At 53.7% G+C, this 55485-nt stretch carries 62 protein-coding genes (2 of these 62 running past the window's edge); 27 read left to right on the top strand and 35 right to left on the bottom strand.

Annotation, left to right across the window (positions count from 1 at the left end; translation table 11 throughout):
- The 7 genes in view from MKS11_RS04755 to MKS11_RS04725 are tightly spaced (at most 17 nt apart) and all read right to left on the bottom strand, a layout consistent with a single transcriptional unit that may run on beyond the window.
- Positions 1–706 carry the 5' portion of a major capsid family protein gene (locus MKS11_RS04755; RefSeq protein ID WP_223566374.1) on the bottom strand. It extends 233 nt beyond the left edge of the window, so only the first 706 of its 939 coding nucleotides appear in the window; it begins with the start codon at positions 704–706; its stop codon lies beyond the left edge, outside the window.
- A 17-nt stretch (positions 707–723) separates the two neighbouring features.
- Complete coding sequence (locus tag MKS11_RS04750; RefSeq protein ID WP_284109412.1) at positions 724–1515, bottom strand: Ig-like domain-containing protein; 792 nt, start codon at positions 1513–1515, stop codon at positions 724–726.
- Entirely contained in the window at positions 1515–2528 is a 1014-nt protein-coding gene (locus MKS11_RS04745; protein WP_284109411.1) for a DUF2213 domain-containing protein, read from the bottom strand. Before MKS11_RS04745 ends, MKS11_RS04750 begins: the two co-directional genes overlap by 1 nt.
- Positions 2500–3861 (bottom strand): phage minor head protein, encoded by a 1362-nt coding sequence (locus MKS11_RS04740; RefSeq protein WP_284109410.1) that lies wholly within the window; start codon positions 3859–3861, stop codon positions 2500–2502. The genes MKS11_RS04745 and MKS11_RS04740 overlap by 29 nt, the downstream gene beginning before the upstream one ends.
- Positions 3848–5221: an anti-CBASS protein Acb1 family protein gene (locus MKS11_RS04735; protein WP_284109409.1), complete on the bottom strand. Its 1374-nt coding sequence runs from the start codon at positions 5219–5221 to the stop codon at positions 3848–3850. The genes MKS11_RS04740 and MKS11_RS04735 overlap by 14 nt, the downstream gene beginning before the upstream one ends.
- A complete protein-coding gene (locus tag MKS11_RS04730; protein ID WP_284109408.1) occupies positions 5218–6627 on the bottom strand; it encodes a PBSX family phage terminase large subunit in 1410 nt (469 codons plus the stop codon). Before MKS11_RS04730 ends, MKS11_RS04735 begins: the two co-directional genes overlap by 4 nt.
- Positions 6614–7159, bottom strand: a complete 546-nt coding sequence (locus MKS11_RS04725; RefSeq protein WP_004113051.1) for a hypothetical protein — start codon at positions 7157–7159, stop codon at positions 6614–6616. The genes MKS11_RS04730 and MKS11_RS04725 overlap by 14 nt, the downstream gene beginning before the upstream one ends.
- 819 nt (positions 7160–7978) lie before the next feature.
- Between MKS11_RS04725 and MKS11_RS04720 the strand changes: the two genes are divergently transcribed.
- The 5 genes from MKS11_RS04720 to MKS11_RS04700 all read left to right on the top strand — a co-directional run bounded on the left by MKS11_RS04720 (position 7979) and on the right by MKS11_RS04700 (position 13401).
- The gene (locus MKS11_RS04720; protein WP_175818020.1) at positions 7979–8374 is read left to right on the top strand and encodes a hypothetical protein; all 396 of its coding nucleotides are present in this window, start codon (positions 7979–7981) and stop codon (positions 8372–8374) included.
- Between the two features lie 275 nt (positions 8375–8649).
- Positions 8650–10248 (top strand): ERF family protein, encoded by a 1599-nt coding sequence (locus MKS11_RS04715; RefSeq protein WP_284109407.1) that lies wholly within the window; start codon positions 8650–8652, stop codon positions 10246–10248.
- 17 nt (positions 10249–10265) lie between these two features.
- On the top strand, positions 10266–10781 hold the full coding sequence (locus MKS11_RS04710) for a Ref family recombination enhancement nuclease (protein ID WP_284109406.1): 516 nt from the start codon (positions 10266–10268) through the stop codon (positions 10779–10781).
- A 112-nt stretch (positions 10782–10893) separates the two neighbouring features.
- Positions 10894–13194, top strand: coding sequence for a hypothetical protein (locus MKS11_RS04705; protein ID WP_284109405.1), 2301 nt, complete (start codon positions 10894–10896; stop codon positions 13192–13194).
- A gap of 3 nt (positions 13195–13197) precedes the next feature.
- On the top strand, positions 13198–13401 hold the full coding sequence (locus MKS11_RS04700) for a hypothetical protein (RefSeq protein WP_269316859.1): 204 nt from the start codon (positions 13198–13200) through the stop codon (positions 13399–13401).
- A 362-nt stretch (positions 13402–13763) separates the two neighbouring features.
- Here MKS11_RS04700 and MKS11_RS04695 read toward each other — a convergent pair whose 3' ends face one another.
- The 18 genes from MKS11_RS04695 to MKS11_RS04610 all read right to left on the bottom strand — a co-directional run bounded on the left by MKS11_RS04695 (position 13764) and on the right by MKS11_RS04610 (position 25251).
- Positions 13764–14396: a hypothetical protein gene (locus tag MKS11_RS04695; RefSeq protein ID WP_284109404.1), complete on the bottom strand. Its 633-nt coding sequence runs from the start codon at positions 14394–14396 to the stop codon at positions 13764–13766.
- Positions 14396–14632: a hypothetical protein gene (locus MKS11_RS04690; RefSeq protein ID WP_277897847.1), complete on the bottom strand. Its 237-nt coding sequence runs from the start codon at positions 14630–14632 to the stop codon at positions 14396–14398. Before MKS11_RS04690 ends, MKS11_RS04695 begins: the two co-directional genes overlap by 1 nt.
- Positions 14629–14862, bottom strand: coding sequence for a phosphoglycolate phosphatase (locus MKS11_RS04685; RefSeq protein WP_277897846.1), 234 nt, complete (start codon positions 14860–14862; stop codon positions 14629–14631). The genes MKS11_RS04690 and MKS11_RS04685 overlap by 4 nt, the downstream gene beginning before the upstream one ends.
- Positions 14855–15610 (bottom strand): hypothetical protein, encoded by a 756-nt coding sequence (locus tag MKS11_RS04680; RefSeq protein ID WP_284109403.1) that lies wholly within the window; start codon positions 15608–15610, stop codon positions 14855–14857. The genes MKS11_RS04685 and MKS11_RS04680 overlap by 8 nt, the downstream gene beginning before the upstream one ends.
- Positions 15610–17019 (bottom strand): baseplate J/gp47 family protein, encoded by a 1410-nt coding sequence (locus MKS11_RS04675; protein ID WP_284109402.1) that lies wholly within the window; start codon positions 17017–17019, stop codon positions 15610–15612. Before MKS11_RS04675 ends, MKS11_RS04680 begins: the two co-directional genes overlap by 1 nt.
- A complete protein-coding gene (locus tag MKS11_RS04670; RefSeq protein ID WP_284109401.1) occupies positions 17006–17353 on the bottom strand; it encodes a hypothetical protein in 348 nt (115 codons plus the stop codon). Before MKS11_RS04670 ends, MKS11_RS04675 begins: the two co-directional genes overlap by 14 nt.
- A gap of 214 nt (positions 17354–17567) precedes the next feature.
- On the bottom strand, positions 17568–17945 hold the full coding sequence (locus MKS11_RS04665) for a hypothetical protein (RefSeq protein ID WP_284109400.1): 378 nt from the start codon (positions 17943–17945) through the stop codon (positions 17568–17570).
- Positions 17946–17954: 9 nt separating this feature from the next.
- Complete coding sequence (locus tag MKS11_RS04660) at positions 17955–18665, bottom strand: phage baseplate protein (protein WP_284109399.1); 711 nt, start codon at positions 18663–18665, stop codon at positions 17955–17957.
- Entirely contained in the window at positions 18662–19615 is a 954-nt protein-coding gene (locus tag MKS11_RS04655; RefSeq protein ID WP_284109398.1) for a hypothetical protein, read from the bottom strand. Before MKS11_RS04655 ends, MKS11_RS04660 begins: the two co-directional genes overlap by 4 nt.
- A gap of 1078 nt (positions 19616–20693) precedes the next feature.
- Positions 20694–20951, bottom strand: coding sequence for a hypothetical protein (locus MKS11_RS04650; protein ID WP_131050821.1), 258 nt, complete (start codon positions 20949–20951; stop codon positions 20694–20696).
- Between the two features lie 3 nt (positions 20952–20954).
- The gene (locus tag MKS11_RS04645) at positions 20955–21833 is read right to left on the bottom strand and encodes an integrase (RefSeq protein ID WP_284109397.1); all 879 of its coding nucleotides are present in this window, start codon (positions 21831–21833) and stop codon (positions 20955–20957) included.
- A 2-nt stretch (positions 21834–21835) separates the two neighbouring features.
- A complete protein-coding gene (locus tag MKS11_RS04640; RefSeq protein WP_284109396.1) occupies positions 21836–22195 on the bottom strand; it encodes a hypothetical protein in 360 nt (119 codons plus the stop codon).
- Complete coding sequence (locus tag MKS11_RS04635; protein ID WP_284109395.1) at positions 22182–22526, bottom strand: hypothetical protein; 345 nt, start codon at positions 22524–22526, stop codon at positions 22182–22184. The genes MKS11_RS04640 and MKS11_RS04635 overlap by 14 nt, the downstream gene beginning before the upstream one ends.
- Positions 22527–22587: 61 nt before the next feature.
- The gene (locus MKS11_RS04630) at positions 22588–23424 is read right to left on the bottom strand and encodes a DNA adenine methylase (protein ID WP_284109394.1); all 837 of its coding nucleotides are present in this window, start codon (positions 23422–23424) and stop codon (positions 22588–22590) included.
- The gene (locus tag MKS11_RS04625) at positions 23421–23690 is read right to left on the bottom strand and encodes a helix-turn-helix transcriptional regulator (protein ID WP_284109393.1); all 270 of its coding nucleotides are present in this window, start codon (positions 23688–23690) and stop codon (positions 23421–23423) included. The genes MKS11_RS04630 and MKS11_RS04625 overlap by 4 nt, the downstream gene beginning before the upstream one ends.
- A 9-nt stretch (positions 23691–23699) precedes the next feature.
- Positions 23700–24422, bottom strand: coding sequence for a hypothetical protein (locus tag MKS11_RS04620; RefSeq protein WP_049107359.1), 723 nt, complete (start codon positions 24420–24422; stop codon positions 23700–23702).
- A gap of 2 nt (positions 24423–24424) precedes the next feature.
- The gene (locus MKS11_RS04615; RefSeq protein WP_016809017.1) at positions 24425–24952 is read right to left on the bottom strand and encodes a hypothetical protein; all 528 of its coding nucleotides are present in this window, start codon (positions 24950–24952) and stop codon (positions 24425–24427) included.
- Positions 24953–24960: 8 nt separating this feature from the next.
- Complete coding sequence (locus MKS11_RS04610) at positions 24961–25251, bottom strand: hypothetical protein (protein ID WP_125286347.1); 291 nt, start codon at positions 25249–25251, stop codon at positions 24961–24963.
- Between the two features lie 545 nt (positions 25252–25796).
- On the opposite strand from MKS11_RS04610, the gene MKS11_RS04605 reads away from it, so the two are divergent.
- From MKS11_RS04605 to MKS11_RS04595, 3 genes are all read left to right on the top strand, one after another.
- The gene (locus MKS11_RS04605; RefSeq protein WP_064190034.1) at positions 25797–26198 is read left to right on the top strand and encodes a hypothetical protein; all 402 of its coding nucleotides are present in this window, start codon (positions 25797–25799) and stop codon (positions 26196–26198) included.
- A 44-nt stretch (positions 26199–26242) separates the two neighbouring features.
- On the top strand, positions 26243–26734 hold the full coding sequence (locus MKS11_RS04600) for a M15 family metallopeptidase (protein ID WP_049092389.1): 492 nt from the start codon (positions 26243–26245) through the stop codon (positions 26732–26734).
- Positions 26735–27063: 329 nt separating this feature from the next.
- On the top strand, positions 27064–28533 hold the full coding sequence (locus tag MKS11_RS04595) for a carboxylesterase (RefSeq protein WP_087771737.1): 1470 nt from the start codon (positions 27064–27066) through the stop codon (positions 28531–28533).
- Positions 28534–28585: 52 nt separating this feature from the next.
- Here MKS11_RS04595 and MKS11_RS04590 read toward each other — a convergent pair whose 3' ends face one another.
- Together MKS11_RS04590 and MKS11_RS04585 are read right to left on the bottom strand one after the other, a co-directional pair.
- A complete protein-coding gene (locus MKS11_RS04590; protein WP_087771736.1) occupies positions 28586–29461 on the bottom strand; it encodes an NAD(P)-dependent oxidoreductase in 876 nt (291 codons plus the stop codon).
- A 130-nt stretch (positions 29462–29591) separates the two neighbouring features.
- Complete coding sequence (locus MKS11_RS04585; protein ID WP_087771735.1) at positions 29592–30476, bottom strand: LysR substrate-binding domain-containing protein; 885 nt, start codon at positions 30474–30476, stop codon at positions 29592–29594.
- A gap of 110 nt (positions 30477–30586) precedes the next feature.
- Here MKS11_RS04585 and MKS11_RS04580 point away from each other — a divergent pair, with 110 nt between their 5' ends.
- A complete protein-coding gene (locus MKS11_RS04580; RefSeq protein ID WP_025999256.1) occupies positions 30587–31339 on the top strand; it encodes a sulfite exporter TauE/SafE family protein in 753 nt (250 codons plus the stop codon).
- Here MKS11_RS04580 and MKS11_RS04575 read toward each other — a convergent pair.
- Positions 31336–32034 carry a GntR family transcriptional regulator gene (locus MKS11_RS04575; protein WP_004205898.1) on the bottom strand — a complete coding sequence of 233 codons (699 nt, stop codon included), beginning with the start codon at positions 32032–32034 and terminating at the stop codon, positions 31336–31338. The two genes, MKS11_RS04580 and MKS11_RS04575, sit on opposite strands and share 4 nt — an antisense overlap.
- Before the next feature lie 267 nt (positions 32035–32301).
- On the opposite strand from MKS11_RS04575, the gene MKS11_RS04570 reads away from it, so the two are divergent.
- The 7 genes from MKS11_RS04570 to MKS11_RS04540 all read left to right on the top strand — a co-directional run bounded on the left by MKS11_RS04570 (position 32302) and on the right by MKS11_RS04540 (position 39764).
- Positions 32302–33840: a PTS transporter subunit EIIC gene (locus MKS11_RS04570; RefSeq protein WP_087771734.1), complete on the top strand. Its 1539-nt coding sequence runs from the start codon at positions 32302–32304 to the stop codon at positions 33838–33840.
- 11 nt (positions 33841–33851) lie between these two features.
- Positions 33852–35180 (top strand): 6-phospho-alpha-glucosidase, encoded by a 1329-nt coding sequence (locus MKS11_RS04565; RefSeq protein ID WP_004205902.1) that lies wholly within the window; start codon positions 33852–33854, stop codon positions 35178–35180.
- Positions 35181–35922: 742 nt separating this feature from the next.
- Positions 35923–37368, top strand: coding sequence for a sugar porter family MFS transporter (locus MKS11_RS04560; protein ID WP_004205904.1), 1446 nt, complete (start codon positions 35923–35925; stop codon positions 37366–37368).
- Complete coding sequence (locus MKS11_RS04555) at positions 37358–37801, top strand: PTS sugar transporter subunit IIA (RefSeq protein WP_284109390.1); 444 nt, start codon at positions 37358–37360, stop codon at positions 37799–37801. The genes MKS11_RS04560 and MKS11_RS04555 overlap by 11 nt, the downstream gene beginning before the upstream one ends.
- A gap of 432 nt (positions 37802–38233) precedes the next feature.
- A complete protein-coding gene (locus MKS11_RS04550; protein ID WP_004205908.1) occupies positions 38234–38485 on the top strand; it encodes a hypothetical protein in 252 nt (83 codons plus the stop codon).
- 12 nt (positions 38486–38497) lie between these two features.
- Positions 38498–38638, top strand: coding sequence for a hypothetical protein (locus MKS11_RS04545; RefSeq protein WP_004205909.1), 141 nt, complete (start codon positions 38498–38500; stop codon positions 38636–38638).
- Between the two features lie 187 nt (positions 38639–38825).
- Entirely contained in the window at positions 38826–39764 is a 939-nt protein-coding gene (locus MKS11_RS04540) for an alpha/beta hydrolase (RefSeq protein ID WP_032426155.1), read from the top strand.
- A 33-nt stretch (positions 39765–39797) separates the two neighbouring features.
- Here the strand turns inward: MKS11_RS04540 and MKS11_RS04535 are convergent, their stop codons facing one another.
- Positions 39798–41453 (bottom strand): bifunctional diguanylate cyclase/phosphodiesterase, encoded by a 1656-nt coding sequence (locus MKS11_RS04535; protein ID WP_004205911.1) that lies wholly within the window; start codon positions 41451–41453, stop codon positions 39798–39800.
- Positions 41454–41749: 296 nt separating this feature from the next.
- Here MKS11_RS04535 and MKS11_RS04530 point away from each other — a divergent pair, with 296 nt between their 5' ends.
- From MKS11_RS04530 to MKS11_RS04495, 8 genes are all read left to right on the top strand, one after another.
- Entirely contained in the window at positions 41750–41998 is a 249-nt protein-coding gene (locus MKS11_RS04530; protein ID WP_004205912.1) for a hypothetical protein, read from the top strand.
- A 290-nt stretch (positions 41999–42288) separates the two neighbouring features.
- Positions 42289–42507, top strand: a complete 219-nt coding sequence (locus MKS11_RS04525; RefSeq protein ID WP_002904808.1) for a ParD-like family protein — start codon at positions 42289–42291, stop codon at positions 42505–42507.
- Complete coding sequence (gene map, locus MKS11_RS04520) at positions 42488–43270, top strand: type I methionyl aminopeptidase (RefSeq protein WP_048294851.1); 783 nt, start codon at positions 42488–42490, stop codon at positions 43268–43270. Before MKS11_RS04525 ends, map begins: the two co-directional genes overlap by 20 nt.
- Before the next feature lie 268 nt (positions 43271–43538).
- Positions 43539–44654 carry a serine hydrolase gene (locus tag MKS11_RS04515; protein ID WP_064177840.1) on the top strand — a complete coding sequence of 372 codons (1116 nt, stop codon included), beginning with the start codon at positions 43539–43541 and terminating at the stop codon, positions 44652–44654.
- On the top strand, positions 44641–44985 hold the full coding sequence (locus MKS11_RS04510; protein ID WP_004205915.1) for a hypothetical protein: 345 nt from the start codon (positions 44641–44643) through the stop codon (positions 44983–44985). The genes MKS11_RS04515 and MKS11_RS04510 overlap by 14 nt, the downstream gene beginning before the upstream one ends.
- A 28-nt stretch (positions 44986–45013) precedes the next feature.
- Positions 45014–45547 carry a DUF2975 domain-containing protein gene (locus tag MKS11_RS04505; protein ID WP_004205916.1) on the top strand — a complete coding sequence of 178 codons (534 nt, stop codon included), beginning with the start codon at positions 45014–45016 and terminating at the stop codon, positions 45545–45547.
- Positions 45548–45549: 2 nt separating this feature from the next.
- Positions 45550–45756, top strand: coding sequence for a helix-turn-helix transcriptional regulator (locus MKS11_RS04500; protein WP_004205917.1), 207 nt, complete (start codon positions 45550–45552; stop codon positions 45754–45756).
- Positions 45757–45897: 141 nt separating this feature from the next.
- Positions 45898–47190, top strand: a complete 1293-nt coding sequence (locus tag MKS11_RS04495) for a glycoside hydrolase family 10 protein (RefSeq protein ID WP_023318214.1) — start codon at positions 45898–45900, stop codon at positions 47188–47190.
- A 16-nt stretch (positions 47191–47206) separates the two neighbouring features.
- On the opposite strand, the gene MKS11_RS04490 is transcribed toward MKS11_RS04495, so the two are convergent.
- From MKS11_RS04490 to MKS11_RS04470, 5 genes are all read right to left on the bottom strand, one after another.
- The gene (locus tag MKS11_RS04490) at positions 47207–48529 is read right to left on the bottom strand and encodes a type II toxin-antitoxin system HipA family toxin (RefSeq protein WP_064187239.1); all 1323 of its coding nucleotides are present in this window, start codon (positions 48527–48529) and stop codon (positions 47207–47209) included.
- Positions 48529–48795 (bottom strand): type II toxin-antitoxin system antitoxin HipB, encoded by a 267-nt coding sequence (hipB, locus tag MKS11_RS04485; protein WP_004205921.1) that lies wholly within the window; start codon positions 48793–48795, stop codon positions 48529–48531. The genes MKS11_RS04490 and hipB overlap by 1 nt, the downstream gene beginning before the upstream one ends.
- A gap of 282 nt (positions 48796–49077) precedes the next feature.
- Positions 49078–49404 (bottom strand): hydroxyisourate hydrolase, encoded by a 327-nt coding sequence (gene uraH, locus MKS11_RS04480; RefSeq protein WP_049093369.1) that lies wholly within the window; start codon positions 49402–49404, stop codon positions 49078–49080.
- A complete protein-coding gene (gene uraD, locus MKS11_RS04475; RefSeq protein WP_017900378.1) occupies positions 49401–49901 on the bottom strand; it encodes a 2-oxo-4-hydroxy-4-carboxy-5-ureidoimidazoline decarboxylase in 501 nt (166 codons plus the stop codon). Before uraD ends, uraH begins: the two co-directional genes overlap by 4 nt.
- On the bottom strand, positions 49879–51258 hold the full coding sequence (locus MKS11_RS04470) for a nucleobase:cation symporter-2 family protein (protein WP_284109389.1): 1380 nt from the start codon (positions 51256–51258) through the stop codon (positions 49879–49881). The genes uraD and MKS11_RS04470 overlap by 23 nt, the downstream gene beginning before the upstream one ends.
- Positions 51259–51603: 345 nt before the next feature.
- Here MKS11_RS04470 and hpxO point away from each other — a divergent pair, with 345 nt between their 5' ends.
- Positions 51604–52758, top strand: coding sequence for an FAD-dependent urate hydroxylase HpxO (gene hpxO, locus MKS11_RS04465; RefSeq protein WP_043519552.1), 1155 nt, complete (start codon positions 51604–51606; stop codon positions 52756–52758).
- Here the strand turns inward: hpxO and hpxR are convergent.
- Positions 52739–53662 (bottom strand): LysR family hpxDE operon transcriptional regulator HpxR, encoded by a 924-nt coding sequence (hpxR, locus tag MKS11_RS04460; protein WP_087771732.1) that lies wholly within the window; start codon positions 53660–53662, stop codon positions 52739–52741. The two genes, hpxO and hpxR, sit on opposite strands and share 20 nt — an antisense overlap.
- A gap of 125 nt (positions 53663–53787) precedes the next feature.
- Here hpxR and hpxD point away from each other — a divergent pair, with 125 nt between their 5' ends.
- The gene (gene hpxD / locus MKS11_RS04455; protein WP_087771731.1) at positions 53788–54825 is read left to right on the top strand and encodes a molybdenum cofactor-independent xanthine hydroxylase subunit HpxD; all 1038 of its coding nucleotides are present in this window, start codon (positions 53788–53790) and stop codon (positions 54823–54825) included.
- Between the two features lie 11 nt (positions 54826–54836).
- Positions 54837–55485, top strand: the 5' portion of a protein-coding gene (hpxE, locus tag MKS11_RS04450) for a molybdenum cofactor-independent xanthine hydroxylase subunit HpxE (protein WP_049093370.1). 326 nt of this gene lie beyond the right edge of the window; the window shows 649 of its 975 coding nt (coding positions 1–649); its start codon is at positions 54837–54839; its stop codon lies beyond the right edge, outside the window.

The raw sequence follows: 55485 nt of genomic DNA, 5'->3' as shown, positions 1-55485 counted from the left end.
GCAGGAATGACAGCACCGTGCCGAGCGTACCACTCAGGCGCAAGCCCTGAATTCGCGCCCACGCCTTAGATGGCATGTGGAATTCATTCACTTCGTAGATTTTCGTGGTGTTTACCGCAGCAATAAGCGCTGATGCGTCGTCGCAAATCTTATCGCCGTCAGAAGTCGCCCAGGCACCTTGTAACGCCACCAGCGGAATATTTGGATGTTCGATAAAGCCGATAATCTGGTATTCCTTGTTGCCGCGCCACAGCAGATTAGAAACGGTTCGTTCATGCGCTTCGCGGGTATTGAGCGCCAGAATGTTATCAAGCGGAGTGCCGGACATTGCCGCCGCCATAACATCACTGTAGGTGTAGCCATAGCCCAGCCCAATATCGTACATCAGCGCGAAGTATTCCCGGCCTTTAGCGCTCATCATCGGCATATCTGTACCGAATGCCGCCATGATTTTAGCCATGCCCTGCGCGGAGTACATGCGATAACCCGCCCACTTAGCACCCTCGTTGATTCCCGGCTCCTGCTGGAACATGGTCAACGCGACCGGCGCGGGCATTTCTTCCATGTAAACATCGTTTGACATGGAAATGAGGTCGCGGGCAAAAATTAGCCCTTGCTCGTCAACGTTGATACCCGGCACCGCGCCAGCTACCTGCGCTTCGGTAAAAAGCTGCGCCATAAGCGCGGCTAAATATTTCTCATTCATCTTTTAGGGTTTCCCTGTTAGCTAACGGTGATTACAGCGGTGTCAGTGAAACCACCGTCTTCAGTACGTACCGTAATGATTGCCGTCTGTCCGGTTGTTGCCCCGCTTTTCACCGTGGCAAGGCCGGATGCGTCCACAGTTGCTACGTTCGCATTGCTGGATGCATAGGTAACGTCTTTATTGGTCGCACCTGCCGGAGAAACTGTCGGCGTAAACTGCTGAGTCGCGCCAGCGGCTTTAGATGCGGTTTTAGGCGACAGCGCAACGCCAGTTACAGCGACTTCGCGTGGATACCCGGTGCTGAGTAGTTCGCCATCAATGACCATCACAATTGCCGTGCCGCCGCGCTGAGTTGGCGATTCAAAGCGGAAGCGGCTTTTATCTCCGGATGCAGCAACACCCCATTCCATATAGCCGGTAGTTGCGTTACGGCCTTTCGGCACGGCTAAATCACCCACCTTCGGCGATTCACCCGTTTTTACCGCTACGCGGATCGGGCCATTTTCGACAATACCAATCGGGCAATTGATAGTGACCACGCCAATGCGCGTGTTGCTACCAAATCCCGGTGTGGCGGGCATATTGGAATGCGCGGTAACAGCAATGCCGATGGCATCCGTAACATCACCATCATCAGGTAAAGCAACGCAGGTTGAATCATTACCGGAGGTAAGTTTCACCGCATCGCCCGGCGCAACTTCACCACCAGCGCGACGGGAGGTTACGCGAGCGGAGGAACGGAAAGACGGCAGAACCGCCAAATCACCCGGCAACCCCGCGTCAAAATCGTCTTTAATCGTGGTCTGCATTATTTGCCTGCCTCTTTTTTGCCAAAGGTGCGAGCCAGATAATCCTGATGGGCTGACTTCTGATCGCCCTGCTCATCGGTGTTTACTGCTGCGCGGGGATTACGCGGGGTTTGTTCGAACTTCTTACCGCAGGCAACCAGCGCCATTGACAGCGCAACATCCACCTGCTCATCCGTCCAGCTATCCATGTTTACTTCAGGGTTTGCCTTACGAATGATGGCCTGTTTGACCAGATTGATATCGCCCAGGCTGTCGGTGTTGATGTTCAGGCGTTTAGCTGCTGCTTTCAGGTCATTTTCCTGACGACCATCAGCAACACCTCTCTCGTAGGCTTCATTGCTGGCTGAGTCCATATTTACAAGGCGGTTATTTGCTTTCAGCAGGTCGCCCTGTGTTTTGCTTAAATCAGCCGTAAGCGTTTGATTTTTCACTTTAAGGCTTTCAATTTCGGCTAACGCCTCTTCTAATTCCATCGGTTCACCGTCCAGATTGAATGTTGCAGTTTTTACCCGTGGGTTACGCACAATGCTCAAATGGTTGTAATTGATACCCTTTTGCACCGTGTCGAACGTTTGCCCGTCCGGGGATAGTCCTGTCTCTTTTGGCTTTTCGTCGCACTGATACCCCGCCGAAGCACCCCGTAAACGTTTATCCTGCTGAATCAGTCGGATGGACTTCTCATCCTGAACCAGTGCGCGGGCGACAAGTTCATCGCCCTGACGCATAACAGCAGTAACAACCCCCGCAGAAACGGCCCGGTAGTTTTTTGACGTCACCAGACCATTGCGAGGATGTGACACCGTCACAGGCTTGCCGATTAAGGTATTCATTGAGTCCTGGTTAAACAATTCATCGGCTGAGCGGTACTCTTTAGCCGTGAATGCATCACCGCGCTTGCGGTCATAAACCAGCACGCCCGGACGGGCGATAGGGATATCAATCTGGAGATAACCTTCCGGGGTTATCTCCCATTGCTTGATGGCGTCAACGTTGACCTGTGTTTCTTGCAGCAATTTCTTTCTCCGCTTCTTCAACGTCCGACGCAGAGAACAACCATTCAGGGAAGCAGCGGCATAAATGCGGTTGCCCCGGATTCCCGTCCTGTGGCGGTCTGGTCGGCTCGTATGCCTTACCTTCGCGCTCAACATGCAATTTTCGCTCGCGTTCGTCTAACATCCCCCGCCAGCGGTATATTTTCATCCCGGCAATACGGGCGTTGGCTTCCTCCAGATTCCAGGCCTGATTACCTATCTCATTGCGGGCGACGTTTCGGGCTCTCCGATAGGGAATTTCCATTTCAGTTGCCAGTTTATCGGCGATATAGTCAACGCCCCGCCCCTCGCGTAATCCCTGCTGGACGACCTTAATTCCACGCTGTAGCGCCTCATCGGAGACGTTCTCCATGCGCCCCATACTCTCCGTGAGCCAGTCCGCTGTTTGCTCCAGCAGCTTTTTATCGCCGTCATAGATATCAACGGATATCAGGTCAGCCATATTTTCGGTTGGCAGTTTGATACCCGGTGCCAAATCAGTATTGGCGGCAGCGCGAACAATAAGCCGGAAATCGTCAACCGCCGAGTTAGCAAGCTGGGTATTTGCAGCTTCCATAGCCGGTAATGATGGAACCGTGCTCGCGGCTCTCATCGGATCCGTTAAGCTGGCGAGCGGCTTAGATATTGCCCCCGCTGTATCTGGTGTGGCTGATAGCCCTGTTTTCAGGTCAATAAGATTCACACCATCTACGCGGAAGCGCTGGTAATAGCTCTGGTAATACTCGTTAGTCAGGCCAAATCGACCATTTACAATAGCGGCCTGAACATCATCAGCGGTGCGGTTGATAACCCGAAGGTAGGTATCTGGCCTTGAGCCCGTCACTCTAGCGAAGTCTTTAGCCAGGCTGATTCCTGCCTGCCGCCTTACTTCACTGAATGCATAGGCGGGAACGGCCCCAAACTCACCATCTTTTAGCAGCGCCGGAATGGCTTTAAGGAATATTGATGCATCCGGCAAAAGTTCCTGAGCAACAGACCGGACAAGCTTTTCCTGCTGCTCACGCGTCATACGTGAGTAATTCCGTCCGGCTTTCTTCTTTATATATACGCGCACTTTTTTGACCGTTGCGGCGGCGATGAAATCCCCCAACAGGTCATCAACGGAAATATCTTTGCCATCTGCGGCATCGGTATTGAGCACCGCGCCGGATTTACCGATTGCTCTGTATGTCTTTATGCAGGCATCGCGAACCCATTTACCAATAAGCCGGGCGTTATCGCCCAGCCTTTGAGCGTAAACCAGTTCGATAGCCAGCGGATACCCGGCGTCGTAACGTGGTTCACTCTTCGCCATTATTGGCCTCGTCGTTGTCTTTTTTGGCGCTATTCCGGTTCAGATTCTCGTTGTTCTGGTTCGAATCGTCGTCATTCTGGTCATCAATGGTGCCAGTTGCGGGCGGAGTGGTCGCAAGCATAACCACCGCTCCAGTTTCCTGCGCCGTTGCGCGGGCCTCTTCGCTGGTAATAGCTCGCATTGAATAGTAAAGCTGTGCCGTTTCCGCTCGTTTCTTGTCCCGGTCTACCTCGCGGTCTATTTGCCCCTGAGATTTATTCGGCACAAAGTCAGCGCGGATCCCCGTATAGCGAAAAGCCAGCTTTTTCAGTGCCGGAATGATGTAATTGGTGTTGATATGAGAAACAAGGTTTTGCCATTGTGCATCGGCGCTGGTATCGCTATTGGAAAGACCGCCTTTACGCTCTGCCAGCATAGCTATGGGAAAACCTGTTTCTGCGCATACCAGCTTAATAGCCATATCAACAAGGTCGGCGGTTCCGGTCATAGTGGACTGCAGGCGGTTAATTTCCTCTTCATCGTCAATCGCGACCATATCATTTAACTGACGGGTTGCCGCTATCCCTCCCAGCCTGCGGGCCGCTGCGGCCTCTCCTTTAGCCGTTTTCAGGTCTTCAGCTAAGTCCTTCTTTTTATAGATATCCTGAACGGAAAGGGAAAGAATGCTGATAATTAGCTCATGCGAAAGCCCCAGGCGCTGTAACGCCGCATAAGGCTTGCAGAGCAATGGTTCGCCAAATTCGATACCAACCATCGCGTAAATCGGCTGATAGTTTTTATCGCCAAAGAGGATCGAATCCTCCTGCTCAATAAACACCTCGCCACCGATGGGGCTTTTAAGCTGGATACGCCAGCCTTCCGGCAGACCAAAAAAGGGCGAATTATAGTCTGCAAACCAGTCATTCGACGGGGTAATCCAGTGCGAGCCGTGGCAACGCACCCACTCTTCCCCCATAACCAGAACAGACCAGCCATGATGACGCTTTAGAATGGCGGCGCTTTCCACTACCTGCCACGCGCTCATTTCGTCAAAAATCTGCTGAATATGCTTTGAATCATCGGGATTTTCAGTAACCACTGTGAATCCGTTCAGCATGGCGGCAGCAACCGGTTCGCTGATAATTCGCCAGCCTATACCGGATAGCTCCCCGGTCATTGCAGCCACCAGCGGAATCATCCCCTCGGCGGCGCGAGCCTTCATGCGGTTTGCTGTCGGTGAACTCATCCCCGCCGCACCCTTTGAGCTTGCTGCTGCGCTGGTCATCATACTGACATAGCCATCAACATTGTAATTAGCCGGCTGCAAGCCCTCTTTCGTTAAAATCCCCTCAGTGGGAATCAAGCTGGTTTTGTTCGTCATTCGATAATTCCTGATTTCATGCGTACCAGATGTGGGAATATGGCGTCAGCGTAGTCAGTGGACACGCCCAGCCGTTTTTTAACTTTTTTCTTCGCTTCAATAAGGATTTTGTCGTCAGGAGTGGTTTCCCACATGACGCCAGTAGAATCAGAAAGGATGCGGTCGATATATCGACGCGGTATCTGGTCAGAAATCGCGAAAAGGCCATCAGGCGGCATAATGTCTGTCTCTATCCAGCGCACAGAGTCGTTAACTGCATCCCGATACGCCCACCACGCCTGCGCTCGCAGGTTGTGGAAGGTATCTTCGTTCGGCCTCCCGCCGCGATATCTGGACTTTTTGCGCAACACTTCGCCCTGAGCGACGAATTTACGAAACTCAATCTCTGAATCTTCGTATTTGTTTAACTCGCCTTTAACACCAGAACCAACGCCGACAGAGTCGTAAATCAGGACGGTACAGCCTTCTTCCGTCGCCATCTTTAACGCCTGCTGCGCAAGCTGAACGGTGTCACGCGCCTGCAATCGCTCCATACGGTACAAAAATCGCCCGTCAAAGAACGACAACACAGAATCATCATCGCCATCATCAGCAACATCGAGCACCGCCGTTTTAACGCCAGTTCGACACGCTTTCGCCAGTTTCGAATCGGGCGAAACAACTAACTTTTCAAGATGGCCACGGTTAACAACAGCGCCGGGTAAATCACTGACGGGAACGCCGTTCCAGATGTTGTCGTACTTGTCCGGGTAATACTTCAGCGTATAAATCCGCTCTTTATCCAACGTCGAATTGAAATATGGGTTGTGATACCAGTTCACCTCCTCAATAAACCAGTCATCCTCTGCATTGAGAACGTATCTGACATAGGTTTCATCCCACGCAAAAGCCGGGTTGAAGGTAATCCATAGTTCAGCACCGTTGCGGCGCAATGTTGGGGCCAGCGTTTCCCACGCTTCAGCCGAAATCGCGTGCGCTTCCTCCACCCAGCAAATGTCCACACCTTCAATGGATTTAATGCTGTCGAGGTTCGACTGAAAGCCCAAAAACCGGAATTCAGCGCCGGATTTAGCCTTGATACTGTTTTGAGTTATCGTGAACTCTGATTCATACCCCAGACGGCGTATCGTATCGCTGAGCAGCTTATGTGATGATGCGTCGATAGATTTTTGCACCCGGCGCAAGCACAGAATGCGCAGGTCATATCGCACAGTGAGCTGAATCAGTGCTTCGGCAATCCTCCATGACTTACTGGAGCCACGCCCACCGCGCAGACATTTAACGCGGTGCGGTTTTGTCGTGAGCGAACGCATGACGCGCCGCCACTCTGCCATTTTCTTTTTCTCTGACAGCCAGTAGCGACGGCGCTCTAAATCATGCTCAGGTGCTATCTCAATCGCCGTCATCGAATCCCATATCCCGGTAAATTTCGGTCAGTGTTTCTCTCGCGAGGCGCTTACCTTCGTCGGTTATCGGCTTGCTAATATCCACCCCGGCAAGCGTAAGGATCCGCGCGGCAAGATGTGACTTATCCAGCCCCTCAACCTGCCATCCGTGCTTTGTTCTTTTGATGTTTTTAACTGCACGGGTATCAATTGCCGCCATGCGGCTGCGGAACACCTCCGGTTCAAGCCTCATTTTCTCCAGCGCCTGCAATTCCAGCATTACCGCTGTTGAATCCGGCGCACGGAAACGCGCCGAAAGGTCAATTAACGCCTCCTGACGCCCCACGATATCCGCTGCAATGATGTGCTTTTTGTAAACGCTGACGGCCTGCTGTATGTCGTCATTTTTAAGTAACTTTTCAGCCTGAAAATCATCGTTAAAGCCCTTGTAATCACGGTTGCGCGACTTTGCATAGCTGAACCCCGGCGCTTCCCGCGCTTCAGCCACCAGCTTTGCAAATGCATCATCACGCCTGTTTATTTTTATTGTCACAATTCCCCCCTTGTGAGGCTTGCAGCGTAGCGAGGAAAGAAGAGGATCAAAAACAGCGTTACCGCTGGCGTGTAGTACAAATAAAAAAAAGCCACTCCGGGGGCGGAATGGCTGAAATCACAAGGGTAATAACAAAGGCTTAAAGGTAACAGGCAATGCTTCCTGTCCGTGGCAGGTGCCATTATGGTTTTTTACCTGGAGGATTCAAAAGATGATGCGAGAGGTAACGCCAAAGAAAAGCCGCCCCCGAAGGAGCGGCGTTTAAAGGTGCTCAGGCCATGCCAGACAACCAGAAAGGCGGGGACGGATCCCCGCCCTGATTTAGCGACTCTCCTTAGCTTCGTAGGCAAACTTTGCCGCTACCTGCACACCTCCCTGACCTATGGACGCTTCGCAAAGCGTCCGGTTAAGGGCGGTATACGCCAGTAACGCCGCGATAAATATCGCGATAAACAAAAAAACTCCCTTGTAAAACAAAGTTGCCTCCATCGCTTTTGGGAGGCTATAATCGTGTTGTCACGCAAGATTAGAGGCCTCGTTGGTTAATGAAAATTGACCTTCGGGGCTTTCTTCTATCTGCCGCATGGTGACATGAGGCAGACAGCCTCAAGCACCGGGCAGGATTATACCCATAAACAATCCCTTACCGCAAAAAACACCCCTTCTTCCTTTCGTCTTATTTGTAGTTGCTATAAGATATTGCTTCGATTTATCGCCGCGTCAGCAACCAGTAATGGCATACGTGCGTCAGTACACTGCCAATCGAAATACCTATTGCCAGTATTGAAACCACTTCAGAGTAGGACATAGGGAACCTCCATGAGTTATAGCGATACACTTGCTACAATCGCGCTTGTAGTATCTGTGGCCGGGACTATTTTTAGCTGCTTTTTCAGTTATCGTCTTTCAGTAAGGGCAGAAAAACGCAAAGAATTCAATGCAGTTGCAGACCGAATAACCCTGTCATTAGTCCACCAGCAAGAGTCTGCTGATAACGGGCACTATCCGAACAAAACCCTGACTGAATCAGACCTTCACGCGCTGTTACTGGTTAGTAATGAGCGCGACGCAGCCAAAATAAGAAATGCCTTCGCAAACTACCAGCTTTCGCTTGAGAGGGCTGGCGAACGGAATGCCGGGATGTATGACTTCCACTCACCACAGGAAATCATCAAAGCCGCAGAGCAATTGAAGAAGTGGACAAAACACAAGTAGATACTTGCTTCTTATCTGTAGTTGAAATAAGATCTATAAAGGTGCTCAAAACACCTTACAAGAAGCGGCATATCACCCCGTCAGCGTGATTTTTTTGTACCCAGAATTTATGCTCTGGTGGCTCCGGCTACGCGAGTGCTGAATTATGGGGTGGAGTGCGACGAATAGCAGGCCTCTCCGTCTGTGAATAAGTCCGCCGACTTCTTGCGGTTTTGAGCTCCACCCCGCCCCATCTCAAAAGTGGGGATTCAGTCTCACAAGAAGGAGCAACCACAATGAGTACATTACTCACCATCCCCGACGCCGCTGAACTTGCAGTACATACCATGATGACACTTAAAGCCGCTGGTTATGCAACTGCCGCTATGATTCCCGTTCATAAAAACACCTCAAATGAAGTCGAAAAAACGGAAGTGACCGCGCCGGAAGTCTACGTAGCGCCCGGCAAACAGTACGCCAATGCTCAGGAATCGCTGGCGCATCTGGTGCGCGAACTGAAAAACCCGGAACGCGACAACTATAACGAAACTCTGGACTTTACTTTCGCATCACTGGCGCAACTGCTGGACATGCTACGCGAGCCCATCTATCAGCATGGCCTGATGCTCAAACAGGAGTTTGAGAAAGGTGACGAGCTTCCGCTGGAAATGGTGACAACCTTTATCCATATCCCAACCAGCACGGAAGCATCTTTCCGGCTCCCGGCCTTTATCAAAGAAGATAAGCGCCTCGACGAATGCCAGCGCGTCGGCGCATCCTTCACCTATTTTCGTCGCTATGGTCTGCGTCAGGCGCTCGATATTACTGATGGTGATGACGATATCGACCAGGCAGACAGTAAGCGCGAACGCCGTAAGGCCCGCTCCCTAAACAGTAGCCGCAAATGGAAGCCGACCAAATCAGAACGCACTAAAGCGGAATCCATTCTGAACATGCTGGTCGCGGCAGGTGAATTTACTGGCAGCGCGGTAATCGCCCAGGCTAAAGCGCGTAACCCGTTTCTGCGTACACCGTCAGAAGTCGCAGAGGATGTTATCCATTCTCGCGACAACGCCAAAGATGATGACGCAATGGCCCGCGATACTGTGTTGCGCTATGGCCTGACGGATGAGCACTGGCAGAGCTTCTACAAACAGGCCGGCTTCTTTCAGGTAGACGGTGACGAACTTATCGACACCAGAACCGGCGCACACGTTAGCGCTGAAATCGCTATGGATATCGCAGAATCCCTTTCTTCTGTCGCGATTTCCAGCGCGGATTCAAACGATGTGCATGATACCCGCGATATGTCAGCGCCAGTCGCCCGGACATTTATTCCTGACTGCACCCCGCTTGATGACGATGAAGAGGCGTTTGTTGCCGCCGTCGAAGCGGGCCACGATTCGGAAATTATCGAAATCGCTATGCGTCAGATGGAAGTTCATGTGTCACACGGTCTGGATATGCGCTCAGTGCACAGCGACACAAGCTATCACCGCCGAAACTGGTATAACGCCTGCCGCGAGTTCTATACGCTGGCGCTGATGCGTGGTGATGTGAACTTTGAAGCGCTGGCAAATCCTGAAATGAAAGTTGCTCGCACCATCATGGATATCGTCGGCGCTGACGGCGATAACGAGACCAGCGAATCCGCCATTATTTCAGCACAGGCACAAATCACCGTCGATGCGATGCAACAAAAGGTCGATATTGCGCAGGAAATCGCAACAGGTGACGCTGATACCGATATCAAGCTGCAACAGCTTCATGAAATTGCGCGTCGCTGCGATGCGTACACCGCTGGCTATATCGACACTCTCATCCTTCACGTTGAAAGCGATGGCTTCAACAGTGAAATTCCGGCGTATGTCCCTGAATCTGACCTTCCTTACTGATATGCGGGGCTCTCAACATGAAAACCGCACAGGAAAAGTTACAACGTCACTCTGAAAAACGGCGTGAGTATCAGCAGCGGGCCATTGCCCGCCAGCGTGAGAAACAGGCAGACCCGGAATGGCGTCAGGCTCAGTACGAAAAACAGCGGGAACGACAATCCCGCCATATTGAACGGGCAAAAAATAAACCGTGTACACGTGGTTTGAAGGGACGAACGCCCCGCGCCGATGAGCGCTCAATAATGGACAAAATCGGCGCTCTACCCTGCATTGCCTGTTACGTTCATGGGATTATTAACGATGTGGTCAGCCTGCATCATATCGAAGGGAGAACAGCAGCAGGCGCACACGCCCGCGTATTGCCACTGTGTGACCATCACCACCAGCACGCAGCGCCAGCAGCAATACGCGCTAATTATGCCTGGCTTGTTCCGGTTCATGCTGATGGAATATGCGGAGGAAAAGCCGCATTTGAGGCCCTAAACGGTACTCAGGACGATTTATACACCCAATGCCTTGAAATGATAGCCTGACACCCACCAAACGCCGCCATGCTTCATCTGGCGGCGTTACCGCTCGCCCTCTTTCTGTATCATCCCCGTCCCATCCGGTTAAATCGCACCTGTTAACAATTACGAGGTGCTTATGTCCGAAAATAACTATGGTGCGCTGATGATGAAATCGGCACTCAGCGCCAGCGTTAATATAGACTCCATATTATTACCTGGGATATACCCTGTATCTGCAGGAAACTCATCATCACCAGACCAAAATGGCGGGGTTCTAACCGTGCATTCTGGTGCGGTGAAAAGACGCTCTTTTACCTCTGACTCCGTAATTTCTGCAACCTCGACCTATAACAACATCACTTCAGCGTGGAGTCAGTGGGCTTTACCATTATCTCGCACGCTCCCCGGCAAAGATATTCATGATGATGGAAATGTACGCTTATTCTTAAAAAACATGGGTCTAACATGCTCCAGTATCTCTGAGCTTAGAGCTATGGAACCATCATCACCGGGGCAAAGTGCAATCTTAGAACGGGTGGCAACTGGCACAGCGACAGTTAACGCCATTGTGACGCACGACCCGACAGACACAACGTCACCGGACGATGGCATTTCAATTTTTGTAACGCCAGGTGGCGCTCGATGGAAGGCTGATATCAGCGGCGGTTACGACCTGAGGCTGGCGGGTCTTCTCGTTGATGGTTCGAATTTTAGTCCGGTATTAAAAAAGGCCAGGGACGCAATCATTAATAAGGTCGTCGCCAATGGTCGGGTTAACAACGTAGCCAGCACTATTCGCATAGTGCCTACTAACTTTATTTGTGAATTTAAAATCACAGAGAAGGTAGACCTGCCTCCTTTTATAAGTTGTGGCACTATCGGTGGCCCCTTTTTCGAGGCGGGGGATTTTCTTGATGATTATTGCTTCAGGGTTTCGAATCAGGATTTCCCTCAACTGACAAAGGCTATGTATCAGGCCGAAACGAGCTGGAAAGGCGCTGTCAGTACATACTGGAATCAGGCGGTCGGGAATAAGCCCTTCTTTGCAATGGACGGCCAGAGGATGACTTTGCGCGGGCCTGGTTACGCACTGGATTCCAGCGGTAATCCGACGATTAAAACTGTGGGGATCGTCTTTGGTAATGATGTTCCGTGTGAACTTGATGTGCGTAACCTGACGATTTGCGACATGAAGATAATGGGTTTCCACACCAGCCATCGCTGGGGAACTTATTACACCTTCATGTGTGGATTTAGTAACTGCTATTTCTCACGATGCTATAACGGCATGGATGTGCCTGAGGCATTCTATAATTTTGGTGAGGACATGTATTATGAAAACTGCACCTTCGGCAATATGGCACACTACGGATTATGGATTAAAGGCGGTGGAGCTTTTTCACTGACGAATGTCAGGCTCGATTTTATTGGCAGTGACGGGATACATTTGGGGCCGCTTTCTCCTGGTATCCTCACCTATATTTCAGGAAATATTGAAGGGGTTCAGGGGCAGCTTGTTGCTAAAGATACCCCGCAAAGTTATTCGAAATCGACGGTGCATTTTGGTAAAGCCGTGCGGAGAGATACCCGCAGGACGATTGCTGGTCTCAGTGATAAATATTACGGCATCTATCAGGAATACGGTTGCCCGCAATCAGTTTACGGACAGATGCTGGTAGTGACGGATGAGTCCTATTGCCAGTCACGGCAGGGGAAAAAGCCGAATACAGCTTATCCGACACTGGCCGGGCATCCGGGCAATACCGGCGTGCATATTACTAACCCGCGCTCTATTGATGGAATGACACCGTGGCCTAACTCATACAGCCCGGCCTGCTCTAACCGGGTTAACCGGACTATTGAATTTACTGATTTGAGTACCGGTGATGTTGGCGGTGATTTGCTTTCCACTGATTACGCATTTGCCGCTCTGAAGACCGGTAACGCGACATGCCGCTACGGAACGCTGGCCGACGCCACTGATGATGGTTATATGCCGTTTATTATCACGCTGACTGACCCGTCAGAAGTGGTGCAGCTATTCTGCACCAACGAAGCCAAAGCAGAATCGGGGCTGCAACCGCTGTGGGGTTCAGGGTCAATCCGCATTGCTGACGTGACAGGAAATCTTATGGTGTCTATGTTGATGGCAAGCTATCTGCGTAACAGCATTCGTGCCGTGCTGGACACTGCAACAAATCTTATCTCAGCATCCAGTACGCCTATACGGCGGGCGATTGCAGAGAGTGCAGCAATTAATATGACGGAGCAGCGACAGGGAACATTAATTACTGCCGCAGATTACCAGGCAATCATTCCGCAGAGCGTTACCGGGCACTGGCAGGGAAATGACTTTATTCAGGCTGGCGTAAAATTTACCGGTTGCGTCGGGACTTTTTACTACAAACTGCCTATATGGTGGTTTGTGAAGGGGTGATATATGCATTACTACATTTATCCATCGACATCAAAAATAGCAGACGGGAAAGCGGTGCTGCTTGAGATAACCAGCGCCCAAAGGGATATGCAATTTTTCGCGAACTTCGACTGCGACGATATCCTTGACGTTATATTAACCGGGCAGGCCGCATTATTTGACGTTGGATTTGATACCAGCGCAACGATTCTTAGCCTGACGGATTGATTTCATACACTATAAATGGGCCGCTATGCGGCCCTCTTTTTGTGAACCTCCCATACTGTTACACCCATCGATTCACAGAAACTCGCCAAATATTCCAGGTTCGACCACTCTCTTATACCTCCCCTTGCTGCCTCGATAAAAATCAATGCATCGCCATTACGATGCATGCCACATAACTGCCATCTACCACTACGCGTACTGGTCGCTATGACCCTTGAAAACATACCGTTTTCGTAGAAGTCTTTAAATGCTGGTTTTTTACGCGCTGTCGCTTTCATAAAAGACAAATCCCCGAATTGTTGATAACAAACCGGGGAAATGTTGACACAAAATCAGAGAATGACTTTTTTATTTCTCAGCGGTCACGACGCCTGCGCAATATCTCGGGCTGATGGTAACGGATTACTGTAGACCATCCCGCTGATAATTGGCGCTACAGTCATCTGATTCTCATTCCTGCGCTTTAGGGTGACGGATAGAGCCCTGCTTGTTTCCTGACTGGTTAGCGGATGTGTTGACAGTAGAATCACGGTTAATGGGATGACAACCATTCCAGACTGCTCCAGAAATCTGCGTTTTCCTCCCAGTCTGTACACTGGTGTAACGCCGGAGACAGCCAACCCCATAAAGTTTATCGGCATTGCATCTGTAACAGTTTTTGCCGGGCAAAAAATCACAGCTTTATCAAAGCCGGTCGCCGTTAACTGTAATGCTGACAAGTCCGGGGGCGTCGATTCTGGCGCATTCTCTCCGTGGAATATCTCCAGATCGCACACAACGCGTTGTAATGGATTCTGGAATTTAAGCGACCATTCGCCAGTCAACAGGCCGCCAAACACGTCAATGGTGTGCTGTGGGTACGGAATACCATTTATCGGCGCACTACTCCCCCTGACCTCAGACGGAAGAACCCAATCAGGCACGACAGAAGAGTCTGTAATCTGTGCTTTCTCAAGGTCTGATATCGCAATTAGCTCATCTGGTGTTAATGCCATTATTTCCCCTTAGCCGAAAGAAGCTGGTCAATGTGTGCCGCCTGCACGTACAGGTCGTTAAAAATGAAGTTAAGCTCCGCCACGTCAACTGGATCCCCTTCAATCAATTTTCCGCCTGCATTAATGTAAGTCGGCGCAAAGCCATCAGCCTGTTTCGCTGCCGATGGTTGTTTCTTGCTCGGATAAATGCCGCCACTTACAGGATAATTACGAGCAACGGTCGCAAATGTATTCATGGCGCTTCTACCCTGGCTAAAAGCTCCTGATACTTTTTGTACAGGTCGTTAAGGATGTAATTCATTACCTGAGCGCTTATCCCGTCACCAAACACCAAATTTCCTTTTACATCAAAGTAGGTCGGGGCGAACCCGGTAGCCTGCATTTCTTCTGATGGCTCTTGCTTGTTTGGAATATCAGCACCACCTTGCCCCGCGTAAGTTTTGTCAGTATTGGCCCAGCTATCCATTTGTCACCTTCATCTTTTTGACTGTTACAAGCGTGTTGAATGGCTCCAGAAGCTCATTCCCGTTTACCGTTTTCGTACCCTCTATCCGCGTCAAAAGGGACTTTGTCGCGGTGACACGGATCCCTTTAGTTGCTGTAGCCATCACTGTTTTTTGCGTCCTCTCGTATTTGATGCCGCCCCACACAGCCGGAAAAGCATTACCGGGAAACATTGGCGCGTGGTGGGCCAATTTGACGTTAGGAGGTGTTGCAGCGCTGTATATATCCCCGGCAAAGGTTGCCGCAACCAGTGTTTCTGGCAGTTCGATATCCGGAGCCATCGCGCCACACTGGACGAAAACAGCGCGTAGAGGTACGCGGTTGAAAGCCGCACCTACAGCGCCCGCAGAAAGTCCTACACGATTCAGACGCAACCATGTAAGGCTATAGGCTAACTGGATGAATCCGCCGACAGCGCGGCGCGACTGAAGCGAAACAGATTGCGTCCCGGCACCCTGCAACAGGGCTATTATATAGCTATCATCATCGCGGCCCTCTCTGGGTATGGCGAACCGTTCTCCCCATGCATCCAGCAAAAGACCCGATGAATCTGTAATTGAGAAACCCTTTTTCAGGTAGTCCAGCGCATCAACCATGCCCTGCTGGTTAGCCTTGATGCCGGAAACGAGGTCGATATTTCGCTGTAATCTGACCTTTGAGGTAAGGCGTTCAGTTGCCAGTTGCCCCGGTTTTTTGATTGATGGCTCCATTACGACACCACCACAGAAGTAGAATCCGTAACCGCAACAACGCCGCTACTTATGGGTACAGTTTTCCCTGTTGGTGATTCGGAAGTGCCTACAGTTACCGTAACATCCGTCATCGTCGGAAAAGCCGTAATCAAACGGGCAGATATTTGCCCCGCGAAAACGTCACGGCCCATTTCAAGCTGAGAGAAATAGCCAGTGATAACGCTTTTAGCTACGCTCTCGTAATCGTCTGGCTTGCCTGTTGTCTCAGCGTCCCATGTATCACCGGAAACGGAAACATAGACAAGCTGGAAGCTCTGGCGAGTGAAATAAACCGTTTCGGTAGTTGTACCGTCAGTTGCTGTACCCGATGTGTTGCCGTAGAAACCGCATTCAGCCGCTGCCGCATCATAGATGGCCTGCGCTATCGCGTCGCTATCACCACCAGCAACAAAAACCTGAACTGACTTCCCCGGCAGACCATCAGCATCTGTCTCAATTCCTCTGTTGGTGTTAACAGTGACGTGGCTCACGCCCGCAACAGCTAGAACGGCGTTTTTTATGCCCGGTCTTGATGCGCTGACATTCTTTCGCCCTGCTTCCGCAGCTTCGAAAAGACGTTCTCTGTATTGCTCGTCATCTTCTATTTCAAAGCCTTTACTACCGTTGGCAAGAATCAGAATGTCATCTGTTGCCACATAGCCGAATCGAACATCAGGAAACTCCGTATCGCTGTCATACCATGTTGTTGCTGGCATTCCGGTACGAACGATGGAAAAAACATCATCAGAAAATGAAAACTGGATGAGCGATTTACCATCCGCTGCATAAAGCAACAACCCGTAATCCGTTGAATATGTGGTTACTGATGTATCAGCGGCGGCGATGACGGGATAAAGCCTGGATAAAATAGAATCAGACGTATCGCCCGTCTGGTACTGCGTTGAATATGGTTTACCGTTGATGGATATTGTGAAGGTGTTTCCCGTGGTGATAGCATCAGGCTTAACCTCCAGCACAAACCCGGCAGCACTTTTACCATTGGCCTGAATACTGCCTGACGGCGACCAGTCACCAGAAATACCGGAGATAGTGAAAGTCTCACCAGACGCGATTACCTGCCCTGAAGCCAGCAGGTAAACCACATCGGCAGATGACCGGGTTAATCCATAGCGAGGAAGCATGAACCCCTCGCCGATACCGTCAAGCTGAATGCCTTCACCTGATGAAATGAAGAAACCAGCAAACGTCCAGCCGATGGCCTCCACGATATTCAGGTCATTTTCAGCGACAACCGCCATAACCTGACCAATCAGGGAATCACCGTCCGGGCTTATATCCCCCAGCAGGTCGCGCAATTTCTGGTAAATGTCGCCGCGTAGCTCTGGCAGTCTGGCACCGTGCCAGCCGCCATCATTAATTAATTCCACTCATCACCTCCGTGCTATCGGCACCGACATAAACCGCAAAGCGGATCGTGTAATCCCCCTTAACGTCATTGATGGTTGTAGTTCTGGCATCGGTCACGCCAGTAGTGCGCCGTGCCTCTGCGTTAATCATGTTGGAGACAATCGAAACCGGCAGACGTGATGCCATAATGCCTGGCAACCACGGCAACCCCTGAGTTTCATCAAGCCACCATTCGCCGCGATTAGTGCCTACGCGGATTTCTGCCTGCTGCGCAATGCCATCAATGCCACCATCCAGCACCAAATCGCCATTGCGGAGAATGACTCCGCTTTCATCCTGCATAATGTCCAGCATCAGTAATTCATCCCCTCAACGAATGCCAGCTTTGAAACCCATACAAGGCAACGGCTAGAACCTACAGCCTCTACCCGCTGAACCTCACCAACGGGGATAATGCGTCGCCCTCTGGAAGTCAGCATGACTAGCTTTAAATCCTCACCAACCTGCGGCCGCTCTGTGGAAAGAAAGCAGCCCTTTACCCCCTGTCGATACTGAGTTGTTGTGATGTTCATTCGGTGTGCATCCATTTTTCAACGTGGACGACCGTCACAGCAGAATCCAGCGACTCGATATCCAGCAGGTCATCAAGGTCAAACCCTTCACCAGCATCATTTAACATTTGCGCCATCGCCGCTTGATGCGGCAATTCAAACGGCAAGTCGCTGTAAAATGGCATGTACTGGTCTTTGTTCTCCCTGCACGTCGCCATGACCATACTCAGCGGCGCGTTAATCAGGGGGATGCACTCGACGCGCTCAACTACAAGCCCGGACCGCTCAGTGATATTTATAATCTCGCCTTTGCCGATGGCTGTGCCGTAGTCACCCGCCATCAGAAAGCCACCGTTAGAAAGCGCGATTTGTGCCGCATGGTCTGTTAATTTCATGGTTTTTCCTTATGACGGGGCGTCGGTCTGACTGCCCTCACCGTTTTCTTTATGCGTGTGAGAATTGAAGGACTTACCGCCGCTGATGTGGTCAGCGGCTTTGCTATCGCCGGTTATGGTGACGTTGCCGCCAAAGTCAGCATTGCCGCCACCTTCTGCGCCCTGACTGATGGATCCCGAAATCGTCAAATTCCCGTTTATGGTTGTCATTGGCGCTGTCATATCGATACCGCCCGGCGCGTTAACGGTCATTTTGTTGCCCGTAATCTCGAAAGTTGCGCCTTTCCCGGTATCGCCCTTAATGCTTCCGTCATCCCATTCAATAAAGGCGCTACCACTGAATACTCTTACCCCTGCCTTATCCGGCATCTGGTGGCTGGCAACGTCTGAAAACCCACATATAGCGATGGCGCTTGAAATGGTCTTATGGTCTGGTTCGTCGCCGTCACCGTGTGAAAGCGCGATAAGGAGACATTCATCCCCCGGAGAAACTCGCCCGCTAACGCCTGACTTACCGCTATCCCAGACGAGCGAAACTAAACGAACGTTTTCAACAGCCGGATAAGCAATCGGTTCTGAGTTGTCACCGAATATGCGTTTTGGGGTTGGCAGGACAGTTGCCCGCCCGCCGCTGACTGAAACAATCGTTGCCTCAAGTGAAAAAAGCGCTGAATTAAGCGCCTGCTCAACAATTGCCTGAATCTGGCTACCTGCCCTCATGCAATGATGCCCTCCCATGACGATGACCACGCCTGACGGTCGCGGGTACTAAAGCGATGGGAAATTTTCTTCACAATAACCATCCATCCTTCGCCCATTGATGGAGACGAAAGCTCTACCTGCTCGCCAATCTCAACCCCGCCATAAAGCAATGATTCCCACGTAACAGCCTCAATAACTCCCATCTGGCGGCGAGCACCTTTTGAGTAGTCAACCTGTGAGCCCTTCGGAGGCCAGACATATGTAGTTATGCTTTTGTCGTGCTTCTTCTGGATCTGCTCTTTTTCGGAAGGGTTCTTTTTCTTCGTGCGTTTCGGGGAGTGAATCTTCAGAAGTGGCGCACCAAGCAGGCCCGTTTCAGGGGAGAAAACAGCAGCGCCAGTAAGAATTGAATCACCGGCAGTGACAACAATTGACTGATACTGAAGCGACCAGTTGGCATTAACTGGCTTGCAAAGGCTGGTCAGCACATCACGGGACAATGCCGCAGCGCTGACGCTTTTAGCCAGGGTGAGAGATGATGCTGATTTAGAGAACTGACAACCCAGCCCCATATCGGACGCTACCTGTAACACAGCATCTTTAAGGCTCTGACCTTTGCGAAACGTGCGCGATGTGACGCTGGCCCGAAATGGAATCAGCGCCTCATAGATTTTCATTTTCAGGCCATATACCTCATTGGGCTTGATGGTCACGGCGCTTATAAGTTCGCCCTGAAACAGGGTGAACATTCCTTCATCTATATAGCCAGCGGCAACGCTGACGGTTGAACCAGCCTGAGCGATGGCGTTCTGCGTCTGTGGTGTTAAACCCCATAACGTTAAATCAGCCTCGTTTGGCTCTTTTTCATCGTCACGCACAGACGAGAAATCAACGTCCACATCAGTAATGTGGATCGTCTCACCATCTGTGCAGTTAATGGTTATTTCGAACTGACGCCCGTAAGCCATGAAGTTCACCTCCTTTATATAGAGGTGATTTAAAGGCAATGGCCTGACTAATTACAGAAACGGCTCCAGCGGTAATGCGTGTCAATATTATGCACAAGGCTAAATCTGTGGATAAGCAACATGAAACAACCCACCTGCACGATTTTAGTTAGTGGTCAATATCGCCCCAACCACGCATCACCACTCACTTTCGATGTGGATAACATTTAACGTGCCAACATGAATGTTTGATATTTGTTGCTTTTGTTATGCTCAGTTTTAACGCAATGAATATGTAACAGAGCGAACATAATTGAACGGTCAAATATTTAACCGTTATAAAACATCAGTGAAAAGTGATAGATTCCTGCAATCGCTGGTGGAAACAAGCCTGAGCGCGGTTTTATATTTTTCCCTCACCCACATGCTTACGCTTTCCCTCTTTCTGCCAACTCATAACAAAACCATGTCAATACGTTAAATTAACTGGTCAGATGAGATTGCAGAAACATTTCCGGTAATTAAACCAGTAAACCCAACCAAAAATAACGTATCCAATTGATTGTCATACTGTTAATGAAGATGGTAAATGTTCGGCTTTGTTTCCTTCTGAAACATTTTTTAATGAAATGGCAGTAACCGCCCTCTTTTTGGCCTTTTTCACATGCTTACTAAGAATGTCCAACCTTATATATCCGTTTGCCTCGCCGCTATAACTCCATGATTAGATTAATGAAGTTTTCACTTAAATATTTTTATTTTTTCACAGCGCAAAAACGCAAGGTATTGACGCCAAAAAACGGGCCGTTTTTGAATGAAAAACAATCGAAATTACATAATGCACTGAATTTTATAGGTTAATTTTATTTTTTGTTATTTTGCATAAAACAAGACTTCAATCATTTACTTAACCATCATTTCATGATGCTTGTAAAACTATCCACATGATAATAATTTAACAAATATATCACATGATTTAACATGCGTTATGTTGATTTTGTGTTAACTGGCATTTAACTTTTTAATTACATTATTTGTGATGCAATGTTCAGGCATAAAAAAACCCGGCAGATGCCGGGCTCGCTTTTGTGGTCTGCTGTCAGACCATGCTACTGAATGCCGCCTCCACTTCTGACGGGCTAAGCGTCGCAATGTCCTGATAAAGAGAAATCGCCTCCTGTGTGGTTTTCCTTCCGCCCATCAAAACCTTATCACCACCACGGCTAATCATTTCCACACGGTAAATATCAGGCTTCGCTTTTAAATTAGTACGTAGCTGAAGTAATTTAAACTGGCAACCTTTCGGATACTTCTTTTGATACATAACATCATTATCTTTTATCGCTGAATTAACCATACCTTACCCTTTAACCTGTAAATATTCTTCAATCGAATTGTTTAAAACTCTCCTCATTGCCGCAAACGGTGGAGATTGCAAGTAAACGCTCGGAACGTCCTTCACCGCGTGATTTAATATCAATTCTGTTGCAAGATAATCCTCACCACGCACGGCGGCGGATGTTCTGAATAATTTTCTTAAATCATGGCAGCGCCATTTAATCCCGGCGCGGGAAATCGTCGTTACAAGCGTGTTGTACTTTATTTCTGACTCACCTATCACGCTTAGCCACCCCTCGATTAAAGGAATGTATTTAACTGGCAAAGGTAAAAGTAAATCGGAGTGAGTTTTAGTCTCCCGGTCAGGAACAAACAACTTCCCACCTGAAAGAATTGATGATGGGGATAGTGAAAGCGTTTCTGTTGCCCTCATCCCAAAACACAGCATCATACGGACTGCGGCCCTATATGGATCTCGCAAAGACTCAATATCGCGCACTACCGTAGAATACTCGTCAACACTTACACGGGCTGGCCTGCTCAACGCCCTGTGACGCTTTATCCGCTTGCCTATAGCTCTTGCCGCTGTACGCATTGCATCAAGCATCCTACCCAGAGAGCCCGGCGCGGCTGGTTTAAATTTAATATCAGCATGAATCACCCAGGCTACAACAGCCGCAACGCAATCGATGCGCTGGCGAATCGTAGACGCCGCCAGCCCATTATCAATGCAACGGTCGGCGTATCTTACCCACGTGTCAGGTACGCTTGCAGCGCGTACCCCAAGAGATAAAACAGGCTCCAGCATACGGACGGCGTGACGTTCGTTAATAATTGTTTTCTCACGCAAACTGACCGCCTGAGCGCGGCGGTCAACCATTATCAGTAAATCACTGAGCATCCTTACCCCCTGACAGCCAGTGCTGTACGGATGGCATTTGCAACAGCGGCATAAAATGCCGAATCTTCATACTCCTGCTGTCCGGCCCACTCAAATATGACAGCGGTAAACTTCATATTGCTGATGACGGTCGATGTAGCATCGCTGCGGGTATAAAGCGAAACCCAAACCCCCGGCTTCACAACTTTACTCTTTACTACACCCAGCGCCGGAATCACGCCCCTGATGGCTGAAGCATGACGTTTAGCGGTATCTTTGTTCACTCCCTCCCGCTCGCTACGTTCTGCCACCAGTCTTAACCCTTCTTCTATAAGGTCACGCGACAAACGGCGCTCGTTTCTTTTGGTCTTAATTTTGTCCATTTGAATCACCTTTTATTATCATCCAGGCTGTTGCGTTAGGACTTAAGCGCACCTCAGCAACTAAACCACGTGAAGCCATATTCTTTAGTTTTTGGCGAACGTCATACTGAAGAATCACCTTGTCAGGATGTGCGCGGCATACAGCCTCACGTATGAAGCTGGTATGCATTTTCTGTTTTTTTAATTCAGGGCTAGACCATCGCTGGAAAGCCTCAATTATGTCTTTATCGGTGATGATGTAACGGCGCATTAATTCCCCGAAGAAAAGTAATAAATAGCTAATGAAATGGCGGGCAACCAGAAAAATATTACACAGAATAAGCAGGCCCACACTGTTATGCGCCAAAAACCACGATAATTAGTATCTTCTACAGGCAATTTACGATTCATTATCAACTTTCCTGTTTATTTTGCTGTGCGTTTGGATTAATCCATAAGCACTCGGTGCGCTGCACGGAACCGGAAAAACCATTAGCAGCTGTCGTCCTTGTCACCTTCTTCCACTCTATGAGCGAGTCGTTATAAAGTTTACTGTCATATCCGCAGATAATTACCGCCCCCTGCAGTTGTTTAACTGCGTTTAGTAATTCTACGTGCTCTTCGTTGGTCATCTCGTACCGATAGGCGCTGTTTTTTGCAGTCTCAACACGCGTTTCGTGAACGTAAGGTGGATCTACAAAATGTAATGTCGATGCGGTGTCATGGTCACGCATACACTGAATTGCATTACGGTTTTCAATCAGCACGCCCGAAAAACGACTGGCCACAGCTGCAAGATTGTCAGGCTGACGCGCCCAAATACGCTGTGCAGTGGCGCTATTGCGCTTTGTGTCCAGGCGGAATCCTGTTTTGCCTTTAGTTGCCCCTGCGCTACCAAAACCCATTGTGGCCCGAACAATCAACCGTCTGGCTTGCTCTATTGGGTTGTCACTGTTTTCATATGCGCAATTAAACTCGGCCCGTGCGTATGGGGTAAGTGCGCAAGCGTCGATAAGATTCTGCGCTGCCTTGCTGTCGCGCAGCACCCGAAATAAATTCACAACATCGCCATCTAAGTCGTTGTAGACCTCGGCTTCTGACGGCTCTTTTTTCAAAAGCACTGACGCACCTCCGCCGAACGGCTCAACGTAGCAACGATGTTCAGGAAAGTGGCTGATTATCCAGCTGGCAAGGCGGAATTTACCTCCGTGGTAACGAATCGCCGGATGCTTGATTGCTGTCTCGGTCATTTACTTGCCCTTTCTTCGGTGATTGGAAAGTCGATACCAATGCGCAACACTGCGGCTGTATTGAAAATAAGCCCCATACGTGGCGTTGCCTCCAGCCCTTCAATGCGCCGGATAGTGGATCGCATAACTGAAACCAACGTGGCAAATTCGGTTTTATCCATGCCTAACTCACGGCGCAAAGCACCGCTAACAAGCAGGTCTGTTAACTGTCCGATGGTCATGCGGCGCTTTTCTGCCATGACCTTTTTTACTGTTTCATTCGACATAAAAGCCCCTTATGTAATGCTTACTACGTACTGGTTATCACCCAATTTGAAAGCGTGAATGGCGGTTCGTGATGCAACCCAACCATCATCACCGCGCAAAAGTAACGGGATTGTTTGTCCTCTGTTAATGAGTCTCTCAATTGCTCCGGCTGCACTTATATCGCTTTCGGTATTAATAGCTATAGCTCGCTGCTTACCTCTACAAATGTCGATCTTTTCAGATCCACTTAAATATTTAGTTATCGTCACCTGCCTAATTTCGACAGGGTTTAAAATGAGGTTTTCAATTGCGTGTTTATTGGTAACACGATGCGGGTTTTTATAGATAATCTCTCCGGCTATGCTTCCGTTAGCCATTAACCAGACAATATCTTTTAGCAGATAATGATTTCCCTGAATTAATACATGTTCTTCACCTTCCCGGATGCGGATATATGCCGGAGTTCCCTTTTCACCCATTCCTTTGCGTGACTTGCGTAATAACTGACCATCACGGTACTCGAAAAGCTCATGACATTTGTGATAAAGCCATGCCTGATTTGTTTCATCGCCAGTATGACCGGCCTCATTGATGATATCGGCAAACGGCGCAACATCACCCTCAGCAATGGCTCTAAGCGCGGCCCTCATAACATCAGGAAAAAGAATCTCCTGACTGGTGATTCTTTCCTGTGCCCGATGATACATATCTTCATCACCACGAAACTGAATGACTTTCTGGTTTTTTTTCATTTCTAATTCTCAATAAGTTGAGGTGCTACATACACCCCTGTGCTTAATGCACTATGGAAAGCATTAGCCAACCGACAGGCGTTTATTTCCTCTTTAGTCATTGCTGGGCGAGGTTTTACAGCCTTCTTCTTCTCAGGCCTTGCCGATTTGAGAGCGCGAGTAATAGCCCCGCTAACAAAAAAATTCTTCTGCGCGTTCTTCAGGTGATACAAATATTTTCCCGTTGCCTGACATTTGATCTTCTCAATTTCTACGTATGGCGAACGAAACATATTCCAAATTCTGCGGGCGATGTTCTTTGCTGTTTGTTTTTTAAATTTGGCGTTTACTTCCTCCCGAATTTGACTCATAGACAGCCTGCGACCCTGCATTATTTTGACAAGGTCTTTAGCGGTTACATTGCGCTTCAGGTTGCTATAGGCCAGCAGGAGAGATTCGCGGAAATACTGACGCGCCGAACCACCGAAGGTATCAGCGCCCTTTCTTGCCAGTTCCCACGCATGACGAAATACCAGAGCAAAATCGCGCATGATGCCCCCTATGCGTGTTTAGTTAGGATTTTCGGATGTGTGGCAATGAATATGCCGTGATTTTCTCCATGCGGCGCTACGTGAAAAAACAGGCCGCGACGGGAAATTTCAGAGAGGATTTTTGCGATTCGCTCAGGTAGAGCCTGAACATTTTGACGCGGGGAAATACTGGAGACTTCATCACCGAAAAGGTGAGCGACGTTATCGCCCTCACCTAATCGGTAACAAATCAGGAGTAAAGCACTAACAACATGCTGTGTATTGCTGGTTTTGGTTAACTTTACGCCAAAAATAGCCATGATATTTACCCACTAAAATTGTGGTTACTTCATCATGGCCTTTTGCAATGTATATTATGTTAAATAGAATATCAGGACGCGTAACCCAACCATAGTTACAACTCTACCCCATGAAATTCATAGGCTCCATCTTGTCCTCCACCGGCTGCTTACTCGTTTGTATATGACTCGCGCTGTTTTCACTCACGGTACCAAAAATTCATATTTTCTTAACGTGTGTTATGGTAATAACCCCCTATTTCGCTCTGAAATTTTCAATTAAAGGAAAATTTAATAATGATTTAATAATGGGCAGTAATGGGTTTATGTTTTTTTATTGCTTTTAATATTTTTCAACGGTAATGTTCTATAATCACAAGAGCTAACTTTCTGCAAGTAGTAAAATTAAAATCTAACATTATTTATAAGTTTGCTGTTAGAAATGATTTTTCTAGCGGCGCGCTGTATTGGATGCTATTTAACTTGCTGTGCCTTTTTTATTTACACCAAATAAAACATGTTTGGTTATAACGCCTTGATCAGAAACTACACGCCCGAGGTATATTATGGACTCGTTAAAAGATCCTATACTGATTTTCATCTATATCGTAATGACACTGGCTTACATTGTAACCTTTCGGAGGGTTTTCTCGTTGTTAAAGACGCAGGGATGGTCATTGGCGGAGGCTTTATCTGAACCATCCCCCCCTCCTGACCCAGCAGCGCCAGCAGCGCCAGCGATTGTGCCGCCGGTGCCCTTTGCCAGTTCAAGTCGGCTGATTGCATTTGTCGGGATGGTGATCATCGCTATTATTTTTGTAGGTACTGGCTACTACGTTATCTATGCATTATTTAATGATGCTTCAAACATTAGCAGAAATCTTAAGAGTGTTAGTCACTTTTTGATGTTTGGCGGAACGCTGTTTGCTCCATATGTCTTTAACAAAATATCATCAATTGGGAAATAAATACTCATCAAGGCTCTACTATTTACAGTACAGCGAGGCATGCTATGGGTAATTTCTACACCGATACTATTCAGTATGACAAACGTTTCAATAGCACAGAACGGATCTCTGATATTTTACTTCTCGAACCTGTAACACGAAAGATAGTTCAGTCCATCATTGAACAGGCAAAACTCAACGGACTTGAACTGATGGTTTTCGAAACCTACCGGAGTCAGGACCGGCAGGCTCTCCTGTATGAGCGGGGGGCGACCAAACTTCAGAAAGTTGGAGTTCATCATTATGGCTTAGCCTGCGATATTGTAAGGAGTATTAACGGCGAACCATCGTGGAAAGGTGATTTCTCCCTGTTGGGCCAGTTGGCATGGCACAATAAAGTAATCTGGGGTGGTAACTGGGGAACCCCAGCTATCAAACACACTTTTATCGATGATGACCATATACAGCGCTGCACAATTGGCCGTCAGGCGGCGCTATTTTCAGGCCAATGGTATCCTGATGAAAAATATGATCCTTATCAGGACCTTAAAAATTAGCTATAGAGGTGCCGGTATCACTGCCGAATCCCCTTGTTTCATTCGCATAATTCCCCATCTGCGGCGGTTGCTTTGGCACAAGCTGATGGGGATAACTATTACTCCAGAAACACAACGATCTTCGCGCTTAAGCAGCGCGAACGCCTGACCACGTGTTCGAACCGGTCCCGTTTAGCGCTGACTGCACGATCGCATTTCGCCGTTGATGTATCCTACCCACTTGCCGGCGATCTTCTTACCTCATGCTCGTTGCTGCGTAAAAAAGTCAATCTCCCTGACCATGTTTATTTATACTCAGAAAACATGTCATTAAGAAAGGAAGCTACGCATTGAAATGGCTAACCTGGTTAAAACGTATCGTGTTGTCCCTGCTGCTGTTGATCGTTGGCGCTCTGGGACTACGCCTTTATGACATTCAGCGCGGGCCCGATCTGCAGCTCTGGCATACCTGGGTTCCGCATGAGATGGACGCGGATGAAATCGACAATGCTGACTGGAACGATTACATCAAAAAAGAGAATGCGCTCTTCAGTGAGGTAAAACGCCAGGTTACCGATAAGCTGGACGCTGAGCAGCAAACCGAACTGAATCGTTACTACAGCCACAGCCCCATCTATCCGGACTCGTTTCCCACCAACTGGAATCGGTCATACATCATGATGCCGGATGGTAAACCGCAAGGTGCTGTGGTGTTGCTGCATGGTCTGACAGATACCCCCTACAGCCTGCGGCATATCGCCGAAAATTACCGCCAACAGGGTTATGTCGCCATCGGTATCAGATTACCGGGCCATGGGACGGTTCCCGCCGGGCTGACCGACGTGGACTGGCAGGACTGGCTGGCCGCCACGCGCCTGGCGGTGAGAGAAGCGAAACGACTGACGGGTAAAGATGCGCCCCTGCATATCGTCGGATTTTCCAACGGCGGCGCGCTGGCAATGAAGTATTCGCTGGACGCGCTGGATAATGCCGAACTGGCAAAACCCCAGCGGGTGATCCTGATTTCTCCGATGATCGGCATTACTAGCTTCGCGCGTTTTTCCGGCCTCGCGGGCTGGCCCGCGTTTCTCCCCGCCTTCTCGAAAGCCGCATGGTTAAACATCATGCCCGAATTTAATCCGTTTAAATATAACTCCTTCCCGACGAACGCCGCCCGGCAGTCCTTCCTGCTGACCAAAGCGCTGCAAAAGCAGATAGTGGCTGACGCGAGGAATCAGAAACTTAACAGCTTACCGCCGGTATTGACCTTTCAGTCCGTCATGGATTCAACGGTCAGTACGCAGGCGATCGTGACGGCGCTGTATAACCGCTTGCCGGATAATGGCAGTGAAATTGTCCTGTTCGATTTAAATCATGCGGTCAGGTTTAATTCATTATTACGCCGGACGTCTTACACCGCGCTGGCGCGGTTGCTGCCCGCAGCGCCGCGAGCTTATCAAACCACGATCATCACTAACGCCAATTCCGCCAGTACAGAGATGGAGATCCGAACAACACCTGCCGGGAAAACAGACACTACGGTGGAGAAGCTACAGGGACTGCATTATTTACCGGACGTGTATTCGCTTTCTCATGTCGCGCTTCCCTTCCCCTTGAGCGATTCGCTGTACGGACGCTATCCCCATCCGCTGAATCAATACGGGATCAGCCTCGGCACGTTTGCAGCTCGCGGCGAGCGTTCTGTGCTGGTAGTGGGCCTGGACTCGCTGATGCGCCAGTCTTCCAATCCGTTTTTTCCCTATATGATCAAGCGCATTGACGAAGGGATCGACACTCGCCCGGCTCTCTCCGGGAAATAACTCTTCTCTGGATAAGTGGCCACCACGGCCACTTTTTCCTGAGGATGCGGTACTACGCTTTCGCCGACGTCGACAGCCACTGATATATCGAGGACAAATCCTGCCCGGCATATCCTGCGTCCGCCGCCTGCTGCCACAGTTCGGCGATGTTATCCAGCCCCGGCATGGTGTGCGGCTCGGCCAGGGAAAGCGCCAGCCGGGCATCTTTCAGCGCATGCGCCAGCTGCATCTGCGGCACGAATTGCTCATTGGCGATGGCGTCCAGTTTGACTTTGACATACGGTGCGGCCAGCGGGCCGCCTTCCAGGGCGCTCCACAGCTGGTCGGGAGTAAAGCCCAGCGTCTTCGCCAGCTGAGCGCTTTCCGCGATGCCCTGCATCATCGAAATCAGCCAGGCATTGAGGACCAGCTTCATTTTCTGGCTGTTGCCCGCCTCACCAAACCACTGCGTCCCACGTGAGATAGCGGCAAATACCTGCTCCGCCGCGCCACATTTTTCACGCTCCCCGCTGGCGAGCACCAGGATCTGCGCCTTCTCCGCCGGGGCTTTGGTCCCTGAAACCGGAGCATCGACGAAGGTCATCGCCGGCTGAAGCTCCCGCAGCAAGGCGATAGCCTGCTGGGTCTCCGGCAGGCCAATGGTGCCCATCTGGCAATAGATCGCCTGCGGCTGACAGGCAGGCGCAATTTGCGCCAGTACCTCCAGGGTAGCCTGACCGTCGGCGAGCATACTGATGATCACCTCAGCATCGGCCACCGCCTGCTGCGGCGTGGCGTGCAGAGATAATCCCTGCGCCTGTAAATCCTCGCCGCGCGCTAGCGAACGGTTCCAGCCCGCGACGGTAAAGCCCTTCTTCAGTAGATTGCTGGCAAAAGCGTGTCCCATGGCGCCGAGTCCCAGCACCGCGACCTTTGGTAATGTACTCATCTTGTCTGTCCTGATTCGCGTATTAATAAATGGCGGACGTCTACTATCGCATCTCTGGCACGGAAGTCAGTAGCAATAACCGCCATAAAAAGTGACACTGTCACTACGTCATGGCCATGTTTATAGCGGCTCAGGGCTGGCGGAGCCACTCCAGCAAGCGGCGCATTGCTGGCGACAGGCGGTCGTCATCCTGATAGCACAGGCACAGCCGACGCAGCGCCCAGCGATCCTGCAATGTGATAACGGTGAACCGGTAGCGCAGCTGGTAGCGTTCGGCAATAACCCGCGGCAGGATCGCCCCGCCGGCACCGTGAGCCACCATCTCGCAAAGCCCTTCAAAATGGCTCATCCTGATGCGGACGTTCAGCGCCTGGCCGAGCCCGGCGGCCTGCTCTTCGATATGCTGCTGCAGTGCGCTGGTCTGATAGAGCGCGACCAGCGGCTCATGGATAATCGTCGCGAAAGCCACTTCGGCTGTTTCACTCAAGGCATGGGCCGGCGGCACGATCAGCACCAGGGGATCCTCCGCGACGGGCTCCAGACGCAACGGCCCGGGATCGACCGCATCGGACACCACCCCGGCCTGCGCTAAGCCCGCCAGAATGCTGCTGACAATATCCGCGCTGGTGCGCTCTTCGGTGTCGATCTGTATCCCAGGATGCGCAGCCATCCACGCGGCGAGTTTGCCCGGCAGAAAAGCCGACAGCGCCGAGGTATTGGCAAACAGGCGCAGCGTTCCCTGCTGACCGCGGGCGAAGGCGTGCATCGCCTGGCGCAGACGCCGCTGCTGCTCTAACAACGGACGAGCATGGCGTGCCAGCACCTGCCCGGCCTCGGTCGTTGTCACTCCCCGGGCATGACGGTGCAGCAGCGGCACACCGACCTCCGCCTCCATTTTGCGCAGCCTTTCGCTGGCGGAGGCCAGTGCCAGATGGGCCGCCGCCGCTCCGCCGGTAATGCTGCCGGTATCCACGATGGCGATAAACAGCCGCAGATCGGCGAGATCCAGTCGCATGACGCCCTCCTTCCCTTCGGTTTTACCGTAGCCTTTGGGCAACATACCGCATTGTCCCCCCCGCGACCAGCTGTTTCAATGCCCTTCTCTGAGCCGATAGGTGAGCCATGATGTTTGATCTCCACACTCTCTGTTTACTGCTGATTTTTATCGCCGCCGGCCTGGTCAAAGGGGTGACTGGTATGGGGCTGCCCACCGTGGCGATGGGCCTGCTTGGCCTGCTGATGCCGCCACCGGCCGCGGCGGCCTTGCTGGTGCTCCCCTCGCTGTTGACCAATCTCTGGCAGCTGCTGGCCGGCCCCGCGCTGGCGCAGATTGCGCGTCGCCTCTGGTTAATGATGACCGGGATGATTATCGGCACGCTGGCGGGATCGTCACTGCTCATCCATCTTAACCCGCGGTGGTCGGCGCTAGCGCTGGGCGCCGTGCTGATAGCTTATGCCGGATACGCACTCCGTGGTCCGGCGGTGCAGGTTTCTGCACGCATGGAAAAGCGCCTGTCGCCGCTGATGGGCGGACTGACCGGAGTGATCACCGGGGCGACCGGGGTATTTGTTATTCCGGCGGTGCCCTGGCTGCAGGCGCTGGGCTTTCGTCGCGACGAGCTGGTCCAGGCCCTGGGATTGTCGTTCACCCTGTCCACTCTGGCGATGGCGGCCGGCCTCTCTCTGCACGCTGGCTGGCGCGCAGATTCGCTGCTGCTGTCGGCGCTGGCGCTGGCGCCCGCGCTGCTCGGCATGTGGCTGGGACAGCGGATCCGCTCGCGTCTCAGCCCGCAGCGCTTTCGTCAGGGCTTTCTGTTGTTCCTGCTGGCGCTGGGGCTGGAGCTTGTCCTCCGGGGGTTGCTGGCGGAATCATCCTAGCGGCGGGTAATGTGCTTCACATTGTATTTACTGGTGTTCTGGTAGATCTCTGAGAAATCAACGATCGCCCGGTTCTGGGCGTAGCTGACAGACTGCACCCGTAGCAGGAGGCTGTTAGGCGCCACCTGCAGCAGCTCCGCCTGCTCGCGGGTCGCCAGCACCGGGGTATAGCTGCGGTGGCTCTCAATAATGGTGATATGGCACTCTTTTTTGAAATAGTTGAACTTAGACTGCTCAAGGTTACCCACGCTGAGCCACGGAAAAGCGGCGTAGGGAATGTAGCTGTTCTCCACCAGGATCGGGACCTCATCAATCAGCCGCAGCCGCCTGACGTAGTAGACTTTTTCTCCCGGCTGGATCTTTAACTGCTGGGCAATGGCCGGCGGGGCGTCAAGCAAGGTGAACTCAATAACCTTATTGCGGTAGTTGGTGACCCCCACCACCTGCATCTGGTAGTTAAACCCCTCCAGCTCTCCGCCATGATAGTTACTTTTACGCACAATGCAGGTTCCGCTGCCGTGCCGCCGGGCGATCAGCTTTTCCTCCTCGAGTAGCGCCAGCGCTTTGCGCAGCGTCATCACCGAGACCTGCAGCTCCGCAGCCAGCGCTTTTTCGCTGGGCAGCATATCGCCGACGGCATAGTCGTCGCTGTTGATGCGGGCCTTCAGTTCTGTGGCAATCTTTTTATAAATCACTTTTAGATGTCTCACCGAGAGGAGTGACGTCAAATGCAGCTGCATTTAATGCATTGTATTTATTCATAAAAATTAATTTTCACGCGCCATAAGCAGCGTTAACTCATCTATAAAAATGGCTATATTTATATATCTCTCCTGCAACAATATATATGACTTTCGTCACAGATGGCCTTTTTCCTGCTCGGGATCCCGGTGGTCTGCTCCTAGTCTGATAAGCCTATTGATCAGGTGATGACAGCGGGCGATGAAGACGAGAGGACAACCATGATTGGCGTGAAAAAGCTTCAGGACTTTTCCAAGGCGATGATCGGGCCGGTGCTGTATCTGCCGGCTATCGGCCTGTTGATCGCCCTGTTCAGCATGACCACCAACCGGCTGTGGGTGGATGAAAGCAGCGGGATCTATCTGTTGGGGAAATTCGTCTCCAGCATGCTCTGGGCGCTGATGAACAATCTCGGGTTTCTGTTCTGCCTCGGACTGGCCAGCGGTCTGGCGAAAACCCGCAAAGCCGAAGCCGCTTTCGTGGCGGCCATGACCTGGCTGGTCTATCTGGCGGCGAACAACAGCTGGCTGACCCTGACCCATCGTCTGGCGACCGGAGCCACCAACGCGCAACTATATGGCAGCGGACAAACCTATATCTTCGGTTTTCAGGTCATCGATATGGGCGTGTTCCTCGGTATTATCCTTGGCTGCGCCGTCGCCTTTGTTCACAATCGCGTGGTTGGCATTGAGTTTCGCGGCGCGCTGTCGATCTACGGCAACAGCAAGCTGGTGCTGATCGTGATGCTGCCGCTGGTGGGCCTGTTTGCTATCGCCACCGTCTATCTCTGGCCGGTGGTGGAGCTGGGTATCTCGGCGCTGACCGGCTTTATGAAATCCTTTGGCGCCATCGGGGTCTTCCTGTACGGCTTTCTCAACCGGTTCCTGATCCCCACCGGGCTGCATCATTTGATCTGGTCGCCGTTCGTCTTTACCTCTATCGGCGGTCAGTTGCTGATTGATGGCCAGACCGTCATTGGCGCCAAGCCTATTTTTCTCGCCGAAATCGCCCGTCATCCCGTTGACACGCTCAGTGATTCCGCCCGGTTTTTGACCTATGGGATGGTGAAGATTTTCGGCACCGCCGGTATGGCGCTCGCTTTCTATCGCACAGCGAAACCGGAGAATAAACAGCGGCTCAAAGTCACGCTGATCCCCTTAATTGTCACCTCCGTGCTGGTGGGGATCACCGAACCTTTTGAGTTTCTCTTCATCTTCACCGCCCCGCTGCTGTGGCTTATCTACTCCCTGCTGGACGGTTTTTTCCAGATGCTGGCCTGGCTGCTTCACGTGCGGGTCTGCGCCACCAACGGTCTTATCGATTTTGTCGTCTATAACCTGCCCGCCGGCGCCAGCGTGACGCGCTGGCCGGTGTTTGTCGCCCTCGGGCTGCTGGAGACCGCCACCATGTACCTGGTCGGCACCTTCTGTATTACCCGCCTGCGAATGCTTACCCCGGGGCGCGAAGCCGCTTCCGATGCGGTGCGTTCCCCACAGACGGATCCGGCAAATGGCGAGTCAGACAAAGGCGCGATGGTGATTGCGGGGTTGGGCGGCAAAGAAAATGTTTGTGCGGTGGAAAACTGTTTTACCCGCCTGCGGGTCGATGTGCGCGACCCCGCACTCATCCAGCAGACGCTGTTAAAAGAGAGCGGCGGGAGCAGCGTGCTGATTAAAGGCAATCATGTTCAGGTGATCTACGGCCTGGGGGTTAACAAAATTCGAACGGCGGTCAACGCCAGTCTGGGTGTAACTGAATAACGAGGTGGTAAATGAAAGATAACTTTGTGGTCACGATTGCCGGCGGCGGTAGTACCTATACGCCGGGGATTGTCATGATGCTGCTGGAAAATATGGCGCGCTTTCCCCTGCGGGAGATCCGTCTGTACGATAACCATCACGAGCGTCAGAAGACCATCGGCGACGCCTGCGCCATTCTGGTGGCGGAACGCTTCCCGCAGGTAAAATTCAGCTATACCACCGATCCGCAGGCGGCCTTCACCGACGTGGATTTTGTGATGGCGCATATTCGCGTTGGCCTGTATGAGATGCGGGAAAAGGATGAAAAAATCCCGCTGAAATATGGCGTGCCGGGTCAGGAAACCTGTGGGCCGGGAGGGATCGCCTACGGTATGCGCTCGATTGCCGGCGTGCTGGAGCTGGTCGATTATATGCAGCAGTACGCCCCGGGGGCGTGGATGCTTAACTACTCCAACCCGGCGGCCATCGTCGCGGAAGCGACCCGTCGCCTGCGGCCCGACGCGCGCATCATCAACATCTGCGATATGCCGGTGGCCATCGAGGGGCTGTTTGCCGATATCCTCGGTCTGCCGTCGCGTAAGGCGCTGAACGTCCGCTACTATGGCCTCAATCATTTTGGCTGGTGGACCAGCATCACCGATAAAGCCGGTAACGATCTGATGCCGGCGCTCAAGCGTCACGTGGCGGAGCAGGGTTACAGTAGCCCAAAAGAAGATTTTCAGCATAAAGCGCCGAGCTGGATCGAAACCTTTAAAAAAGTGAAGGATGTGTTTGCCCTCGATCCCCTGACGTTGCCTAACACTTATCTGAAATACTACCTCTATCCTGACTACGAGGTAGCCCACTCTGACCCGGACTTTACGCGGGCTAACGAAGTGATGGCCGGACGTGAAAAAGAGGTCTTCGATATGGCCCGGGAGATCACTCGTCGCGGCACCGCGGAAGGCGCGCATTTCCATGCCGGGGCCCATGCCACCTTCATCGTCGACCTCGCCTGCGCCATCGCCTTTAACACCCAGGAGCGGATGCTGTTGATCGTGGAAAACAACGGGGCGATCGCCAACTTTGACGAGACGGCGATGGTGGAAGTCCCCTGCCTGGTGGGCGTCAACGGCCCGGAACCGCTGGCGATGGGAAAAATCCCTTCGTTCCAGAAAGGACTGATGGAGCAGCAGGTGGCGGTGGAGAAGCTGGTCGTTGACGCCTGGATTGAGAAAAGCTACCAGAAACTGTGGCAGGCCATCACCCTGTCAAAAACGGTGCCCAGCGCCGCGGTGGCGAAAGCGATTCTCGATGAGCTGATCGTCGCCAACGAAGGTTACTGGCCCGCGCTGCACTGATTTTTTGCCACAACCCTGCCGTGAGAGCCCCTCTCGGCAGGGTTATCGCCGGCATCCATCCCGCGATACCTCCTTCCATAGCCTCCCTCAGCGCCAACGCGTCAATGGCCTGCGCGACGCCAGGCCAGACTGACATCACAGCATCGCCAGCCACTATTTTCCCTGAACAGAGTAATGAAATATAAATTCTATTCTTCGATATTATGGCGTAAAAATGTGATCTGCGTTGTATTCTCTGCGTTACATTAACCCACTGAAAACAACATCATTATTACTAGCTCGCAAATTTAACCCGCATTTCATAGGGATATACTGCCGCATGCCATTGTGATTCGCTTCATGTATTTACCTTCCTGCAACACCGATTTGAAATTAAATTTTCATAATGTGATCTTGTAGCATGCTCATTCCATTTCTTTGTGCCATATTCTTAGCACGGTAAATCGCCGGAACGACAGCAACGTGCCACACCAGGGCGCTGTCCTGCGGCCAACGTCGGCGCTGCCGACGCACTGAAGACCGCTAACCCGAAAAGGAGAACGGATATCGACGACATCCATGCCAACACCAAGCCGTAAACCTCTTTGACCGCCATTGCTTAGCGTACCCTGCCTTGTGCTGAGCAATTACACAAAGAAGAAAATCATTTAATTCAGTTAGATACGACAACACAGGCGTGATAAATCCTGACTGGGGAGATGTATTTTTATCTTGTGTCGTTCAACAAAATAAAGGGACTACCATGTCATTTATAACAAACCTGAACCAGCAACAGAGAAAACGACTTCATCAGATCACCTTAGTGGCCACCTTCGGCGGCCTGCTTTTCGGTTACGACACCGGCGTTATCAACGGCGCCTTTTCCTCACTGAAGCAGTACATGGCGCTGACCCCGACCACCGAAGGGCTGGTAATGAGTGTCCTGCTGATCGGCGCCGCGCTGGGCAGCGTGTTTGGCGGTAAGTTCGCCGACTACTTCGGCCGGCGCAAATACTTGCTCTTCCTCTCCTTTGTTTTTCTTATCGGCGCCCTGCTTTCCGCCGCGGCTCCCGATATCACTACCCTGCTGATTGCCCGCGCCCTGCTGGGCTACGCCGTCGGCGGCGCCTCGGTCACCGCCCCCACCTTTATTTCTGAAGTGGCGCCCACCGAGATGCGCGGTAAGCTGACCGGCCTGAATGAAGTCGCCATCGTTATCGGCCAGCTGGCGGCGTTTGCCATTAACGCGATCATTGGCATCATCTGGGGCCATCTGCCGGACGTCTGGCGCTATATGCTGCTGGTGCAGGCGATCCCCGCTATCTGCCTGTTTGTTGGCATGTGGCGCGCGCCGGAAAGTCCGCGCTGGCTGATCAGCAAAAACCGCCACGAGGAAGCGCTGCATATTCTCAAACAGATCCGCCCGGCGGAACGCGCGCAGAAAGAATTCGACGACATCTCCACCCTGATCAAAATTGAAGCCGGCAATAAGTTCAGCACCCAGAACACCTTCACCACTATCCTCAAAACGCCATGGATCCTCAAAATTTTGCTGGTGGGCATTACCTGGGCCGCGCTGCAGCAAACCACCGGGGTGAACGTGATTATGTATTACGGCACGGAAATCCTGAGTGCCGCCGGCTTCTCAGAGCGTACCTCGCTGATCTGTAACGTGCTGAACGGCGTCTTCTCCGTCGGCGGTATGCTGATTGGCGTGCTGTTTCTCGTCGATCGTTTTAAGCGTAAGACGATCATTATCTACGGCTTCGCCATTATGGCCACGCTGCACCTGATTATCGCCGCGGTCGACTACACCCTCGTGGGCGACCTCAAAGCCACCGCTATCTGGCTGCTGGGTGCGCTGTTCGTCGGCGTGATGCAGGGTTCGATGGGCTTTATCACCTGGGTGGTGTTAGCCGAGCTGTTCCCGCTGAAATTCCGCGGATTGTCGATGGGGATCTCGGTATTTTTCATGTGGATCATGAACGCGGTGGTCAGCTACCTGTTCCCGCTGCTGCAGGCGAAACTGGGCCTTGGGCCGGTCTTCTTTATCTTCGCGGCCATCAACTATTTGGCGATTCTGTTCGTGGTGTTCGCCCTGCCGGAGACCTCCAATAAATCGCTGGAGCAGTTAGAAGCGGAGCTGTCAGCGAATCATGAGGATAAAAAATCTACTCGTCTCACCAGGGAGGTTGGCTATGATCGATAACATCACGCTGGATAATCTGCACATCGGCTGCAAGGCCAGTAATAAAGCGGAAGTCATCGCCATGATTGGCGCAGAGTGTAAAGCCAAAGGCTATGTCAATCAGGAGTGCGTTCACTTTCTGCTGGAGCATGAACATCAGGTTTCCACTTTTTTGGGCAATGGCATCACCCTGCCGCATCTGCCGAAATCAGCGACGGATATCATTCTTAAAACCGGGATTGAGATCTATCAGTTTCCTGATGGCGTTATCTGGGATCGCGGCAACGTGATGTTTATAGCCATTGGCGTGATTGCGAAAGAGAAAGAGCATATTGACGTGCTCAAAGAAATAGCCTCGATATTCAGCGATGAGCTGATCGCGAATGCGTTGTCATTAATCTCCGACAAAAATGACTTCCTGAAGCTCCTCCAGCATAACGCGCTACCGCGTTAAGTGCGCCACCGGCCGGGGCTCTGCCCCCGGCCATTACCTTATTGTATTGGTCTCGCAGAAATCAAGCATTACGAAAAATCTAATTTTCTCCGTTATCACGTCACTCACAATAATAACCGGGGAAATTAACGCATATCGAATGGCTATCAACTCTATTTATTATGCGACAGCTCTTATTCAATATGGAAAAATGACCAATAAAAACAGCATTTTAACCATTAAAAGTCTTTGCATCCTTTGCTTTGCTGTTCAGGCCGTGAGTGCCGTGCGCCAGTGATTCCTGCGCTATCCCATTAGTTTTGATTTATATCAATACTGCCTCCAGCGTTAAAATGCATTTTACAGCGCGATTATTTTGGAAAGGTGTATACGACATTGGTTTTACGATTTGGATATTTATTTAGCCGGCCCGCAAGCCTGTGGGGATGGCTGATGTGTAACGCGCTTAATGGTATCGCGATCGTCCTCTGCTTTCGCGGGATAAGCATCGTGACAGGCTATCGTCAGGCGGTCTGGCAGGTCATCATCACGCTGGCTATTATTATATCGACCTGGTATAGCGCTAATTATTTCGCCGCCCTGGAAGCGCGACGCGACAGACGACGCTTTTTGCTGCTGGCCTGGGTGGTGATGACCATTCTGCTGAATTTCATTCACCTCAGCGGCGCTGAATACCGTTATTAAAGGAGCATGCCCATGACGCTGGCAATGCTGTTGGTGCTTATCAATCACCATAAAGGTCTGACTATCTTATTGATTGTCATTATTGCGCTGCTGTTTATGGCGCTTACCCCGCTGGTCAAAAAACTGCTTAGCACCCTTCACGATCGGTCCTGACTTTTCTCTCACGGCCGCCGACAGGCGGCCATCTCTCCTCCTGTTAGACTGATTCCGCCACCAGCCTTAGCGGCATGCAGCCTGCTACAGCGCGCATGAAAAGAAATGAGAACCATTATCAATGAAGCTATGCTAACGTGTCAGCCCAGGCAAAACGCCAGATGACAGAAAATGGGGGACAGACGAGGTGAAGCAGGATTCAGGGATCATTACAGCGCGGCAGGCGCACGGATTGCTGACGCTGGCGATAGGCGCCGCGCTCTTCTACAGCAGCGGCAGTTTCGCCCGGCCGGATCTGCAGCCGCTGGGGCCGAATATTGCGGACAAAGGGTCAGCTTTCTACCATTTTACCCAGCGCCAGTACGACTCTGCCGATGGCGAACGCCATTACCGGGTGTGGACCGCGGTGCCGGATAAAGCGCCGCCGGCCGCCGGTTATCCGGTGCTGTATATGCTGGACGGCAACGCGGTGATGGATAAACTCAACGACGCGTTTCTGCAACAGCTCTCCGCTGGTTCCCCGCCGGTCATCGTCGCTATTGGTTACCAGACGGCGCTGCCCTTCGATACCGCAGCCCGGGCCTGGGATTACACTCCGCCGCTTAAGACGCATCAACCTCGCGCCGGAAAATCCGCGCTGCCGCCGCGAAAAACCGGGGGTAATGACCTGTTTCGCCAGCTGCTGAGCGAAACGATGGTTCCGCAAGCAGAAGCTAAGCTGAAAATCGATCCCCGCCAGCGCGCTATTTGGGGTCACTCCTATGGCGGACTGTTTGTACTCGACGCGTGGCGTAAGAGCGACCTGTTCCATATCTTTTATTCCACCAGCCCGTCGCTCGGCCAGGCACTCGAGTCTCCGCTTAAAGACAGCAACAACATCGATGCCGCGGCTTTCGTCGGGAAATCGCTGTATCTGCTGGAGGGGGATGGCAAAGCCCCTGGAGAGCCGTCCGGGCACGTGGCTTCCCTGGCGGTTTTGCGTCAGACCCAACAGCAACTGGCGGACAACGGCTTGCGGGTGGCCTTCTGGCGCTACCCTGGGCTGACCCATGGTCAGATGTTCGAGGTCTCCCTGCGCTCCGCGCTGCTGCACCTTTCCGGGCAGGCAGCGCTTGCGCATCAGTGATGACCTTGCGCCCACCAGCGGGCGGCGGGCGATTCAGCGCTGATCGGGCAGGTGTTTAATATCGACCGGCTCGCCGAACAGGAACCCCTGCATTTCGTCACATCCCTCCTCTTCGAGGATCTGCAGTTGTCCTGCGGTTTCCACGCCCTCGGCGATAAGCGGCGTATTGATCGAGTTGCCCAGCGAAATAATGGCCCGCACGAATGAGCGGACCTGGGGATTGCTCTCCACATCCAGCATAAAGCTGCGGTCGAGCTTGATGACGTCGAAATGAAAATCGCGCAGCATGCTCAGGGAGGAGTAGCCGGTGCCGAAATCATCCAGTGCGATACTGATCCCCATCTTTTGCAGATGATGCAGGACGCTGAATGCCAGCTGCTTGTTCACGATAAACGCCGTCTCGGTAACCTCAAACTCCAGCAGGCTGACCGGATAGGCGGTACGCATCAGGATCTCGCGGACTTTTTCGATAAAGCTACGATGACGCAGCTGCACCGGCGAGATATTGACCGAAATTTTTCTGTTGAGACCCTTTTCCAGCGCTTCGTTACACACCTGCTCCAGCACCCAGTAGCCTAACGGCACGATGGCGCCGCTCTCTTCGGCAATGGGAATAAACACGTCCGGCGGAATAGCGCCCAGCTGAGGATGCTGCCAGCGCAACAGCGCTTCATAACCGGTGATGCGACGATCTTTAATATTGCGGATCGCCTGATAGTGAAGCGAAAACTCCCCCGCCTGAATACCGCGGCGGATGTCGGCGGCCATCATATTCCGCTGCCGCGTCTTGTCGTCCATCTCGCGTTCGTACCAGCAAATTTTGTGGTCGAGACTGCTCTTTGCCCGATACATGGCCAGATCGGAATTGCTCAGAACCGTATTAATATCCGTCCCGTCCTCCGGGTAGACGGAGATACCCATGCTGGCGGAAAGGATCACTTCCGTCGCGGCAAACGTCTGCTTACCGCTGAAGCAGTGCCAGAGACGGGCGGCAAAGGCGTCCACCTCGCTTTCATCGGCAAAAGGTTTGACGGCCACAAACTCATCGCCACCGAAGCGGGCGACCATCTCCTCCTTCTGCAGCGTTTTGAGTACGGCGCCTGCCACGCGCTGCAGCAGTTGATCGCCAATAAGATGGCCCTGCAGATCGTTAATCTCTTTAAACTTATCTAAATCGATGGTGAAAACGGCAAAGCGGCGGGCGTCATTCCCGGTGATTAGCTTTTCCACCCGCTCAAAGAACTCCACCCGATTGGGTAAACCGGTCAGCGCATCGTAACGCGCCATCCACGCGATGCGGTCATTGATCGCCTTCTGTTCGCTGATGTCGCGGGTAATTTTGGCAAAGCCCAGCAGGTTATTTTGCTCATCGCGGATGGCATTGATCATGACATGCGCCCAGAACCGGGAGCCATCTTTACGATACCGCCAGCCTTCGCCTTCGAACTGCCCGCTACGCAGGGCAATTTGCAGATTATTCGCCGGCACCCTGGAGAGTTGTTCGGCTTCGCTATAGAAGAGACCGAAGTAGCGACCGATGATCTCATCGCTCAGGTACCCTTTTGCCCGGCGGGCGCCCTCATTCCAGCTAATGACCGTCCCGTCGGCGCTCAGCATATAGATGGCATAATCTTTAACACTTTCAATAAAGTGGCGATAGGCAATGTCCGTCAGGTGATCGTTACTCATGGTACAGCGCTCTCTGTGGCTCGGTCGTGGCAAAACGCATTAGATATAACAGAATCACGCCCATAATGAATACAAGGTTAAGGTGTTTTATGGTCGCCTTTCCGGCCCGGACAACCGCCGATCGCGCGGCGGACACTCCTGTTAAGCGTAGTGGACCAGGCCATCTTCGGGGGGATAACCTCGGCGATTTTCGCACTTAGGTCGCCCACTAATAGTTACTTTTATTGATTAAAAAGTTTGATTGAAAGAATAAATAAAAAGAGTAATGTTAATAATACTTTCTATGGAGGTTAAATATGTTGCGTGATTATTTAAAAGTGGAAAAAGAAGATCGGCTGGTTGAACAACAGAGTCGTCATGACAATAGTCAGCATTATTCTTCGGTAACTGAATGGGTTATTTTAAGTAAAGATGGCCAGCGTAAAGGCCGGGTATCCCTGTTTGACCGCTTCACCACCCGCCGCTCCTGGAGCGACAGCTTCCGCATTACGCAGTTCGATAATGCGGGTAAAGTGGTGGTGGATAAACTCACTGACGCGCTGTAAATTCCCCGGATTCCCGGCCTGACGGGAGAATATTCATACGCAAAATTAACACCTGCATAAAATATATTGATGCGTCGCCATCATGTTATTTTCATTCCGCATACCGATAACCTAATGGGTAATTTTCGCCATGGTGAACCGCGCGAATTTTTAACCCGAAAAGATACTGAAAATAAGCCCGCTGGTCGGGCTTTTTTGCATGGCGCTCGTCACCCACGCCACAAAATGCCAAGGCCATCCCGCGCTGGTTTGTATACGATACATCTACGAATCATATATGGTCTGTTTCTATGGGAATCGTCAAAATCTCCGATCTGCTGCACGATGACATTCGTGATGCCAGCAAAGCCATGTCCCGCTCCGTTAATGCCCAGGCGGAATACTGGATCCGCCTGGGCATGATGAGCGAACTCTACCCCGAGCTTAACCACCAGCAGATCAAACTGCTGATGCTGAAATCCGGCTCTGACCGTCTGCTGGAGGTGATCAATGCCATCAATAATCATTAAAACCGCCGATGAGCTCGCGCGCCAGCGCCATGCCGGCCAGCTGCTGGCATCGGTGTTTGACATGCTGGATACCTTTATCGTCCCCGGCGTGACGACGATGGAAATCAACGATCGAGTGGAAGATTTTATCGTCAACCAGCTGGACGCCCGCCCGGCCAGCAAGGGGCAATACGACTTTCCCTATGTGTTGAACACCTCGATTAACGATGTGGTCTGCCATGGGATCCCGAAGGCGACCGAGCATCTGCGCTCCGGGATGATCGTTAACGTCGATATCACCCTCGAGAAAGCGGGCATGATCGCTGACTCCAGTAAGATGTACCTGATAGGCGACGTTTCCCCGCTGGCTCGCCGGCTGGTAAAGACCACCTATGAAGCCATGTGGAAAGGCATTGAGGTGGTGAAACCCGGCGCGACGCTGGGCGACATCGGCCATGCCATTCAGCGCTGGGTCGAGGACCATGGCTACAGCGTGGTCAGAGAATATTGCGGTCACGGTATCGGCCAGGAAATGCATGAAGAGCCGCAGGTGCTGCACTACGGCAGGCCCGGTGAAGGCGCGGTGCTGCGGGAAGGCATGGTATTCACTATTGAACCGATGGTGAACCAGGGCGACAGTCGTATCAAGACCAAAAAGGATGGCTGGACGGTGGTCACCCGCGATAAAAAACTCTCCGCGCAATGGGAGCACACCGTGGCCGTCACCGCCAACGGATTTGAGGTGCTGACGCTACGCGACGACGAGCAGTCGCGGATCCGCTAAGTTTTCTTCTCCCGGTATATCGGCATAGCCGACATTTCTCGCTGGCGAGTACCGCCCTTCGTCAGCGCACTTTATCCCCTGGCCTCTATTGCCCCCCGCGTTCTCCACACCGCGCCGGGTGTGTCTGCTTTACCCCTCATAAAGTTAATCATAAAACGATAAAAATTTATTGTAAAACGATAAACACCAGGCTAACCTGCGCTCACTTTAACACCAGGGAGAAACGGTATTCCCTCACCTGGATGTCGTACCGCGTTAAGGAGAAAACATGCGCTGGAACAGCTATCGCCGGGACAGACAGATCATTGCCGCCGTGCTGGTTTTTACCGTCATCGTGGCGGCGGGGATCGTCCTGCAGCCCGGCTTTCATCCCCCCAGCTCCCGGACGACGGGGGATAAACAGCTGGTCTCGATATTAACGCCTCTGCTTAACGGCGCCCGCGGACAGGTCGCCGCCGCGCTGATTACCCCTCAGGGGGTGCGCTACGGCCTGTGGGGGAGCGAGTATACGACGCAGTATGAGATCGCCAGCCTGAGCAAAACCATGACCGCCAGCCTGCTGCTGGAGGCTATTCGCCGCGGCGAAGTCACCGCGCAGACGCCGGTGTCGGCGCTGGTCCCGGAGATTGTCAGCCCGGTGCGGGACGTTACCCTGGAGCAACTGGTTTCTCACCGTTCAGGACTGCCACCGCTTACCGCGTCGGTTGGGCAGCGGCTGGCTATTCTGAGCGACATTGCCCGGCGGCAGAATCCCTGGCGCTACGATCGACCCGCGCTGATCGCGATGATGAACCAGGCCACTCTGCAGCCGACGAAATGGTTTGATTATTCCAACGCCGGGTTTGCCCTGCTCGGACTGGCGCTGGAGCGGGCGTCTCATCGCGATTTTGCCACACTGATGGCGCAACGGGTCTTTGCCCCCGCCGGAATGCAGGGCGCGGAAGTGGCCCGGCAGAATACCCCAGCCTCGCCGTCGTTTGCCGCGGGCTGGTCTGTCTCTGGTTTTCCTCAGCAGCCATGGGTGATGGATGCCTTCGCCCCCGCCGGCGGCGTACGCGCCACGATTGTCGATATGGCGAAATATGCCCAGGCGCTGCTGGCAGGAAACCTGGCGGGCAGTGAAGGCATGCCCCCCCTGTTCGCCACCGATGATCCCGATTCCCGGGTGGGTTATGCCTGGTTCACTACCCGCGTCCGCGGACGGGAGATCGTCTGGCATGACGGGCAGAGTGGCGGCTTTGCGGCAATGATGGCCTTCGACCGACAGCGACAGACCGCGGTAGTGATCCTCTCCGATACCGCCTGGCCGGTGATCGGGCCTGCCATCAAGCTCTTACTGGCTGCCACCCCTGATGAACAGGAGGCGCGTAATGAACGGAATTGACATCCTCTGGGCGCTGTTAACGCTGTTGTCGGTGATCCTGTTTATTTCCGGCGACTGGCTGGCGCAGCGAAAAATACGCCTGCTCAATTATGTTTTGCTGGTGACCGGGGTTATTTATCTCGCCGAGGTTTTCCAGACCCTGCAGAATCTCGGCAAAATGGGCTACCTGTTTCGGATGCTGACCTGGACCATCCAGGCATCGTTCATCACCCTCAGCCTCTACCGCGTCTGGACCCGTCCGTGGTTTGCCAGCCGTCGACGCGGCGTCCGGGCGATGAGCGTTGTCTTCGCCGTGGCCCTTATGTCATGCTTGACGCGGCTGGTGCTTTAATTATTCTCATCAATCAGGAAGGTAAATTGTGAAGCAATCCAGAACCCGGCTGAGTCTGGCTATTATTAGCGGTATACTGCCCCTCTTTTTTATGCTCGCCCTGATCGTGCCGCTGTGGATTTTCTTTACCGGCGAACGATATTTTCTTTCCACCCTGCTGCACTTTGCTGAAGTGCCGTTAACCGACAACCCGGCCCAGGCGCCTGGGATGGCGAGACGTTTGTTGCTGCTGGCCCTGCTGTATCTTCCGGCCGGGCTGTTCGCGTTCGCTATCTGGCAGGGCATGAAGGTAACCCGTAGCGTCCGCCAGCGCAGCGTGCTCAGCCTCTCCCTGGCGCACAGCGTTCGTTACATCGCTCTGGCCATGGTGGGGATGGGGATCTTACTGCCGGTCTGCCGCTTTCTCATCCCGCTGCTCGCCTGGTGGCCGCAGCCTTATTACCAGGTGGTGTTTCTGCTCAGCGACGGGGTGCTGCTTCTGACAGGAAGCTTGCTGTTTGTGACATTTCACGCCATGCTCCACGGGATCCGTGCGGAAGAAGAGAATAAGGAGTTTATTTAACGATGGCTGTGGTGGTGAATCTGGACAAACTGCTGGTGGAAAAAAAGATGACGTCCAGGGCGCTGGCGGCCTTTGTTGGCATTACCGAACAGAATTTGTCGCTGCTCAAGTCAGGTAAAGTCAAAGGCATCCGCTTTGATACCCTGTCGCGCATCTGCGAGGCGCTCGAGTGTCAGCCTGGCGATATTCTGGCGTGGGAGCCCGACTGACCTCTCCCACCTGATGTCAACAGTCCTATCAAGGAATTGCTCTGGCCGGCGAATCGTAAGAGAATAGCCGCTACACGCGACGATCTGATTACACGGGAGTTCATCATCAGCCATTCTCGTCGATTCCCCCTAGCCAGCAAAGTGGCGCTGGCAGGCGCGGCGCTCATCGCCGCCGGCATGCTGTTCAGCTGCACCAGTAAGGCCCCCAAATCCCTCGTCACGCCGCCGAAGAGCGCGGCCGTTAAAGCCGGTCAGACGCACCGGGAGCCGGTACGCGGCGTCTGGCTGACCACCGTCTCGCGCCTTGACTGGCCGCCGGTCGGGTCAATTATCGCCAGTACGCCGGAAAGCCGCATCACCCAGCAGAAGCTGGCGCTGATCGCCAAACTCGATAATCTGCAGCGCCTGGGGATCAACACCGTCTTTTTCCAGGTGAAACCGGACGGTACGGCGCTCTGGCGGTCGGATATTCTGCCGTGGTCCGATATGCTGACCGGCAAAATCGGCGAATACCCCGGCTACGATCCGCTGCAGTTTATGCTGGATGAAGCGCATAAGCGCGGCATGAAGGTCCACGCATGGTTTAACCCTTACCGCGTCTCGGTCAACACCAAACCGTCGACGATTGCCGAGCTGAACAACACCCTCACTCAGGTGCCGGCCAGCGTGTTCGTCCTGCACCGTAACTGGATCCGCACAGCCAGCGATCGCTTTGTTCTCGACCCGGGTATTCCCGAAGCGCGTGACTGGATCACCAGCATTGTCGCTGAAGTGGTGCAGAACTACCCGATTGACGGCGTGCAGTTCGATGACTATTTCTACACCGAAACCGCTTCTTCCCCGCTTAACGACAACGAGACCTTCCGTCGTTACGGGCAGGGCTATGCCTCGAAGGGCGACTGGCGGCGGCATAACACTCAGCAGCTTATTGCCCAGGTCTCCGCGACCATTAAAAAACTCAATCCGAACGTCGAGTTTGGCGTGAGCCCGGCCGGGGTGTGGCGCAACCGCTCCCACGATCCGGCGGGGTCTGATACCCGTGGCGCGGCCGCCTATGATGAATCCTATGCCGATACCCGCAGCTGGGTGCAGCAGGGGCTGCTCGACTACATCGCCCCGCAGATTTACTGGCCGTTTGCCCGCGATGCGGCGCGCTACGATGTGCTGGCCAACTGGTGGGCCGAGGTGGTCAAGCCGACGCATACCCGGCTGTATATCGGCGTGGCCCTGTACAAGGTGGGTGAACCGTCCAAAAATGAACCTGACTGGACGGTGGATGGCGGCGTGCCGGAGCTGAAAAAACAGCTCGACCTCAATGAGTCCCTGCCGCAGATCCAGGGCACCATCCTGTTCCGCGAAAACAACCTCAATCAGCCGCAGACCCGCCAGGCGGTTAACTACCTGCGCAGCCGCTGGGGGCCGCCGCAGAGCTAACCGCCAACCGGCTTCGCTATCCCGCCAGCAGCCCTTGCTGCAGGCGGGCGTGCAGTTTAAGCATGTTCTCCGTGATGGCCCGCCAGACGTGGGCGGAAAAGTCCGACGGCAGCGTTCGGCGGGCGCTTTCGATGGCCTGCGGCACGCGGTCGGCAAACTCGCCCAGGATCGCCAGCATCTGCTCCCGGGGGAAGTTAACCGCTTTGGCGGTCGCCAGAAAATGACGCGGATAGATAGCGTTAATCTCCGTTTTCCGCCCTTTTGTGGCATTGAGCCCCATCGACAGCTTCAGGTCGCGCAGATGCAGTCCCGTCCCGCCCAGCACCGGAAATGCCGAAATAATGTCGTAGAACGGCGTGAGCCGGTAGCTGCCGCCGGGCAGCAAAAAGAGCGAGAAGTTCTTCGCATGCCCGTCCGTTGCCCCGGTCAGCCACTGGAACACCATGAACTTCATAAAGTCATAGCGATCTTTCAGGGCCTCACTGGAGCCCAGCAGAAAGGTCATGATCGCGGCGATACCCGGCCCGCCGTCAGACTCATATTTCATCGACGACGGTATGCCGAATGCCTGACACAGATCCTCCTGCGGCAGACGCAGCAGCACGCGCCCCTCCTGCGCCCAGCGCCGGTCGAAGCGGGTCACCGCCAGCGCACGGATCCGCGGCGTGTTGATAATCTCCGCCTCCGGCACCGCCAGGCCCAACGCCCTGGCCAGCGCCAGGCACAGATATTCGTTATCCACGCTTTCACGCAGATCCAGCGTCGCATTGGGCTGCTTTATCTCGCCGATGGGCAGTTTAATGATATGGGTGGTCGGGGTGGTGCCCTGCGGAATACACCAATGCTCGCCCATTCGCAGCAGCGCGGTTTTCTCCTGAGCGCCGGCCACCGAGATACGAAAATCGTCCTGGCCGGTCACCATCCCGAGAGGAATATCCGACTGGTAGGCGGTCAGCAAAGCGGTCAGCTGCGCCTCATCCAGCGTCTGCCAGCGCAACGCGGCAAGATGCGCCTCTTCCCCCGGCGGCAGCAGAGTCACCGCCCCTACGCTGTCCCGCCCGACCTCGGCCAGCAGATCGAACGGCTGTTTCGAACGCGCCTGATAGCGCCTGACGATCCGCTCGCGGACCTGCGGGCTGTCGGGCAGCAGGTTATCAAAATAGTGATACACCGCGTCGGCGGTAATATTGCCATACTGCAGCGGCAGCGAGAGGGAGAGCGGTCTGGCGCGCGGGCTGCGCAGCCACTCCTCATCATAGCGGAAACTGTGCGCCCCGTTGGCCTGGCGGGTTAAGGTTCCCACGCGCGCATTGTTCATCCAGGTGGTGAGCGTCGCCATTACCAGTCAAGATCCGTGGTGTTATCGGGAATCATCGCCGTCTCTGCCGGTTTGGCGTTCAGGGTCATTACCACCCCCAGCGACTGGAGGATCTTAAACAGGGTGGTTAAGGTGGTTTTGTCGGGGTGATTTTCAAAATTGGACAGCGTCGCCTGTTTAATGCCGATCCGGCTGGCCAGCGCCTCCTGAGTCCAGTGATTTTGCTGGCGCAGCAGTTTCAGGTAATTGGCCAGCTGAACCGGACTGTATATCTGCGGGGAATTCATCGCCTTGTTCCTCACCATCATTTATCCCCCTATCGGGATAAAACTGGTTTTATACCCTGCAAGGGATAATGTCAAGTTTATCCCCTGGTGGGGATAGGTCAATGATTATCCTTACGTAGGGATAAAGCAGAAGGGATGGCAGCCGGAGCAACGTGGTCTGCCCGGTGGCGGCTGCGCCTTACCGGGCCTACGGGCTGTCGCTACCAGTTTCATCATCATCCAGGCCGGGCAAGCGCAGCACCGCTCGGCAATGGCTGTCACTCGGGCAACGCGCAGCCGGGCTTAGCTGCCGCGGTAGGTCGACCACCCGCCCGGGGCGATCAGAAACGGCAGATGGAAATGGTCCTCTGCCGCCTCGCCAATGACAAAATCAATCTGCGCCCGGGTAAAAACGCTATCGCGCCCGGCACGGGCAAACCACGCCCCGGTTTCCGCGGTTAAACGGTAGCGCCCCGCCGGCAGCGGCGCGGCGCTGAAGGTGATGATACGCCCCTGGGCGTTGGTCACCAGGTTCGCCAGCGTCTCGCCCTCCCGGCTCAGGCTGACCGCGACGCCTTCAGCCGGCGTGCCGGTGGAAATATCCAGAATATGGGTGCTCAGGGTGCTCATTCGCCAATCGCTCCTTCCAGTCTTAACATCGTAATTTCCCGCAGCTGGGCAAGCGCCTCAGCCACTTCTTCGTCAGCGGTATGCTGCAGCCGGCGCGTCAGCGCCTGCAGAATCTCTTCGCCGCTGCGCCCTTTGGCGCGGATTAAAAACACCCGGCCAAAGCGGGCTTCGTAGCGGGCATTCCCCTCCCGCAGGGCCTGCGCCAGTCTTTCATTATCGCTGTCCACCGCCGACTGCTCCTGGCGCGACATCGTCGCGTGCGCCTGGCTGCCGCTCGGTTTTTCGCCGATCCGCGGATGGGCGCTGAGCGCCGCGTTCAGATCGTTCTCTCCCCAGTCGCCCATCGCTTCCCGGGCGACCTGCAGCAGCGCTTCACGGTTGGCGAAGGGGCGCAAGTTCACCAGCTTATCGCTCCAGGCCGGGATCGCCACACAGGGAGCCAGCAGCTCCCCTGCCTCATCGCCACTCAGGCTGTTAAACTGACTCAGCGCGATCATCCTGACTCCTTATCGTTTTCGTCGCCGCCTGCTCCTGCGGCAGAACAAGGTTCAGCGCTATCGCCACCAGCCCACCGCTGGTGGCCGCGGAACCGAACAGATCGCCGACCATCGGCGGAAAATGGCTGAGAAACGCCGGCACCGACTCCACGCCAAGACCCGCACCAAACGCCAGACCCACGATCAGCACATCGCGTCGGGTGAGCGGGTTCTGGGTAATGATCCGGATCCCGGCCGCCACCACGCAGCCAAACATCACCATCGTAGCGCCCCCCAGCACCGGCGCCGGGATCTGCCGCAACAGTTCGCCCACCGGCGGGAACAGCCCGAGCAGGATCAGAATTACGCCAATGTAGCGTCCGACATAGCGGCTGGCCACCCCGGTCATCTGGATCACGCCGTTGTTCTGCGCGAAAGTCGTGTTTGGAAAGGCGCTGAGCATTGCGGCCACCATGCAGCTGACGCCATCCGCCAGGATACCGCCCTTCAGCCGGTTGCGGAAAGCGCGATCGTCAACAGACTGTTGTGAAATCAGCGAGTTGGCCGTCAGATCGCCCACCGCCTCCAGAATACACACCAGCGACACCAGCGCCACCGGCAGAAATATCGCGCTGTTAAACTGAAAGCCAAACGGGAACAGCGTTGGCAGGCGAAACAGGGTATCGCCCAGGCTGTGAAGATGGAACTGACCGCTCAGCCCTGCCGCCACACAGCCCACGGCAATGCCCACCACCACCGAGGAGAGCCGCAGCCAGCGGTTTTTGGCGCAGCTCAGCAGGACGATAACGCCAAGGGTACCCGCCCCGAGCGCGATATTGCTCATGCTGGCAAAATCCTGCGCCTTTTCCCCACCGCACCAGTTAATGACGCTGACCTTGATCAGGCTGATGCCGATCAGCGCAATCACGCTGCCGGTAATGATAGGGGTAAAGATTTTCTTCAGCGGTTCGATAAAGCGGCTGACAATCACCGGCACCAGGGCGGCGACAAAGTTAACGCCAAACAGCATCGCCATAATATCCTGTGGCCCGCCGCCCTGCGCTTTCACCCACATCCCTCCGGCTACCGCCACGCCCAGAAAGGCGAAGCTGGTGCCCTGCATGCAGATCATCCCGGCGCCAATGCCCCAGACCCGGTTGGACTGCAGAAAGGTACCGATACCCGAAGCCAGCAGCGACATACTGATGAGATACGGCAGCCAGTCGCTAAGTCCGAGGGTGGCGCCGATGATCAGCGGCGGCGTGATGATCCCCACCAGACCCGCCAGCACATGCTGGAGGGCGCTAAAAAAGGCCGGAAGCGGTGGGATCCGCTGTTCAAGGCCGTAAAGCAGGCCGCTGTGATGTTCGTCAGACATGGTGTTATCCCGTAGCAAAGAGAAGTGCATGGGCTACTGCACAAAGCAGGCCAGAGACGACAAAAGCGCACGAATAAATTTATTAACACTTCAAAATCATCAACTAAAATTATTCGAATGATGCATCATTTCCCTCCGCTGCTGAACCAGGCTTATGAAACGATAGATTCTTAATGCAACATACAGAAACTTTTGATTCATAAAAAGGCAACCAATGCATCACATTGCACCGAGGTGGTGCGCCATGACCTGCCGCTGTGCCTCTGGCGGGCGGTTTTCCTCCCTCCGGCGAACTGGTACGCAAATTGCTGTAGTCAGTGCCTACATCTGGAGAAGGAGAAAAAAATGAAAGCAATCGTGATTGGCGCGGGCATCGGCGGCTTAAGTGCGGCAGTGGCGCTCAAACAGTCGGGGATCGACTGCGACGTCTATGAGGCGGTGAAAGAGATCAAACCGGTCGGCGCGGCGATTTCCGTATGGCCCAACGGCGTGAAATGCATGGCCCACCTCGGCATGGGCGATATCATGGAAACCTTCGGCGGACCGCTGCGCCGCATGGCGTATCGCGATTTCCGCAGCGGCGAGAACATGACCCAGTTCAGCCTCGCGCCGCTGATCGAACGCACCGGCAGCCGCCCCTGCCCGGTATCCCGCGCAGAGCTGCAGCGGGAAATGCTGGATTTCTGGGGACGGGAGCGCGTGCAGTTCGGCAAACGCGTCACCCGCTGTGAAGAAAACGCCGACGGCGTGACGGTGTGGTTTACCGACGGCAGCAGCGCCAGCGGCGATCTGCTGATTGCCGCCGACGGCAGCCATTCCGCGCTGCGTCCGTGGGTGCTCGGCTTTACCCCGCAGCGCCGCTACGCCGGCTACGTCAACTGGAACGGTCTGGTGGAAATAGATGAAGCGCTGGCACCCGGCGATCAGTGGACCACCTTTGTCGGCGAAGGCAAGCGCGTCTCTCTGATGCCGGTCTCCGCTGGCCGGTTCTACTTTTTCTTTGATGTGCCGCTGCCGGCGGGTCTGGCCGAGGATCGTGACACCCTGCGCGCTGACCTCAGCCGCTACTTTGCCGGCTGGGCGCCGCCGGTGCAGAAGCTGATCGCCGCCCTTGACCCGCAGACCACCAACCGTATTGAAATCCACGATATCGAACCGTTCAGCCGCCTGGTGCGCGGTCGCGTCGCGCTGCTGGGCGACGCCGGACACAGCACCACCCCGGATATTGGCCAGGGGGGATGTGCGGCGATGGAAGATGCGGTGGTGCTGGGCGCCGTTTTCCGCCAGACCCGCGATATTGACGCCGCCCTGCGCGAGTATGAAACCCAGCGCTGCGATCGGGTTCGCGATCTGGTGTTGAAGGCGCGCAAGCGCTGCGATATCACCCACGGTAAGGATATGCAGCTCACCGAAGCCTGGTACCAGGAGCTGCGGGAAGAGACCGGCGAACGGATTATCAACGGCATGTGCGACACCATCCTCAGCGGGCCGCTGGGCTGACGGTCGCCATGGATTCAATCACCGCGCTCAGCGTCTGAATGGCCATCTGCGCGGGACGCGATAGCTGACGCGAGGGCGCGGTGCACAGCGCCAGGGTCAGCGGCCGCAGCAGCGTACTGCGCAGCGGGATAAAGGCCAGCTGTCCGCGCTGAACCTCGTCCAGCACGTCGAGCAGGCTGAGGAGCGTCACGCCGCTGCCGCGCAGCACCAGCGACTTAATGAGTCGAATATCATTGCAGCTGATGGTATTCTCCGGCGCAAAGTCATGGTGGCGATAGAGGAGCGCAACACGCTCATGAACAATCAGCGGCGCGCCGGGCACGATGTGCCGCTCCAGGCTGAGCTCGCCCAGAGACAGGGCCTTCGCCCCCGCCAGAGGATGGTCCGGGCGCATCACAATCCCCACCTCCAGTTCGGCAAAGGCCAGCACGCTGAGTCCGGCCTGCCCCTGCGGATCGAGGATCAGACCGACGTCCAGATCCGCCTGACGCACTTTCTGGCTGACGGTGTGGCTGTCGGCTACCTGCAGATCCAGCTCCAGCCACGGCCAGCGGGCGATGATCTCCGCCAGCGCGGCGGCGAAGCCGCCTTCCGCCAGCGCCTGCACCATGCCGACGCTGACGCTCCCGCGCTTCATCCCCTGCAGCTCATCAAATTTTTGCCGGGTCTGACGAAACTCCTTCTGCCAGCGCAACAGATTGTCATACAGCAGTTCACCCGCAGCGGTCATCCGCAGTCCCTCCGGCAGCCGCTCGAACAGCGGCGTCCCGAAGGCCTCCTCGGCCTGCAGGATCTGGCGGTTAATCGCCGAGGCCGAGATATGCAGCTGCTCGGCGGCCCGGCGCAGGCTGCCGCAGCGAGCCACGGCGATGAAATAGTGGGCGAAACGGGAAAATGGACTCATGGTGCCCCTGTACTCTTTTTTGCAACAGCAGAGTGAATTAATGGTGATGGATGTGAACACCCTAATATGACAACAATAATCTCACAACAATAAAACAATCACCGATGTGAGCAGGAAGAGAAATCATGAAGACAACCCCCCCCACGCCCCCCGCCCATTGCACCTTCGATCCGGAAGACTGGCTGCGGCTGGCCCGTTGCTGGCACCCGGTGGCCCGCGCCTGCGATATTGACGGCGCTCCGGTGAAAGCCACCCTGCTGGACGAACAGCTGGTTATCTATCGTATAAAAGGCCAGGTGGTGGTCGCCCGCGACGTCTGCCCGCACCGCGGCGTCCCGCTGACCCTGGGGTTTCATGAAGAAGAAGGCATCGTCTGCCCCTATCATGGCCTGCGCTTTGGCGAGGATGGCCGCTGCAACCGCATCCCCTCCAGTCCGGGGCAACCCATTCCGGCCAAACTGCATCTCACCAGCTTCGCCGTGGAGGAGCGTTACGGGCTGATCTGGACCTGCCTGGCCTGCGATCCGGACAATCCGCCGCCGTTACCGACCATGCCGCACTGGGACGACGCCGGCTTTCAGCAAATCAACTGTCCGGCCTTTGAAGTGAAGGGCTTTGCCGGCCGCCAGGTCGAAGGCTTTCTCGATGTCGCCCACTTCGCGTGGATCCACACCGAGACCTTCGCCGATCCTGACAACCAACAGGTGCCGGACTACACCCCGCAGGAGACGCCGTTCGGCTTTGTTGCCGACTACTGGAGCTCGGTAGGCAATTACCCGGCCAGCTCCGATTTCCGCGCGCCGGAAGGGTTCCAGTGGCTGCGTCACTTTGAAATGCATCTGCCGTTCACCGCCACGCTGACCATCCATTTCCCTGCCGATGCGAAGCTGGTGATCATGAACGCCGCCTCGCCGGTGTCGTCGCGCGTGACGCGAATGTTTGCCCCTATCGCCCGCAATTTTGACCTGCATGTGCCGGTGGAAGACGTTCATGCGTTCAACCTGCGGGTGTTTGAGGAGGACCGCCTGATGGTTGAGACCCAGCGCCCGGAGCGGCTGCCGCTGGATCTGACCCTGGAGGCGCATATTCCGGCAGACCGCAGCTCTATCGCCTACCGGCGCGGGCTGAAGAAGATGGGCTTTGGCGATTTCTTTCTGGTATGAGTGGAGGTCTTATGCGCGACATACTCCCGGTGGTGGTCGATGGCCTGTGGCGCCAGGGCGCGAAAAATCTGGCCGTTCGTCTGGTGAGCGCCGATGGGCAACCGCTGCCGGCGTGGGCGCCCGGCGCCCATATCGACCTCCATCTCCCCTGCGGGCTGATCCGTCAGTATTCGCTGACCGGCAGCCCGGCCGGACGGGATCACTATCTGCTCTGCGTCGCCCGCGAGGCGCAGTCGCGAGGCGGCTCTCGTTATATTCATGACACCCTGCGTCCGGGGCAGCCCTTGCTGATCTCTGCTCCGCGCAACCACTTTCCCCTGCACGGGGGCGGCCACGTGGTGCTCCTCGCCGCCGGGATCGGCATTACGCCGCTGCTGGCGATGGCCCATGCGCGGGCGGCGTCCGGCGCCAGCTTTACGCTGCACTATTACGTCAGCCGCGCGCAGGAGGCCGCCTTCGCCACCGAGATCGCCAGCCAGCTCACCGGCGGAACCTGCCTGATCCACAGCTCTGCCGACGGGCAGAGTCCGCGCCTGCGGCTGGCGCAGGATCTGGGCGCGCCGGACGCCGACACCCGAGTCTATTTCTGCGGACCGCCGGGGTTTATGGCCCAGGTGCGCGACACTGCGCTGGCGGCCGGCTGGGCGGAAACGCAACTGC

It is taken from the genome of Klebsiella sp. K5-45, from assembly GCF_030128605.1.
Taxonomy (GTDB): Bacteria; Pseudomonadota; Gammaproteobacteria; order Enterobacterales; family Enterobacteriaceae; genus Klebsiella; species Klebsiella quasipneumoniae.
This window is presented reverse-complemented; position numbering and strand designations above follow the sequence as displayed.

Excerpts from the sequence above, each read along its gene's own strand:
- MKS11_RS04750 (WP_284109412.1), bottom strand. The coding sequence starts at position 1,515 with ATGCAGACCACGATTAAAGACGATTTTGACGCGGGGTTGCCGGGTGAT.
- MKS11_RS04740 (WP_284109410.1), bottom strand. The coding sequence starts at position 3,861 with ATGGCGAAGAGTGAACCACGTTACGACGCCGGGTATCCGCTGGCTATC.
- MKS11_RS04735 (WP_284109409.1), bottom strand. The coding sequence starts at position 5,221 with ATGACGAACAAAACCAGCTTGATTCCCACTGAGGGGATTTTAACGAAA.
- MKS11_RS04730 (WP_284109408.1), bottom strand. The coding sequence starts at position 6,627 with ATGACGGCGATTGAGATAGCACCTGAGCATGATTTAGAGCGCCGTCGC.
- MKS11_RS04720 (WP_175818020.1), top strand. The coding sequence starts at position 7,979 with ATGAGTTATAGCGATACACTTGCTACAATCGCGCTTGTAGTATCTGTG.
- MKS11_RS04715 (WP_284109407.1), top strand. The coding sequence starts at position 8,650 with ATGAGTACATTACTCACCATCCCCGACGCCGCTGAACTTGCAGTACAT.
- MKS11_RS04710 (WP_284109406.1), top strand. The coding sequence starts at position 10,266 with ATGAAAACCGCACAGGAAAAGTTACAACGTCACTCTGAAAAACGGCGT.
- MKS11_RS04705 (WP_284109405.1), top strand. The coding sequence starts at position 10,894 with ATGTCCGAAAATAACTATGGTGCGCTGATGATGAAATCGGCACTCAGC.
- MKS11_RS04700 (WP_269316859.1), top strand. The coding sequence starts at position 13,198 with ATGCATTACTACATTTATCCATCGACATCAAAAATAGCAGACGGGAAA.
- MKS11_RS04695 (WP_284109404.1), bottom strand. The coding sequence starts at position 14,396 with ATGGCATTAACACCAGATGAGCTAATTGCGATATCAGACCTTGAGAAA.
- MKS11_RS04690 (WP_277897847.1), bottom strand. The coding sequence starts at position 14,632 with ATGAATACATTTGCGACCGTTGCTCGTAATTATCCTGTAAGTGGCGGC.
- MKS11_RS04685 (WP_277897846.1), bottom strand. The coding sequence starts at position 14,862 with ATGGATAGCTGGGCCAATACTGACAAAACTTACGCGGGGCAAGGTGGT.
- MKS11_RS04680 (WP_284109403.1), bottom strand. The coding sequence starts at position 15,610 with ATGGAGCCATCAATCAAAAAACCGGGGCAACTGGCAACTGAACGCCTT.
- MKS11_RS04670 (WP_284109401.1), bottom strand. The coding sequence starts at position 17,353 with ATGCTGGACATTATGCAGGATGAAAGCGGAGTCATTCTCCGCAATGGC.
- MKS11_RS04665 (WP_284109400.1), bottom strand. The coding sequence starts at position 17,945 with ATGAAATTAACAGACCATGCGGCACAAATCGCGCTTTCTAACGGTGGC.
- MKS11_RS04660 (WP_284109399.1), bottom strand. The coding sequence starts at position 18,665 with ATGAGGGCAGGTAGCCAGATTCAGGCAATTGTTGAGCAGGCGCTTAAT.
- MKS11_RS04655 (WP_284109398.1), bottom strand. The coding sequence starts at position 19,615 with ATGGCTTACGGGCGTCAGTTCGAAATAACCATTAACTGCACAGATGGT.
- MKS11_RS04650 (WP_131050821.1), bottom strand. The coding sequence starts at position 20,951 with ATGGTTAATTCAGCGATAAAAGATAATGATGTTATGTATCAAAAGAAG.
- MKS11_RS04645 (WP_284109397.1), bottom strand. The coding sequence starts at position 21,833 with ATGCTCAGTGATTTACTGATAATGGTTGACCGCCGCGCTCAGGCGGTC.
- MKS11_RS04640 (WP_284109396.1), bottom strand. The coding sequence starts at position 22,195 with ATGGACAAAATTAAGACCAAAAGAAACGAGCGCCGTTTGTCGCGTGAC.
- MKS11_RS04630 (WP_284109394.1), bottom strand. The coding sequence starts at position 23,424 with ATGACCGAGACAGCAATCAAGCATCCGGCGATTCGTTACCACGGAGGT.
- MKS11_RS04625 (WP_284109393.1), bottom strand. The coding sequence starts at position 23,690 with ATGTCGAATGAAACAGTAAAAAAGGTCATGGCAGAAAAGCGCCGCATG.
- MKS11_RS04620 (WP_049107359.1), bottom strand. The coding sequence starts at position 24,422 with ATGAAAAAAAACCAGAAAGTCATTCAGTTTCGTGGTGATGAAGATATG.
- MKS11_RS04615 (WP_016809017.1), bottom strand. The coding sequence starts at position 24,952 with ATGCGCGATTTTGCTCTGGTATTTCGTCATGCGTGGGAACTGGCAAGA.
- MKS11_RS04610 (WP_125286347.1), bottom strand. The coding sequence starts at position 25,251 with ATGGCTATTTTTGGCGTAAAGTTAACCAAAACCAGCAATACACAGCAT.
- MKS11_RS04605 (WP_064190034.1), top strand. The coding sequence starts at position 25,797 with ATGGACTCGTTAAAAGATCCTATACTGATTTTCATCTATATCGTAATG.
- MKS11_RS04600 (WP_049092389.1), top strand. The coding sequence starts at position 26,243 with ATGGGTAATTTCTACACCGATACTATTCAGTATGACAAACGTTTCAAT.
- MKS11_RS04590 (WP_087771736.1), bottom strand. The coding sequence starts at position 29,461 with ATGAGTACATTACCAAAGGTCGCGGTGCTGGGACTCGGCGCCATGGGA.
- MKS11_RS04585 (WP_087771735.1), bottom strand. The coding sequence starts at position 30,476 with ATGCGACTGGATCTCGCCGATCTGCGGCTGTTTATCGCCATCGTGGAT.
- MKS11_RS04580 (WP_025999256.1), top strand. The coding sequence starts at position 30,587 with ATGTTTGATCTCCACACTCTCTGTTTACTGCTGATTTTTATCGCCGCC.
- MKS11_RS04570 (WP_087771734.1), top strand. The coding sequence starts at position 32,302 with ATGATTGGCGTGAAAAAGCTTCAGGACTTTTCCAAGGCGATGATCGGG.
- MKS11_RS04565 (WP_004205902.1), top strand. The coding sequence starts at position 33,852 with ATGAAAGATAACTTTGTGGTCACGATTGCCGGCGGCGGTAGTACCTAT.
- MKS11_RS04560 (WP_004205904.1), top strand. The coding sequence starts at position 35,923 with ATGTCATTTATAACAAACCTGAACCAGCAACAGAGAAAACGACTTCAT.
- MKS11_RS04555 (WP_284109390.1), top strand. The coding sequence starts at position 37,358 with ATGATCGATAACATCACGCTGGATAATCTGCACATCGGCTGCAAGGCC.
- MKS11_RS04550 (WP_004205908.1), top strand. The coding sequence starts at position 38,234 with ATGTGTAACGCGCTTAATGGTATCGCGATCGTCCTCTGCTTTCGCGGG.
- MKS11_RS04545 (WP_004205909.1), top strand. The coding sequence starts at position 38,498 with ATGACGCTGGCAATGCTGTTGGTGCTTATCAATCACCATAAAGGTCTG.
- MKS11_RS04535 (WP_004205911.1), bottom strand. The coding sequence starts at position 41,453 with ATGAGTAACGATCACCTGACGGACATTGCCTATCGCCACTTTATTGAA.
- MKS11_RS04530 (WP_004205912.1), top strand. The coding sequence starts at position 41,750 with ATGTTGCGTGATTATTTAAAAGTGGAAAAAGAAGATCGGCTGGTTGAA.
- MKS11_RS04525 (WP_002904808.1), top strand. The coding sequence starts at position 42,289 with ATGGGAATCGTCAAAATCTCCGATCTGCTGCACGATGACATTCGTGAT.
- map (WP_048294851.1), top strand. The coding sequence starts at position 42,488 with ATGCCATCAATAATCATTAAAACCGCCGATGAGCTCGCGCGCCAGCGC.
- MKS11_RS04515 (WP_064177840.1), top strand. The coding sequence starts at position 43,539 with ATGCGCTGGAACAGCTATCGCCGGGACAGACAGATCATTGCCGCCGTG.
- MKS11_RS04510 (WP_004205915.1), top strand. The coding sequence starts at position 44,641 with ATGAACGGAATTGACATCCTCTGGGCGCTGTTAACGCTGTTGTCGGTG.
- MKS11_RS04500 (WP_004205917.1), top strand. The coding sequence starts at position 45,550 with ATGGCTGTGGTGGTGAATCTGGACAAACTGCTGGTGGAAAAAAAGATG.
- MKS11_RS04490 (WP_064187239.1), bottom strand. The coding sequence starts at position 48,529 with ATGGCGACGCTCACCACCTGGATGAACAATGCGCGCGTGGGAACCTTA.
- hipB (WP_004205921.1), bottom strand. The coding sequence starts at position 48,795 with ATGAATTCCCCGCAGATATACAGTCCGGTTCAGCTGGCCAATTACCTG.
- uraH (WP_049093369.1), bottom strand. The coding sequence starts at position 49,404 with ATGAGCACCCTGAGCACCCATATTCTGGATATTTCCACCGGCACGCCG.
- uraD (WP_017900378.1), bottom strand. The coding sequence starts at position 49,901 with ATGATCGCGCTGAGTCAGTTTAACAGCCTGAGTGGCGATGAGGCAGGG.
- MKS11_RS04470 (WP_284109389.1), bottom strand. The coding sequence starts at position 51,258 with ATGTCTGACGAACATCACAGCGGCCTGCTTTACGGCCTTGAACAGCGG.
- hpxO (WP_043519552.1), top strand. The coding sequence starts at position 51,604 with ATGAAAGCAATCGTGATTGGCGCGGGCATCGGCGGCTTAAGTGCGGCA.
- hpxR (WP_087771732.1), bottom strand. The coding sequence starts at position 53,662 with ATGAGTCCATTTTCCCGTTTCGCCCACTATTTCATCGCCGTGGCTCGC.
- hpxD (WP_087771731.1), top strand. The coding sequence starts at position 53,788 with ATGAAGACAACCCCCCCCACGCCCCCCGCCCATTGCACCTTCGATCCG.